Origin of the sequence: Kosakonia sp. S57, from assembly GCF_016516575.1 — a bacterium.
In the GTDB taxonomy this organism is placed as follows: Bacteria; Pseudomonadota; Gammaproteobacteria; order Enterobacterales; family Enterobacteriaceae; genus Kosakonia; species Kosakonia cowanii.
In genome coordinates this window covers 57,672-115,342 of the sequence record NZ_JACVUL010000010.1, presented here as the reverse complement: position 1 = coordinate 115,342, position 57,671 = coordinate 57,672, and the positions used below count along the sequence as shown (strand labels likewise).

46 protein-coding genes (2 of these 46 cut by a window edge) are annotated in these 57,671 nt (G+C 57.1%); 16 read left to right on the top strand and 30 right to left on the bottom strand.

From position 1 onward, the window contains the following. The 6 genes from glgP to asd form a co-directional block, all read right to left on the bottom strand. A protein-coding gene (gene glgP, locus IAE48_RS11940; RefSeq protein WP_200134516.1) for a glycogen phosphorylase crosses the window boundary here: on the bottom strand, positions 1 to 2,200 show its 5' portion. The gene continues 248 nt to the left of window position 1, outside the view; only the first 2,200 of its 2,448 coding nucleotides appear in the window; its start codon is at positions 2,198 to 2,200; its stop codon lies beyond the left edge, outside the window. A gap of 19 nt (positions 2,201 to 2,219) precedes the next feature. Beyond that, a complete protein-coding gene (glgA, locus tag IAE48_RS11935) occupies positions 2,220 to 3,653 on the bottom strand; it encodes a glycogen synthase GlgA (protein ID WP_200134515.1) in 1,434 nt (477 codons plus the stop codon). Positions 3,654 to 3,744: 91 nt separating this feature from the next. Then, the gene (gene glgC / locus IAE48_RS11930; RefSeq protein ID WP_094419145.1) at positions 3,745 to 5,028 is read right to left on the bottom strand and encodes a glucose-1-phosphate adenylyltransferase; all 1,284 of its coding nucleotides are present in this window, start codon (positions 5,026 to 5,028) and stop codon (positions 3,745 to 3,747) included. Further along, positions 5,022 to 7,019 carry a glycogen debranching protein GlgX gene (gene glgX / locus IAE48_RS11925; RefSeq protein WP_200134514.1) on the bottom strand — a complete coding sequence of 666 codons (1,998 nt, stop codon included), beginning with the start codon at positions 7,017 to 7,019 and terminating at the stop codon, positions 5,022 to 5,024. The genes glgC and glgX overlap by 7 nt, the downstream gene beginning before the upstream one ends. Continuing rightward, on the bottom strand, positions 7,016 to 9,202 hold the full coding sequence (gene glgB, locus IAE48_RS11920; protein WP_200134513.1) for a 1,4-alpha-glucan branching enzyme: 2,187 nt from the start codon (positions 9,200 to 9,202) through the stop codon (positions 7,016 to 7,018). Before glgB ends, glgX begins: the two co-directional genes overlap by 4 nt. Positions 9,203 to 9,459: 257 nt before the next feature. Beyond that, the gene (asd, locus tag IAE48_RS11915) at positions 9,460 to 10,566 is read right to left on the bottom strand and encodes an aspartate-semialdehyde dehydrogenase (RefSeq protein ID WP_200134512.1); all 1,107 of its coding nucleotides are present in this window, start codon (positions 10,564 to 10,566) and stop codon (positions 9,460 to 9,462) included. 172 nt (positions 10,567 to 10,738) lie between these two features. Between asd and IAE48_RS11910 the strand changes: the two genes are divergently transcribed. After that, positions 10,739 to 11,332, top strand: a complete 594-nt coding sequence (locus IAE48_RS11910; RefSeq protein ID WP_023478474.1) for a YhgN family NAAT transporter — start codon at positions 10,739 to 10,741, stop codon at positions 11,330 to 11,332. Between the two features lie 266 nt (positions 11,333 to 11,598). On the opposite strand, the gene IAE48_RS11905 is transcribed toward IAE48_RS11910, so the two are convergent. Then, a complete protein-coding gene (locus IAE48_RS11905) occupies positions 11,599 to 12,330 on the bottom strand; it encodes a response regulator (protein WP_200134511.1) in 732 nt (243 codons plus the stop codon). A gap of 270 nt (positions 12,331 to 12,600) precedes the next feature. Between IAE48_RS11905 and fdhF the strand changes: the two genes are divergently transcribed. The 4 genes from fdhF (at position 12,601) to IAE48_RS11885 (ending at position 20,006) form a co-directional block, all read left to right on the top strand. Further along, positions 12,601 to 14,748: a formate dehydrogenase subunit alpha gene (gene fdhF / locus IAE48_RS11900; RefSeq protein WP_094192995.1), complete on the top strand. Its 2,148-nt coding sequence runs from the start codon at positions 12,601 to 12,603 to the stop codon at positions 14,746 to 14,748. A gap of 250 nt (positions 14,749 to 14,998) precedes the next feature. Then, complete coding sequence (locus IAE48_RS11895; protein ID WP_042712702.1) at positions 14,999 to 16,081, top strand: glycoside hydrolase family 105 protein; 1,083 nt, start codon at positions 14,999 to 15,001, stop codon at positions 16,079 to 16,081. Positions 16,082 to 16,109: 28 nt separating this feature from the next. Then, complete coding sequence (locus tag IAE48_RS11890) at positions 16,110 to 18,605, top strand: hypothetical protein (protein WP_200134510.1); 2,496 nt, start codon at positions 16,110 to 16,112, stop codon at positions 18,603 to 18,605. Positions 18,606 to 18,659: 54 nt separating this feature from the next. After that, positions 18,660 to 20,006: an MFS transporter gene (locus IAE48_RS11885; RefSeq protein WP_200134509.1), complete on the top strand. Its 1,347-nt coding sequence runs from the start codon at positions 18,660 to 18,662 to the stop codon at positions 20,004 to 20,006. Between the two features lie 11 nt (positions 20,007 to 20,017). Here IAE48_RS11885 and IAE48_RS11880 read toward each other — a convergent pair whose 3' ends face one another. Next, positions 20,018 to 21,079 carry a LacI family DNA-binding transcriptional regulator gene (locus IAE48_RS11880; RefSeq protein ID WP_200134508.1) on the bottom strand — a complete coding sequence of 354 codons (1,062 nt, stop codon included), beginning with the start codon at positions 21,077 to 21,079 and terminating at the stop codon, positions 20,018 to 20,020. A 166-nt stretch (positions 21,080 to 21,245) separates the two neighbouring features. Next, entirely contained in the window at positions 21,246 to 22,559 is a 1,314-nt protein-coding gene (gene gltP / locus IAE48_RS11875; RefSeq protein ID WP_181162182.1) for a glutamate/aspartate:proton symporter GltP, read from the bottom strand. Between the two features lie 685 nt (positions 22,560 to 23,244). Here gltP and acs point away from each other — a divergent pair. From acs to IAE48_RS11855, 4 genes are all read left to right on the top strand, one after another. Continuing rightward, complete coding sequence (acs, locus tag IAE48_RS11870) at positions 23,245 to 25,203, top strand: acetate--CoA ligase (RefSeq protein WP_200134507.1); 1,959 nt, start codon at positions 23,245 to 23,247, stop codon at positions 25,201 to 25,203. Between the two features lie 177 nt (positions 25,204 to 25,380). Beyond that, positions 25,381 to 25,692, top strand: a complete 312-nt coding sequence (locus IAE48_RS11865; RefSeq protein ID WP_200134506.1) for a DUF485 domain-containing protein — start codon at positions 25,381 to 25,383, stop codon at positions 25,690 to 25,692. Beyond that, positions 25,689 to 27,338 carry a cation/acetate symporter ActP gene (gene actP, locus IAE48_RS11860; RefSeq protein WP_023478518.1) on the top strand — a complete coding sequence of 550 codons (1,650 nt, stop codon included), beginning with the start codon at positions 25,689 to 25,691 and terminating at the stop codon, positions 27,336 to 27,338. Before IAE48_RS11865 ends, actP begins: the two co-directional genes overlap by 4 nt. 149 nt (positions 27,339 to 27,487) lie before the next feature. Further along, positions 27,488 to 28,795: a Gfo/Idh/MocA family protein gene (locus IAE48_RS11855; RefSeq protein ID WP_200134505.1), complete on the top strand. Its 1,308-nt coding sequence runs from the start codon at positions 27,488 to 27,490 to the stop codon at positions 28,793 to 28,795. Between the two features lie 226 nt (positions 28,796 to 29,021). On the opposite strand, the gene IAE48_RS11850 is transcribed toward IAE48_RS11855, so the two are convergent. From IAE48_RS11850 to soxR, 4 genes are all read right to left on the bottom strand, one after another. Further along, positions 29,022 to 30,668: a Na+/H+ antiporter gene (locus IAE48_RS11850; protein ID WP_200134504.1), complete on the bottom strand. Its 1,647-nt coding sequence runs from the start codon at positions 30,666 to 30,668 to the stop codon at positions 29,022 to 29,024. Positions 30,669 to 30,802: 134 nt separating this feature from the next. After that, complete coding sequence (gene ghxP, locus IAE48_RS11845; RefSeq protein WP_042712688.1) at positions 30,803 to 32,152, bottom strand: guanine/hypoxanthine transporter GhxP; 1,350 nt, start codon at positions 32,150 to 32,152, stop codon at positions 30,803 to 30,805. 299 nt (positions 32,153 to 32,451) lie between these two features. Continuing rightward, the gene (locus tag IAE48_RS11840) at positions 32,452 to 33,120 is read right to left on the bottom strand and encodes a glutathione S-transferase family protein (RefSeq protein ID WP_076769037.1); all 669 of its coding nucleotides are present in this window, start codon (positions 33,118 to 33,120) and stop codon (positions 32,452 to 32,454) included. 264 nt (positions 33,121 to 33,384) lie between these two features. Further along, positions 33,385 to 33,843 carry a redox-sensitive transcriptional activator SoxR gene (gene soxR, locus IAE48_RS11835; RefSeq protein ID WP_076769038.1) on the bottom strand — a complete coding sequence of 153 codons (459 nt, stop codon included), beginning with the start codon at positions 33,841 to 33,843 and terminating at the stop codon, positions 33,385 to 33,387. Between the two features lie 80 nt (positions 33,844 to 33,923). On the opposite strand from soxR, the gene soxS reads away from it, so the two are divergent. Next, the gene (soxS, locus tag IAE48_RS11830) at positions 33,924 to 34,247 is read left to right on the top strand and encodes a superoxide response transcriptional regulator SoxS (protein ID WP_042712678.1); all 324 of its coding nucleotides are present in this window, start codon (positions 33,924 to 33,926) and stop codon (positions 34,245 to 34,247) included. A gap of 1 nt (position 34,248) precedes the next feature. Here the strand turns inward: soxS and IAE48_RS11825 are convergent, their stop codons facing one another. Then, positions 34,249 to 35,820 (bottom strand): EAL domain-containing protein, encoded by a 1,572-nt coding sequence (locus IAE48_RS11825; RefSeq protein ID WP_200134503.1) that lies wholly within the window; start codon positions 35,818 to 35,820, stop codon positions 34,249 to 34,251. A gap of 777 nt (positions 35,821 to 36,597) precedes the next feature. Between IAE48_RS11825 and IAE48_RS11820 the strand changes: the two genes are divergently transcribed. Next, complete coding sequence (locus IAE48_RS11820) at positions 36,598 to 36,879, top strand: YjcB family protein (protein WP_023478396.1); 282 nt, start codon at positions 36,598 to 36,600, stop codon at positions 36,877 to 36,879. A 36-nt stretch (positions 36,880 to 36,915) separates the two neighbouring features. Here the strand turns inward: IAE48_RS11820 and IAE48_RS11815 are convergent, their stop codons facing one another. Genes IAE48_RS11815 through IAE48_RS11800 form a run of 4 tightly spaced genes read right to left on the bottom strand, consistent with a single transcriptional unit; the run spans position 36,916 to position 40,796 of the window. Further along, complete coding sequence (locus tag IAE48_RS11815) at positions 36,916 to 37,737, bottom strand: ABC transporter permease (RefSeq protein ID WP_042712675.1); 822 nt, start codon at positions 37,735 to 37,737, stop codon at positions 36,916 to 36,918. Continuing rightward, on the bottom strand, positions 37,734 to 38,567 hold the full coding sequence (locus tag IAE48_RS11810) for an ABC transporter permease (RefSeq protein WP_200134502.1): 834 nt from the start codon (positions 38,565 to 38,567) through the stop codon (positions 37,734 to 37,736). The genes IAE48_RS11815 and IAE48_RS11810 overlap by 4 nt, the downstream gene beginning before the upstream one ends. A 56-nt stretch (positions 38,568 to 38,623) precedes the next feature. After that, positions 38,624 to 39,772 (bottom strand): extracellular solute-binding protein, encoded by a 1,149-nt coding sequence (locus tag IAE48_RS11805; RefSeq protein WP_200134501.1) that lies wholly within the window; start codon positions 39,770 to 39,772, stop codon positions 38,624 to 38,626. Positions 39,773 to 39,806: 34 nt separating this feature from the next. Beyond that, positions 39,807 to 40,796, bottom strand: coding sequence for an ABC transporter ATP-binding protein (locus tag IAE48_RS11800; RefSeq protein WP_200134500.1), 990 nt, complete (start codon positions 40,794 to 40,796; stop codon positions 39,807 to 39,809). 152 nt (positions 40,797 to 40,948) lie between these two features. On the opposite strand from IAE48_RS11800, the gene IAE48_RS11795 reads away from it, so the two are divergent. From IAE48_RS11795 to IAE48_RS11785, 3 genes are read left to right on the top strand one after another with little or no spacing between them, the layout of a single operon-like run. After that, positions 40,949 to 41,710, top strand: a complete 762-nt coding sequence (locus IAE48_RS11795) for an MBL fold metallo-hydrolase (protein WP_200134499.1) — start codon at positions 40,949 to 40,951, stop codon at positions 41,708 to 41,710. Further along, the gene (locus tag IAE48_RS11790) at positions 41,703 to 42,713 is read left to right on the top strand and encodes a LacI family DNA-binding transcriptional regulator (RefSeq protein ID WP_200134498.1); all 1,011 of its coding nucleotides are present in this window, start codon (positions 41,703 to 41,705) and stop codon (positions 42,711 to 42,713) included. The genes IAE48_RS11795 and IAE48_RS11790 overlap by 8 nt, the downstream gene beginning before the upstream one ends. A 9-nt stretch (positions 42,714 to 42,722) precedes the next feature. Beyond that, positions 42,723 to 43,493 carry an inositol monophosphatase gene (locus tag IAE48_RS11785; protein ID WP_200134497.1) on the top strand — a complete coding sequence of 257 codons (771 nt, stop codon included), beginning with the start codon at positions 42,723 to 42,725 and terminating at the stop codon, positions 43,491 to 43,493. Between the two features lie 5 nt (positions 43,494 to 43,498). Here IAE48_RS11785 and IAE48_RS11780 read toward each other — a convergent pair whose 3' ends face one another. From IAE48_RS11780 to IAE48_RS24230, 4 genes are all read right to left on the bottom strand, one after another. Further along, entirely contained in the window at positions 43,499 to 44,962 is a 1,464-nt protein-coding gene (locus IAE48_RS11780) for a SulP family inorganic anion transporter (protein WP_200134551.1), read from the bottom strand. Between the two features lie 362 nt (positions 44,963 to 45,324). Next, positions 45,325 to 45,810, bottom strand: coding sequence for a hypothetical protein (locus IAE48_RS11775; protein WP_200134496.1), 486 nt, complete (start codon positions 45,808 to 45,810; stop codon positions 45,325 to 45,327). A 110-nt stretch (positions 45,811 to 45,920) separates the two neighbouring features. Beyond that, positions 45,921 to 47,516 carry a glycosyl hydrolase family 18 protein gene (locus IAE48_RS11770; RefSeq protein WP_200134495.1) on the bottom strand — a complete coding sequence of 532 codons (1,596 nt, stop codon included), beginning with the start codon at positions 47,514 to 47,516 and terminating at the stop codon, positions 45,921 to 45,923. A gap of 228 nt (positions 47,517 to 47,744) precedes the next feature. Next, a complete protein-coding gene (locus IAE48_RS24230; protein WP_255411413.1) occupies positions 47,745 to 47,873 on the bottom strand; it encodes a hypothetical protein in 129 nt (42 codons plus the stop codon). A 250-nt stretch (positions 47,874 to 48,123) separates the two neighbouring features. Here IAE48_RS24230 and IAE48_RS11765 point away from each other — a divergent pair, with 250 nt between their 5' ends. Further along, complete coding sequence (locus IAE48_RS11765; protein ID WP_200134494.1) at positions 48,124 to 48,666, top strand: chorismate mutase; 543 nt, start codon at positions 48,124 to 48,126, stop codon at positions 48,664 to 48,666. A gap of 66 nt (positions 48,667 to 48,732) precedes the next feature. Here IAE48_RS11765 and ssb1 read toward each other — a convergent pair whose 3' ends face one another. Further along, positions 48,733 to 49,266 (bottom strand): single-stranded DNA-binding protein SSB1, encoded by a 534-nt coding sequence (ssb1, locus tag IAE48_RS11760; RefSeq protein ID WP_054804260.1) that lies wholly within the window; start codon positions 49,264 to 49,266, stop codon positions 48,733 to 48,735. A gap of 256 nt (positions 49,267 to 49,522) precedes the next feature. Between ssb1 and uvrA the strand changes: the two genes are divergently transcribed. Continuing rightward, complete coding sequence (uvrA, locus tag IAE48_RS11755) at positions 49,523 to 52,348, top strand: excinuclease ABC subunit UvrA (RefSeq protein ID WP_042712659.1); 2,826 nt, start codon at positions 49,523 to 49,525, stop codon at positions 52,346 to 52,348. Here the strand turns inward: uvrA and IAE48_RS11750 are convergent, their stop codons facing one another. The 7 genes from IAE48_RS11750 to alr all read right to left on the bottom strand — a co-directional run. Continuing rightward, positions 52,349 to 52,702, bottom strand: coding sequence for an MmcQ/YjbR family DNA-binding protein (locus IAE48_RS11750; RefSeq protein WP_042712657.1), 354 nt, complete (start codon positions 52,700 to 52,702; stop codon positions 52,349 to 52,351). A 3-nt stretch (positions 52,703 to 52,705) separates the two neighbouring features. Then, complete coding sequence (locus IAE48_RS11745; RefSeq protein ID WP_023478512.1) at positions 52,706 to 53,122, bottom strand: secondary thiamine-phosphate synthase enzyme YjbQ; 417 nt, start codon at positions 53,120 to 53,122, stop codon at positions 52,706 to 52,708. 98 nt (positions 53,123 to 53,220) lie between these two features. Next, positions 53,221 to 53,931: an acid phosphatase AphA gene (gene aphA / locus IAE48_RS11740; protein ID WP_042712656.1), complete on the bottom strand. Its 711-nt coding sequence runs from the start codon at positions 53,929 to 53,931 to the stop codon at positions 53,221 to 53,223. A 174-nt stretch (positions 53,932 to 54,105) separates the two neighbouring features. Further along, positions 54,106 to 55,299: an aromatic amino acid transaminase gene (tyrB, locus tag IAE48_RS11735; protein ID WP_200134493.1), complete on the bottom strand. Its 1,194-nt coding sequence runs from the start codon at positions 55,297 to 55,299 to the stop codon at positions 54,106 to 54,108. Between the two features lie 95 nt (positions 55,300 to 55,394). Then, positions 55,395 to 56,399 (bottom strand): AAA family ATPase, encoded by a 1,005-nt coding sequence (locus tag IAE48_RS11730; protein WP_200134492.1) that lies wholly within the window; start codon positions 56,397 to 56,399, stop codon positions 55,395 to 55,397. After that, a complete protein-coding gene (gene pnuC, locus IAE48_RS11725) occupies positions 56,396 to 56,953 on the bottom strand; it encodes a nicotinamide riboside transporter PnuC (RefSeq protein ID WP_192869609.1) in 558 nt (185 codons plus the stop codon). Before pnuC ends, IAE48_RS11730 begins: the two co-directional genes overlap by 4 nt. Before the next feature lie 12 nt (positions 56,954 to 56,965). Next, positions 56,966 to 57,671, bottom strand: the 3' portion of a protein-coding gene (alr, locus tag IAE48_RS11720) for an alanine racemase (RefSeq protein ID WP_200134491.1). The gene runs 374 nt beyond the window's last position; the window shows 706 of its 1,080 coding nt (coding positions 375-1,080); its start codon lies off the right edge, out of view; its stop codon occupies positions 56,966 to 56,968.

Here is a 57,671-nt window from a genome sequence, read left to right as displayed (position 1 = left end):
GGTTAAACAGACCGGTGGCGATCTGCGTTAACACCTGGTGCAGCTCTTCATCTTTTTCGTAGTACTCGCGCGGTTTGTAGCCCTGACGACGCAGCTCTTCCACCTCATCCGCGGTGTTACCAAAGATAAAGATATTCTCCTCGCCGACGTGATCCAGCATCTCCACATTCGCGCCATCCAGCGTGCCGATAGTCAACGCGCCGTTAAGGGCGAACTTCATGTTACTGGTGCCCGACGCTTCGGTACCCGCCAGCGAGATCTGCTCGGAAAGATCCGCCGCCGGAATGATCACCTGCGCAAGGCTGACGCTGTAGTTAGGGATAAAGACCACTTTCAGCTTATCGCCGATATCGGGATCGTTGTTGATCACCTGCGCGACATCGTTGATGAGGTGAATAATGTGCTTCGCCATGTAGTAAGCCGAGGCGGCTTTACCGGCAAAGATATTGACGCGCGGCACCCACTCCGCCGTCGGATCGGCCTTGATCCGGTTATAGCGGGTGATGACGTGCAGCACATTCATCAGCTGACGTTTGTACTCATGAATACGTTTGATCTGCACATCGAACAGCGCTTTCGGGTTAACCACCACATTAAGCTGCTGGGCGATAATCGTCGCCAGCCGCTTTTTGTTCTCCAGCTTGGCATGGCGCACCGCCTGGTTCACCGCCGGGAAGTCGATATGCTGCTCAAGCTCGCTCAACTGGCTGAGATCGGTACGCCAGGTGCGGCCGATATGCTCATCCAGCACTTCCGAGAGCGACGGGTTAGCCAGCGCCAGCCAGCGGCGCGGCGTCACGCCGTTGGTGACGTTAAGGAAGCGCATCGGGAAGATGGCGGCGAAATCGGCAAACAGCGACTGCACCATCAGGTTAGAGTGCAGCTCCGACACGCCATTCACTTTATGGCTCACCACTACTGCCAGCCACGCCATACGCACGCGGCGACCGCTTGACTCATCAATGATCGACGTGCGGCTCAGCAACTCGATATCGTTCGGGTGCTGCTCCTGCAACGTCTTCAGGAAGTAGTCGTTAATTTCGAAAATGATTTGCAGATGGCGCGGCAGGATCTTGCCGAGCATCTCAACCGGCCAGGTTTCCAGCGCTTCGCTCATCAACGTATGGTTGGTGTAAGAGAAGACCTGGCAGGTCACTTCAAACGCCTCGTCCCAGTCGAACTTATGCTCGTCAATCAGCAGACGCATCAGCTCCGGGATCGACAACACCGGGTGGGTGTCGTTGAGGTGAATGGCGATTTTGTCCGCCAGATTGCTGTAGGTCTGATGCAGCTGGAAGTGGCGATGGAGAATATCCTGCACCGTCGCCGAGACCAGGAAGTACTCCTGGCGCAGACGCAGCTCGCGCCCGGAGTAAGTGGAGTCATCCGGGTAGAGCACGCGGGAGACGTTCTCGGAGTGGTTTTTATCCTCCACCGCCGCGAAGTAGTCGCCCTGGTTGAATTTACCGAGGTTAATCGCGCTACTGGCCTGCGCATTCCACAAACGCAGCGTATTGGTCGCGTCGGTGTCATAGCCGGGGATAATCTGGTCGTAGGCCACCGCAAGGATCTCTTCGGTTTCAACCCAGCGGCTCTTTCTCCCCTCCTGCTGAATACGCCCGCCAAACCGCACTTTGTAGCGCGTGTTGTGGCGTTTGAACTCCCACGGGTTGCCATACTCCAGCCAGTAATCGGGGGACTCTTTCTGACGCCCCTCGACGATGTTCTGTTTGAACATGCCGTAATCATAGCGAATGCCGTAGCCGCGCCCCGGCAGCCCGAGGGTCGCCAGCGAATCGAGGAAGCAGGCTGCCAGCCGCCCGAGGCCGCCGTTACCTAAGCCCGGATCGTTCTCTTCGTCGATCAGCTCTTCAAGGTCGAGGCCCATCTCATCCAGCGCGTTTTTCACATCCTCATAAATTCCGAGCGAGAGCAGCGCGTTGGAGAGCGTACGGCCAATCAGAAACTCCATGGACAGGTAGTAGACCTGGCGCACCTCCTGCGAGAGCTGCGCGCGGGTGGAACGCAGCCAGCGCTCCACCAGCCGATCGCGAACGGCAAACAGCGTGGCGTTCAGCCACTCATGTTTGTTAGCGATAACCGGATCTTTACCGATCGTGAACATCAGTTTATAGGCAATCGAGTGTTTCAATGCCTCGACACTTAGTGTCGGTGAAGCATAGGTAAACGGAGCATTCATATGCGTGATTCCTGGAAAACTATTTCAACCGAGTGTAAAGATCGCGGTATGACTGCGCTGCGACCTGCCAGCTAAAATCCATTGCCATTGCCTGGCGCTGAACAAAACGCCACAGCGAAGGACGGGACCACAATACGAAAGCACGACGAATCGCGCGAAGCAACGCTAATGCGTTGCTGTCCTCAAAAACAAACCCGCTGGCCACGCCGTCGGCGAGGTTCTCCAGCGAGCTGTCAGAGACAGTATCGGCTAACCCGCCGGTGCGTCGTACCAGCGGCAGGGTGCCATATTTCAGACCGTAGAGCTGCGTTAACCCGCACGGCTCAAAGCGGCTCGGCACCAGAATCACATCCGCGCCGCCCATAATGCGGTGCGAGAAGGCTTCGTGGTAACCAATCTGCACGCCCACCTGGCCGGGGTGTTCTGCCGCTGCGGCGAGGAAACCCTCTTGCAACACCGGATCGCCCGCGCCGAGCAGCGCTAACTGACCGCCCTGCTCCAGCAAACCGGGCAGCGCTTCCAGCACCAGATCGAGCCCTTTCTGGCTGGTTAAACGGCTCACCACCGCAAACAGCGGCACTTTGTCGTTCACCTTCAGCCCCATGGCAATCTGCAACTGGCGTTTGTTCTCCGCCTTCTCCTCCAGCGTGTCACGCGTGTAGCGCGCGCCGAGCAGCAGGTCGGTGGCCGGGTCCCAAATCTTCTCGTCAACGCCGTTGAGAATACCGCTCAGGCGGCCCTCTTTCTGGCGCTGGCGCAGTAACCCTTCCATACCATACGCATATTGCGGTTCGGTGATCTCCCGCGCGTAGGTCGGGCTGACGGCGGTGATGTGATCCGCGTAGTAGAGCCCCGCTTTCAGGAAGGAGATCTGGCCGTTGAACTCCAGCCCGTGCATGTTAAAGAAGGACCATGGCAGATCGATGTCATCCATATGCTGCGCATAAAACATGCCCTGATAGGCAAGGTTATGCACGGTAAACACCGATTTTGCCGAGTGATCTTTCAGCGACATATAGGCTGGCGTCAGACCGGCGTGCCAGTCGTGCGCATGCACGATGTCCGGTCGCCAGAAGGGATCGAGGCCACAGGCCATTTCACTGCCGACCCAGCCGAGCAGCGCAAAACGCAGCACGTTATCGGTGTAGGCGAACAGGTTGGTGTCATGGTAAGGGCTGCCGGGGCGCTCATAGAGGTGCGGCGCATCGATCATGTAGATCCCCACCCCGTTGAAGTGGCCGAAGAGCAGAGAGATCTTGCCGGCGAAGGTATCGCGGCGGGAGATCACTTTTGCGTCGGTTACACCACGGCGAATATCCGGGAACGCAGGCAGCAGAACGCGCGTATCTACCCCATCGGCAATTTGTGCCGCGGGCAGCGCGCCAATCACGTCCGCCAGACCACCGGTCTTCAGCAACGGAAACATCTCAGAACATACATGTAAAACCTGCATTATCGCTCCTGTCAAAACCGTTCGGCTCGCGTTGCCGTTCACGGAAAAACAGCACGCGGACCCCTTCCGCGCAAGGATGTAAGTGGTGCTTTCAACCTTGTAATTTGCGCAGCATTTCGCGCGTAACCAGCACAATGCCCTCTTCCGATCGGTAGAAGCGTCGTGCGTCTTCTTCTGCGTTTTCGCCAATCACCGTGCCTTCCGGTATCTCGCAGGCTCTGTCGATAATGCAGCGGCGCAGGCGGCAAGAGCGCCCGACCCAGACATCCGGCAGCAGAACCGCCGAGTCGATATTGCAAAATGAGTTGATGCGTACGCGGGAGAAAAGCACCGACTGCACAACAACCGATCCTGAAATAACGCAGCCGCCGGAAACCAGCGAGTTCAACGTCATGCCATGGCTGCCGGATCTGTCCTGCACGAATTTCGCCGGCGGCAATGATTGATTATAGGTACGGATAGGCCAGTTTTGATCGTACATGTCCAGTTCGGGCATGACCGAGGCCAGATCCAGGTTGGTTTTCCAGTAGGCTTCCAGCGTGCCGACGTCGCGCCAGTAGGGCTCGGAATTCGGGTCGGATTGCACGCAGGACAAGGGGAAAGGGTGGGCGAACGCCATACCGGATTTGACGATTTGCGGAATAATATCTTTACCGAAATCGTGGCTGGAATTTTCGTTTTTATCGTCCGCTTCCAGCAGATCGTAGAGGTACTCGGCGTCAAAAATATAGATGCCCATACTGGCAAGCGCGCGGGTTTCATCACCCGGCATGCTCGGCGGATTGGAGGGTTTCTCGACGAAGTCGATCACTTTGTCGTTCTCATCGACCGCCATCACGCCGAACGCGGTGGCTTCATGCACCGGCACCGGTAAACAGGCCACCGTACACTGCGCGCCCTTCTCAACGTGGTCGAGCAGCATGCGCGAGTAGTCCTGCTTATAGATATGGTCACCGGCGAGGATGACGATGTACTCCGCGCCGTAGCGGCGAATAATATCGAGGTTCTGCGTGACCGCATCGGCGGTGCCGCGATACCAGTTTTCGCCATGAACGCGCTGCTGGGCAGGCAGCAGATCGACAAACTCGTTCATCTCGTTGTTGAAGAAAGACCAGCCGCGCTGGATATGCTGGATCAGCGTGTGGGACTGATACTGGGTGATAACGCCGATGCGGCGGATGCCTGAGTTGATGCAGTTAGAGAGCGCAAAGTCGATGATGCGGAATTTGCCGCCGAAGTGGACGGCGGGCTTGGCGCGTTTTTTGGTTAAATCTTTCAGGCGTGTGCCACGTCCACCCGCCAGAATCAGGGCGACGGATTTTAACGGCAGCTGGCGCGCCAACATTGTAGGGTCGTTCTTATCTAATCTCACCATGACTGACTCCGTTTATCTGACCGCTGAAAGAGGCACACGCCGTGCTGTGGTGCCTGCCAGACAGTTATCACCACCGGATTCTCTTCTCCGGCAAAGGGCGACAGGGCATGCCAGTCGCCGGTCGGTAACGCTATTTCCGCCAATTCAGAGGTGGCGTTCATCACAAGTAAGTAGTTATTCGATAACAGGATTTGCAGGCGAGGCGCCCCCTCCTGCCACTCCTGCGGCGTTAATGGCCGCCCATGCTGATTAAGCCAGGCGACGTTGCCGTCACCCTCTTCCCACCACGCATCGTCCGTCAGCGCGGCGATGTGCGACCGCGCTTTGATAAGCGCAGCAGTAAAGTCGATTAACCCGTGATCCGCCTGGCGCCAGTCGAGCCAGGTCAGCGCGTTATCCTGGCAGTAGGCGTTATTGTTCCCATGCTGGCTGTGGCCCATCTCGTCGCCCGCCAGCAGCATCGGCGTCCCCTGCGACAGCAGCAGCGTCGCCAGCAGCGCATGCTGGCTTGCGCGTCGACGCGCCATCACATCGGCGCTGGCATCCAGCCCTTCAACACCGTGGTTGAAACTGTGGTTATCGTTAGTGCCGTCGCGGTTATCTTCCCCGTTGGCCTGGTTGTGCTTGTGGTTAAAGCTGACGCAGTCGCGCAGCGTAAAACCGTCATGAGCCGTCACCAGATTGACCGTCGCCGACGGCAGGCGTCCGTCGCGTTTAAAGAGATCGCTGGAGGCGGCAAAGCGCCCGGCAAACGCGCCCATCGGCAGTGACTCCGTCAGCCAGAAGCGGCGCGCGGCGTCGCGGAAATGGTCATTCCACTCGGCAAAAGGCGCAGGGAAATTGCCCACCTGATAGCCGCCTTCACCGATGTCCCACGGCTCGGCAATCAGCTTCAGATCGCGCAGCAGCGGATCGTTTTGGATCGCCGTAAACAGCGGTGCCTGCGGGTTAAATTCCGGCGTGCGCCCCATTACCGGGGCAAGATCAAAGCGGAAGCCGTCAATGTGAAACGTCTCCACCCAATAACGCAGGCAGGCGTGGGCATACTCCACCACGCCTGCCTGGCTCAAATTGAGGGTGTTACCGCAGCCGGTCCAGTTGTGGTAATCGCCATCTTCTCTGATCCAATAGTAGCTACGGTTGTCGATTCCGCGCTGGCTGAAGGTCGGGCCGGCAAGGTCCGTCTCAGCGCTGTGGTTAAGCACGATATCGAGGATCACTTCGATGCCCGCCGCGTGCAGCGCTTTCACCGCCGCGCGGAACTCGTTAATCGCCTGCTCAGGATCGTGGGCGTAAGCCGGATGCAGCGCAAAAAGCGCCAGCGGGTTGTAGCCCCAGTAGTTGCTCAGCCCGAGGCGTTGCAAGCGCTGCTCATGAGCAAAATGGGCAATAGGCAGCAGTTCGAGGGCGGTGATGCCCAGCTGTTTAAACCAGGCGATCATCACCGGATGCGCGAGCGCTTTATAGGTGCCGCGGATCTCGTGCGGAATGTCCGGGTGCAGCCAGGTGAGGCCTTTGACATGGGCTTCATAAATGACGCTGTTGCCCCACGGCGTGCGCGGCGCTTTATCCGCTTCCCAGTCAAACGCGTCGTTGACCACCACGCTGCGTAAGCCGAGCGGCGCGCTGTCGTGGGGATCGGGTTGGTCGAAACCGGCGTGGAACAGCGGGCTATCTACCGCCTCGCCCTCCACGCGCCGCGCGCAGGGATCGAGCAGCAGTTTCGCCGGGTTAAAGCGGTGCCCCTGCGCCGGTTGCCACGGGCCATGCACGCGATAACCGTAGCGCTGGCCTGCTTTTGCGCCGGGAAGAAAACCGTGCCAGATATCGCCCGTGCGCACCGGCAGATCGACGCGCTGCTCATTGCCTTCGGCGTCGAACAGGCACAGCTCCACGCGCTCAGCATGGGCTGAGAAGAGGCTAAAGTTGACGCCCCCGCTCTGCACTTCTGCACCGAGCGGGCTCGCGGAGCCAGCCGTCAGGGAGATCATTCCCCCTCCCGCACCAGCCAGATTGTGCCGAGCGGCGGCAGGTTGAGCAGCAGCGAGTTGTCACGCCCGCGGTTGGCAATCTCGTCGCTCTGCACCAGGCCACCGTTGCCGGTGTTGCTGCCGTGGTAGTGCATCGAGTCGCTGTTCAACACTTCGCGCCAGCGTCCCGGCTGGTTGATACCGAGGCGGTAACCCTGGCGCGAGACCGGCGTAAAGTTGCTCACGACGATAATTTCATTGCCTGCTTTGTCGCGGCGGACAAAAGCAAACACCGATGCTTCTTCATCGTCGACCACCAGCCACTCGAAGCCGTAGGAGTCAAAGTCCATTTCATGCAGCGGCTTATGGTGACGATAGAGGGTGTTCATATCGCGCACCAGGCGCTGTACGCCGTGATGCCAGTTGTCGTCACCTTCCAGCAGGTGCCAGTCGAGGCTGCTGTCGTGGTTCCACTCGCGGCCCTGGGCAAACTCGCAGCCCATAAACATCAGTTTCTTGCCGGGGAAGGCCCACATCCAGGCGTAATAGGCGCGCAGGTTGGCGAACTTCTGCCACGCGTCGCCCGGCATACGATCGAGAATCGATTTCTTACCGTGCACCACTTCGTCATGGGAGAGCGGCAGAATAAAGTTCTCGGTGTGGTTGTAGACCATGCCGAAGGTGAGCTTGTGGTGGTGATACTTGCGGTAGATCGGGTCGAGCTTCATATAGTCGAGCGTGTCGTGCATCCAGCCGAGGTTCCACTTGTACCAGAAGCCAAGACCGCCGCCTGATGGCGGGCGCGAGACGCCGGGGAAATCCGTCGACTCTTCTGCCATCGTCACTGCGCCCGGTGCCAGCTCGCCGATAATGCGGTTGGTGTCGCGCAGGAACTTAATCGCTTCGAGGTTTTCGCGGCCGCCATATTCGTTCGGCACCCACTCGCCCTCTTTGCGGCTGTAGTCGCGGTAGATCATCGACGCCACCGCATCGACGCGCAGCGCATCAATGCCGAAGCGTTCAATCCAGTAGAGGGCGTTACCGACCAGGTAGTTGCTCACTTCCCGGCGGCCATAGTTGTAAATCAGCGTGTTCCAGTCCTGGTGATACCCTTCGCGCGGATCGCTGTGCTCGTAGAGGTGCGTGCCGTCAAACTCCGCCAGACCAAAATCATCGGACGGGAAGTGGCCCGGCACCCAGTCGAGGATCACGCCAAGACCGGCAGCGTGCGCGGTATGGATAAAGTGCAGGAAGTCGTCGCGCGTGCCGAAACGGCGCGTCGGCGCATACATCCCGGTAGGCTGATAGCCCCAGCTGCCATCAAACGGATGCTCGTTGATCGGCAGCAGTTCAAGGTGGGTAAAGCCCATCCACTTGGCGTAAGGCACCAGTTGGTCGGCTAATTCACGGTAGCTGAGCCAGAAGTTGTTATCCGTATGGCGTCGCCAGGAGCCAAGATGCACCTCATAAATACTGATAGGCGCATCGAAATTATTCGCCTGCTTGCGCTCTTCGCTCTGCGTTTTTTTACCCGGCAGACCGCAAATCAGCGAGGCGCTGTCGGGGCGCATCTGCGCTTCGAAGGCGTAAGGGTCAGATTTGATACGCAAATGACCGTTTGCATCGAGTAATTCGAATTTATAGAGCTGGCCGTTGAGCGCACCGGGAATAAATAACTCCCAGATACCGCTTTCGCGGCGCAGGCGCATCGGGTGGCGGCGGCCATCCCAGAAGTTGAACTGACCGACCACCGACACGCGCCGCGCGTTCGGTGCCCAGACGGAGAACCGCGTGCCGACGACGCCATCCATCGTATCGGCGTGGGCACCCAGGGTCTCATAGGGACGCAGATGGGTGCCTTCACTCAGCAGCCAGGCATCCAGCTCCTGAATTAATGGGCCGAAACGGTAAGGATCATCAATCAGATTCTGTTGGCCGTGCCAGAAGACGGCAAACTGATAATTAAAGGGATTTTTGCGGCGCGGCACGATGCCGCTGAAAAAGCCGCGGGAGTCGATACACTCCAGTTTTGCCACTTTACGCCCGGTTTTGGTTTCAATCACCCAGACTTCCGTGGCGTCGGGTAAAAGCGCGCGAACTTCCAGACCCGCATCGGTACGGTGCATTCCGAGAACAGAAAATGGATCGGCAAAATGGCCGACAATAAGCGCATTAATCACGTCTTTATCAACATGAACAGACATGGTTCTCATCCTGTTGTTGTGTTATCGCCTCTTCCACCGCCGTTGCGTGCGGTTGCGATACTCTTTTGAACCTGAACGGTGCCGCACGTCATGTGCAATCTGATTGCTCCGTTCCACTTTCAGGCAAAATGTAAGACACCCAGCCTAAAGCATAGCCAACGCTTTCAGACTTCTGGGAAAATAAACGCCCATCTTTTAATTTCATTTAAAAAGATCAAAAAAAAGGGTGCCGAAGCACCCTTATAAGGAGGATTGTTCTACGCCAGCTGGCGCAGCATACGCCGTAGCGGCTCTGCGGCACCCCAGAGTAACTGGTCGCCGACGGTAAAGGCGGAGAGGTACTCCGGCCCCATGTTCAGCTTGCGCAGACGGCCAACCGGAGTGGTCAGCGTGCCGGTGACGGCGGCAGGCGTCAGCTCGCGCATCGAGATCTCACGATCGTTCGGCACCACTTTCGCCCACGGGTTGTGTGCCGCCAGCAGCTCTTCGATGGTCGGGATCGAGACATCTTTTTTCAGTTTGAGGGTGAAGGCCTGGCTGTGGCAGCGCAGCGCGCCGATACGCACGCAGAGGCCATCAACCGGAATGGCTGACGCGGTGTTAAGAATTTTGTTGGTTTCCGCCTGCCCTTTCCACTCTTCACGGCTCTGGCCGTTATCGAGCTGTTTGTCGATCCACGGGATCAGGCTGCCGGCCAGCGGTACGCCGAAGTTCTCGGTGCTGAGATCGCCGCTGCGGGTCAGCGCCGTCACTTTGCGTTCGATATCGAGAATGGCAGAGGCCGGGTTTTCCAGTTCGGTAGCCACGTGGTGATGCAGTTGGCCCATCTGCGTCAGCAGTTCACGCATATGGCGCGCACCGCCGCCGGACGCGGCCTGGTAAGTGGCGACCGATACCCACTCGATGAGATTGTTGGCGAACAGGCCGCCGAGGGACATCAGCATCAGGCTGACGGTACAGTTACCGCCAACAAAAGTTTTGATGCCTTTATTCAGCCCGTCGGTGATGACGCCCTGGTTTACCGGGTCGAGAATAATGATCGCGTCATCTTTCATGCGCAGCGACGAAGCAGCATCAATCCAGTAACCCTGCCAACCGCTTTCACGAAGCTTTGGATAGATTTCGTTGGTATAATCGCCGCCCTGGCAGGTGACAATGATGTCGAGCGCCTTCAGCGCCTCCAGATCGAACGCATCCTGAAGGGTGCCGGTCGCCTGGCCTGCAAACGCGGGCGCGGGCTGGCCGAGCTGGGAAGTAGAGAAGAAAACAGGGCGAATGGCGTCAAAATCATGCTCTTCAACCATGCGTTGCATGAGGACGGAGCCGACCATACCGCGCCAGCCGATAAAACCAACATTTTTCATAACGAGTTCCTGCGAAGATGTGTGCTGTGTATGCGAGCCAGCGATAACTGGACATCGCTCCACATTACAAAATGCAGCCAAAGTCGCAAGTGAAATTAATCAATGATCGCCACTGCGTTAGAAATGCCGCTAATTACGCCATTTTCGCCGCAAATGTCCGGAATAATAATCAATGAATGAAATCATCTCTGCCGCCGTATTGTTGATATTAATAATGGATCCGCTGGGCAACCTGCCGATATTTATGTCGGTGTTAAAACACACCGAGCCAAAACGCCGCCGCGCGATTATGATCCGCGAGCTGCTTATTGCGCTGCTGGTGATGTTTATTTTCCTCTTCGCCGGCGAGAAAATTCTTTCTGTCCTCAGCCTGCGCGCCGAAACGGTGTCGATCTCCGGCGGCATTATTCTCTTTTTGATTGCTATCAAGATGATTTTCCCCAGCCCCACCGGCAGTAGCTCTGGCCTGCCCGCCGGCGAGGAGCCATTTATCGTGCCGCTGGCGATCCCGCTGGTTGCTGGCCCGACGCTGCTGGCGACGCTGATGCTGCTGTCGCATCAATACCCGAATCAGATGGGGCATTTAGTGATTGCGCTGCTGATCGCCTGGGGCGGCACGGTGGCGATTCTGCTGCAGTCGTCGCTCTTTTTGCGGTTATTGGGCGAAAAAGGAGTGAATGCGCTCGAGCGGTTGATGGGGCTGATCCTGGTGATGCTCGCCACGCAGATGTTCCTCGACGGCATCCGCATGTGGATGAAGGGGTAACGGGTGACGATTGCCGGATGGGTTCGGTGTTGCTGAAACAGCATGTGCCGGATGGCGCTGCGCTTATCCGGCCTACAAAACCGATATGGTGCGAGATTGTATGATTGCCGCATTTCGTTCGGTGTTGCTGGAACGGCATGCGCCGGATGGCGCTGCGCTTATCCGGCCTACAAAACCGATATGGTGCAGGATTGTCGGATGGGGTTCGGTGTTACTGGAACGGCGTAGGCCGGATAAGGCGCAGCCGCCATCCGGCAAAAAAGAGCCTAGGCGGCTTTCTCGCCCTGCACGACATCGGCGGCAAACACATACCCCAGGCCGCGCAGCGTTTTGATAAGCGCTGGCTGATGCGGGTTGACCTCAATCTTGCGCCGCAGGCGCATAATCAACACATCAATGGTGCGGTCAAACACCTCAACACTTTCACTGTGCGTCAGGGTTAAAAGCTGCTCGCGGTTCAACACGCGCCGCGCATTTTGCACCAGCGCCAGCAGCAGGCTGTACTCCCCCTGCGTTAAATCGACCACCTGCTGCTGCGGATTGAGCAACTCACAGCGTATCGGGTCAAGATGCCAGCCGTTAAACGCAAAACCGGCGCTTTTCGCTGGAGTTGTTTCAGCCGCCAGCACGCCGGTGCGGCGCAGCACGGCGTTGACGCGCGCCACCAGCACGCGGGCGTTAAAAGGTTTGCCGATATAGTCATCCGCGCCCATCTCCAGGCCGACCACCACATCCGCTTCGCTGCCCATCCCCGTCAGCATGACTACCGGCAACGCAGGGCGAATTTTTTGCAACTGCTGCAATACGCGCAGGCCATTGATATCGGGCAGCACCATATCCAGCAGCACCAACGCAATCTCCGGGTGCTGCGCGCAAAGCGTGATCGCATCCAGTCCGTTATGGCAAAGATGAACCGTAAAGACGTGCTCGCTCAGCACATCCTCCAGCAGCGCACATACCGCCGTATCGTCATCTACCACCAGGATCGCAGGTTTCATTATTCGCTTCCACAGGCTCGCGTTACTCACTCTTATCTATTCTGTTGGCTGCCTTTAATAAATGCAGTGAATAAATGCTGATTTTTTAAGCGCGGTCACATCCCCCTCGCCTTTCGACACGTCACATTTGACGATGGACTGCGCTTCGTCACTATTTTGCTCGCTTTTGCGCCGTAATATCCCCTCACGCCCCTCTGCATTGCGATGGCATAAAAGATGCATAACCGGGAGCGACAGCGGAAACGCAATTTTTTAACTGGAGCGAAAGTGATGGAAAAAGTCGTCACGGTTTGCCCGTATTGCGCCTCGGGATGCAAGATTCACCTCGTGGTCGATAACGGCAAAATCGTTCGGGCGGAAGCAGCGCAGGGGAAAACCAACCAGGGAACCCTCTGCCTGAAAGGCTATTACGGCTGGGATTTCATTAACGATACCCAGATCCTGACGCCGCGCCTGAAAACCCCGATGATTCGCCGCCAGCGCGGCGGCAAACTGGAGTCGGTCTCCTGGGAGGAGGCGCTCGATTATGTCGCCAGCCGTCTGAGCGAGATCAAAGCAAAATATGGCCCCGATGCGATCCAGACCACCGGCTCATCGCGCGGCACCGGCAACGAAACCAACTACATCATGCAAAAATTCGCGCGCGCCGTTATTGGTACCAATAACGTTGACTGCTGCGCGCGTGTCTGACACGGCCCCTCGGTTGCAGGTCTGCACCAGTCGGTCGGTAATGGCGCAATGAGTAATGCCATCAATGAAATCGATAACACCGATTTAGTCTTTATCTTTGGGTACAACCCGGCGGATTCCCACCCGATCGTCGCCAATCATGTGATTCGCGCGAAGCAAAACGGGGCGAAAATTATCGTCTGCGATCCGCGTAAAATTGAAACCGCGCGCATCGCCGATCTGCATGTCGCGTTGAAAAACGGTTCTAACATTGCCCTGTTGAACGCCATGGGCCATGTGATTATTGAGGAAAAACTCTACGACGAGGCGTTTGTCGCCAGCCGTACGGAAGGGTTCGGGGAGTATCGCAAGATCGTTGAAGGTTATACGCCGGAGTCGGTTGAAGAGGTGACCGGCGTCAGCGCCCAGCAGATTCGCCAGGCCGCGCGCATGTATGCCGGGGCGAAAACCGCCGCCATCCTCTGGGGCATGGGCGTCACCCAGTTCTATCAGGGCGTGGAGACCGTGCGCTCGCTGACCAGCCTGGCGATGCTCACCGGTAACCTCGGCAAAGCGCACGTTGGTGTTAACCCGGTGCGCGGGCAGAACAACGTGCAGGGTGCCTGCGATATGGGTGCGCTGCCGGACACCTTCCCTGGCTACCAGTACGTGAAAGAGGAGGCCCACCGCGAGAAGTTCGCCAAAGCCTGGGGGGTGGAGAGTTTACCGGCACATACCGGCTACCGCATCAGCGAACTGCCGCACCGCGTGGAGCACGGCGAAGTGCGCGCCGCCTACATCATGGGCGAAGATCCGCTGCAAACGGACGCCGAGCTGTCGGCGGTGCGTAAAGCGTTTGAGGGGCTTGAGCTGGTGATTGTGCAGGATATCTTTATGACCAAAACCGCCTCTGCGGCGGATGTCATCCTGCCTTCGACCTCATGGGGCGAACATGAAGGGGTCTACACCGCAGCGGATCGCGGCTTCCAGCGCTTCTTTAAAGCCGTCGAGCCGAAGTGGGATCTGAAAACGGACTGGCAAATCATCAGCGAGATCGCCACCCGCATGGGCTACCCGATGCACTACCGCAACACGCAGGAGATTTGGGACGAGCTGCGTCATTTGTGCCCGGACTTCTATGGTGCCACCTATGAAAAAATGGGTGAGCTGGGCTACATCCAGTGGCCGTGCCGCGATGAGTCAGAGGCCGATCAGGGCACCTCGTATCTGTTTAAGGAGCAGTTCGATACGCCGAATGGTAAGGCGCAGTTCTTCACCTGCGACTGGGTCGCGCCGATGGATAAACTCACCGAAGAGTATCCGATGGTGCTCTCCACCGTGCGCGAAGTGGGCCACTACTCCTGCCGCTCGATGACCGGCAACTGCGCCGCGCTCGCCGCACTGGCGGATGAACCGGGCTATGCGCAGATCAACACGGCCGACGCCGCAAGGCTGGGCATTGAAGATGAGGCGCTGGTGTGGGTTAACTCGCGCAAAGGCAAAATCATCACCCGCGCGCAGGTCAGCGATCGCCCGAACAAAGGGGCAGTCTATATGACCTACCAGTGGTGGATCGGTGCCTGTAACGAGCTGGTGACGGAGAACTTAAGCCCGATAACCAAAACGCCGGAGTATAAATACTGCGCCGTGCGCATTGAGCCGATCGCCGATCAGCGCGCCGCCGAGCAGTATGTCATTGATGAGTACAGCAAGCTGAAGACCCGGCTGCGCGAAAGCGCGATGGGTTGAGAAAAGCGGGGGCGAACGCCCCCGTTTTTTTTCTTTTCACCCCCTGCGCGCAAAATTTTTGCGCCCTCCATGAAAATTTAAAACATTATTTCATTAACCTGTTGTTTTATCTTCCATTCCTGTAAAGCCCCTCGATTAAGAATTACCGCATGGCTCACAATTCAAAAACGCAAAATTTTTTCGTATTGCGCATTAAAAAATCAAAGTGATTTAATCAACGCATAAAATAATTTTCAGCGTGGGATTAAATATGCAAATGCGCACATTAAGTGATCAATTAAATTTATTATTGCAGGGCTTTACCTCATTAAAAGATGAGGGAAAATTTAATGAGCCAAATCTCGACGGCACGCCGGGGGATTATATTTCCTTTACCAGCTGGGAGTGGCCGCAGGGCGTCGGGTTATTTGGCATGGTCAGGCTGTGGGAATTTACGCGGCGGGATGACATTTATAACCAAATCGACCGCTGGTTTGAGGAGAATATCGCCAAAGGGCTGCCGCCGCTTAATATCAACACCACCGCACCGATGCTGCCGCTGTCGCTCTTCTGGTCTCATCACCGTAACCCGCGCTATCAGCAGGTGCTGGATGCCTGGGCCGATCGCGTGATGAGCGAATTGCCGCGCACGCCGGAGCGCGGCTTTCAACATGTGGTCTCCGACGGCATCAACGAGCAGGAGATCTGGGACGACACGCTATTTATGGTGGTGCTGTTTCTCGGCCATTACGGCACCGTTTCCGGCCGCCAGGAGCTGGTAGATGAAGCGGTGCGCCAGTTCCTGCTCCACGCCCGCTATCTTAACGATCCGCACACCGGGTTGTGGTTTCACGGCTGGAGCTTCGCCGAAAAGAGCAACTTCGCCAATGCCCGCTGGGCGCGCGGCAATGCCTGGATCACCGTCGGCATTCTGGAGTTTATTGAACTTACCGATCTCGGCGGCGGCGTGCGTGACTACCTGCTTGAGTGCCTGAAAGCGCAGGTTAACACCCTGCTGGATCTGCAAGCGGAAAGCGGCGCATGGCACACCCTGCTCGATCACCCCGACTCCTATGAAGAGATCTCCGCCACCGCCGGGTTTGGTTACGGGCTGTTAAAAGGCGCGCGGCTCGGCATTGGCGATGCACGCTGGAAAGCGGCGGGATTAAAAGCGCTGGCCGCCGTGCAAAATAATATTGATAGCCGCGGCACCGTACACAATGTCTCTTACGGCACGCGCATGGGCAGAACCCTGCAATTTTATAAGGATATTCCCCTACAACCGACGGGCTACGGCCAGGCGCTGGCAATTTTATGCCTCAGCGAAGGTCTGCGTCTGACAGAAAATAAATAAAACAACAGCTCTGTACCTGGAGAAAATAATGACAACGCCGCAAGAGAATTATTGTTATTTTCCGCTCGCGATAAATAACGCCGTGCGCTACTGGCAATTATCGCCCATTTCTTCCCTGCCCTATGATGTGGCTGACCAGCCAATGCAGGGCGAAATGGATCCCTTTTTCTTTTTAAGTAAACATAAAAACTTTATTCCCCACACCTACCCGTGCCGCACGGAATTTCAGCGCGATTTCGCTGGCAAAAAGCCGACGCCGTTTGGCGAGACCGCAATGACAAGCTGGTGGTTTCCGTTTGGCTCGGATCGCGTCGATCTCTCCGGCTTCTGGTTTCGCCCGACGCGCGTCGGCGCGCTGGCAACAAGTCACTTTGTGGCAGAAGAGCCAGGCGAGCACACCTTTCGCCTGACCACCTGCGGGGCAGCGGTGGTGTCGGTGAACGGTAAAGAGGTGGCGTGGAAGGCGGATTACCAGCGTAACTTCGAGAGCGTATTTGAGTTTACGGTCACGCTGAACGCCGGGTTAAACGAGATTGCCGTCTGGTTTGACGATCTGGCCGAGCGCGATATTCGCTTCTTCTTCCAGCTCGACTACTTACAGGGCGCGCCGCTGCACATTGCGCTGCCGACGCCGATCGGTGGCGAGATGACCCGCCATATGGAGAAACTGCTCGACGGCATCTGCTTTGATCAGGCGACCTACACCTCCGGCCCGGTGCGTCTGCGCTTTCCACAACCCGCAGCGGAGACCCTGCATCTCGCCATTCGCGTGGTGGGGGATTTTATCTCCTTAGACAGGCCAGTTGAGCTTGCGGCAACGCTGGAGAAAGGCGAAACGGAGGTGGAGATTGCGCAGAGCGAAGCGCTGCCCGCCGATTTCCGCAATTTTGTTATCAGCTTAGAGAAAGCAGGCTTTCGCATCACCCGCACGCTGGGGGTGGAGATCTGCCACGCCGAAGAGCAGGCGCAGGTGCCCGTTACTCCGCAGGCGCGCATCGACGAAGCGCTGCACTATGTCGCGACCCGGGGCGAATACAGCAGCGTTAAAGCGCTGGCGCGGCTGGCCTGCCATATGAACGACGCGCAGACTCACGCCATGCTTGAAGGGGTGCTGCCCTCGGTCGAAGCGTGTCATGACTGCGCGGATTTCACCCTCGTACCGCTGCTGTGGTGCCGTATCGCCTGGGGCGAGCAGATCGCCGCCGACACGCGGGCGAAAATCGATCATGCGATCCTCAACTTCCGCTACTGGATGGATGAGCCGGGCAATGATGTGCAGTGGTACTTCTCCGAAAACCACGCCCTGCTGTTTCACACCGCCGCCTATCTGGCGGGCAGCTTCTTTGCCGACAGCACCTTTACGCGCAGCGGTCGAAGCGGGCGGGAGCAGGCCGATGCTGGGCGCACGCGCGTGCTGGCGTGGCTTGATCATTTCGAGCAGTGCGAAATGGCGGAGTGGAACTCGGCCCCCTATTTTCCGATTGATTTAAAAGGGTTAACCGCGCTCGCCGCGCTGGCGGACGATGCTGAAATCGTTGCCCGCAGCCAGCGCGCGATTGCACGTTTATTAGAACAGATTGCGCGTTCCGCCCACCAGGGAACGCTTACCGCCTCGCAGGGGCGCTCCTACGAATACACCTTACGCGCCGGGCGCTCGCTGGAGCTCTCTGCCCTCTCCCGCCTGCTGTGGGGCAAAGGCAACTATGGCTGCCGCTTCCACGCCCTGCCGCAAATTGCGCTGCTGCTGCGCCAGCAAAAACTGTCGCTGGCGCCAGAGCTTGCCGGGGTTGCCGTCTGGCAGGGTGACAGCGCGCTGGAGTGGTGTTTCGCCCAGGGCGCAAACCGCATCGCTCGCCTCTATCACTACAAAACACGCCAGGCGGCGATGGGTTCGATTGCCGGCTATCGCTGGGGCGAATGGGGATATCAGGAGACGCCAATCCACCTGCGCATCGGCGACCAGCCGGAAGCGCAGATGTGGATCAATCACCCCGGCGAAACCCTGCACGGCGGTTTTGGTCGCCCTTCCTACTGGGGCGGGTGCGGCACGCTGCCGCGCGTGCAGCAATACCGTGGTCTGGCGGTGGTCCTCTTTAACACCCATGACGGACAACCGGACTTTACCCACGCCTGGCTGCCGCAGAGCGCCTTTGATGAAAAGCAGATCGATGCAGCGCGTATTCTGCTGCGCGGTGGTGAAGGCATGGTGCAACTGACCGGCAACCAGCCTTTTGAGGTGGTCGATGGCGGCCCGACCCGCGAGTGCGAAGTGCGCCTTGCAGGGCGTGAAACCTGCTGGCTGATCCGCCTCAATGACGACCCCGCGCTCACCACGCTGGCGCAATTTGCCAGCCACTTCGCGGGCTTGCAGGTTGAAACGCTGAGCGACGGCACGCTGCAGGTATGCGATGCGAATTACGGTGAGGTGCTGTTTTATGCCGACGGACGCGTGCAGGCGCAGGGGCGCACACTCGACCCGGCGACGTGGACCGTCGATGGCGAAAGCCGCGAACTCACTCTCTAATCCCTCTGGCGCGTAACGACCCGGCGGGTGACCGTGCGGGTCGGGAGACAGTTTATGGAAACGCAAATTGATAAGGCGCGTAGCCCAAAGGCGGCGGCGCAAAACGACGTTAACCCGAATGCGATCCACAACCCCGCCCGGGCGGTGGCGAAGCCAAAAAGCAACTACCGGTGGGTGATCTGCTCCATGCTGGTGTTCGCCACCACGGTCAACTATATGGACCGGCAGATCCTCGGCCTGCTGGCACCGATGCTGCAAAAGGATATCGGCTGGACGCAGATCGAATATAGCTGGCTGGTAAATGCCTTCACCATTGCTTACGGCATCGGCACGCTGGTGTGCGGGCGCATTATCGACAAGCTGGGCACCCGAATCAGCTATGCCATCGCCATGGTGGTGTGGAGCGCCGCCGCCATGCTGCACGCGGTGGTCGGCACCGTGGTCGGTTTTATGATTGTGCGCGTGATTTTGGGGCTGGGCGAAGCGGCTAACTTCCCGGCGGCGATGAAAGTGATCTCCGACTGGTTCCCGAAAAAAGAGCGCACGCTGGCCACCGGTATTCTTGGCGTAGCGGTCAACATTGGCGTGGTGATCTCACCGGCATTGATCCCCTTTATTGCCATTCATTACGGCTGGCACGGCGCGTTTCTGATCCTCGGCGGCGTCGGCTTTATCTGGCTGATCCCATGGTTTTTAGCCTTCGGTAAAGCGAGCGATAAAGCCACTCAGGAAGAGCTGACGTGGATCCGCCAGGACAAAGAAGAGGCGGTGAATGTCTCCGCCATCAAATGGACGCAGTTGCTGAAGTATCGCCAGCTGTGGGCGTTTGCGCTGGGCAAGATGCTGACCGACCCGATCTGGTGGTTCTTCCTCTTCTGGCTGCCGAAGTGGCTTAACGAGTCGCGCGGGCTGAATATGGAGGGTTTAGGTTTACCGCTGATCGTGATCTATCTGTTTGCGATTGTCGGCAGTCTCGGCGCGGGCTGGCTGCCGGGCAAACTGATGAGTAAGGGCTTTAGCGCGGCGAAAGCGCGTAAAACCACGATGCTGATTTGCGCCTGCCTGGTGACGCCGATTTTTGCCGCCACCCAGGTCGATAATCTGTGGGCTGCGGTGGCGCTGGTCGGTCTGGCGGCGGCTGCGCATCAGGGCTGGTCGGCGAATATTTTGACCTCGGTCTCCGATCTCTTCCCTAACGCGGCGGTCGGCTCCGTGGTCGGGATTGGCAGCACCTTCGGCATGATCGGCAGCGTGATTTTCTCAACGGTTATTGGTGCCGTGCTGGAGTCATCAGGTAATTACTGGGCGCTGTTTGCCATCAGCTCTGTCGCCTATCTGGTTGCCTGGGGCGTGATGTACCTGCTGTTGGTGCCAAAAATGGAGCGGGCGAAATTCGATTAACCCGCTCGTGCTTAAAACGGGGACGCTTCGGCGCCCCGTTTTGCTACCGACTGACGCTCGACCATCGTGCAGGCCAGCTCAATCCGCCGCGGGGTTTCAACGCTACCGGCAATCATATCCTGCAATAGCTCGAGCGCGAGGGTGCCCATCTCCTGCACCGGCAGATGCACCGTGGTCAGCGCCGGGGAAGCAAACTCCGCCTGCGGCAGATCGTTCATGCCGACCACCGACACCGCCTCCGGCACGCCGATGCCCAATTTTGTCAGCCCCTGCATCGCCCCCAGCGCCAGCGAATCATTGGCGCACAGAATTGCGGTATGCGGGTGTTTCCCCTTCGCAAACCACGCCATCACCGCCTGCTCGGCCAGCTCCGGCAGCCAGTCAGTCACGGTGAGAATATCGCCCTCGTCGCAGGAGAGGTGCGCATCGCGCATCGCTTCCCGCCACCCCTCTTCCCGCTGCGTAATGGTGCGTCGACCAGGATGGGTGAGAAACAGAATATGCTGGTGCCCGTGGGCAATCAGATAGTCGCAGGCCATGCGCGTGGCAGAGCGGTTGCAGGGCAGCACGCTGGAGAGGCGCATCAGCGGATCTTCGCTGTTGACCAGCATCGCCGGTTTGCGCAGCCCGGCCACGGCGGTGAGAAAACCGGGGTCATCCACCGTTAACGCCAGCACGCCGCCGATATCGGGTTCGCTCAGCAGCGCGTGCAAGGCGGGGTCATCCTGGCCGCTCAGAGCATGCGTCGTTAACTCGACGCCGAGCACTTTTGCCCGCTCTTTTAACCCCTGCAACACATACCAGCTGAACTGATAGCGGTTGTAATCAAGCATCGCCGCCTGCGACACCGCCAGCACAATACGCGTGCCGCCAATCTCCTGGGCCGGTGTGTAACGCATGGCGCGAGCGACCTCCTGAATGCGGGCGCGCAGCGTCTCGCTTACCCCCTTCTCGCCCGAGAGCGCACGGGAAACGGTACTGAGCGAGGTGCCGCAACGGGTGGCGATATCGTCCAGCCGCACGCGGCGATAAGCAGCGTCGCTCTGATCATCATCCGGTTTACGCGAAACCATAATAGCGTCCATCCTTCTGCCGGTTCGAAGGCCTCAGCATGGCATTCACATAAAGGGTGTCAATAAGTTACAGCGAGGGAGGTGGAGAAATGAGAGGCGCGTCGTTGTCGCGGTCGCGAAAAGGAGAAATGCCCCCCGGCACACGTGCGTGGGGGGCATTCGCCGGTTACTGCCCGGCGGTTTTATCAAATTTGCCCAGCATTTCGCGCTCGTAGGCCTGCGCTTTTTTGCGGTCAAACTGATGTTCCCACTTGGCGATCACCAGCACCGCCAGCGCGTTGCCGACCACGTTCAGCGCGGTACGCGCCATATCGAGGATACGGTCAACACCGGCGATAAACGCCAGCCCTTCCAGCGGGATACCGACGCTGCCAAGGGTTGCCAGCAGCACCACAAACGATACGCCCGGCACACCGGCGATGCCTTTAGAGGTCACCATCAGCGTCAGCACGAGGACGATCTCCTGCCACAGCGAGAGGTCAATGCCGTAAAGCTGGGCGATAAAGATTGCCGCGATGCTCTGGTAAAGGGTCGAGCCGTCGAGGTTAAAGGAGTAACCGGTCGGCACCACGAAACTGGTGATCGACGGCGGTGCGCCGTAGGCTTCCATCTTTTCGATAATGCGCGGCAGCACGCTCTCTGAGCTGGCGGTGGAGTAAGCCAGAATCAGCTCATCTTTCAGGATGCGGATTAGGGTCCAGACGCTCAGACCGCAGACGCGCGCCACCAGACCTAACACCACCAGCGCAAAGAAGATGATTGCGACATAAACGAGGATCACCAGCTTCGCCAGCGGCCAGAGCGAGGCGAAACCAAAGTTGGCGACCGTCACCGAAATCAGCGCGAAGACGCCGACCGGCGCGTAACGCATCACCATATGGGTGACTTTAAACATGGTTTCGGAAATGGAGCGGAAGACGGTTACCAGCGGTTCGCGGTGCGTTGCCGGCAGCGACGAGAGACCCAGGCCAAACAGCACGGAGAAGAAGATGATCGGCAGCATGTCGCCTTTCGCCATCGACGCAATGATGTTGGTCGGCACCAGAGACAGGATGGTTCCCATCAGACCGTGAGCGTGGCTCTGCACGTCCGCAGTGGTGCTTTGGTATTTCGAAATATCCACCGTGGCCAGCTGCGACATATCAATGCCCGCGCCCGGCTGGAAGACGTTGGCCAGCGTAATGCCGAGCACAATCGCAACCGTAGTGATCACTTCGAAATAGATAATGGTTTTCGCGCCAATTCGACCAAGCTGCTTCGCGTCGCCAACGCCTGCAATACCCACCACCAGCGTGGAGATCACAATCGGCACCACGATCATTTTGATCAGATGAATAAAGATATCGCCCGCCGGAGACAGGAAATTCGCAATCAGCCATTCACGGCTGTCGCTCTGGTAATGCAAGTAACTACCCAGAAGAATACCCAGCACCAGAGCCAGCAATATCTGCCAGGCCAGGCTGATTTTCATATTTTTCATCACTACAGACATCCTCAATGAAGCGCCATTCCATGCACAGGAACGACACATACTGAAAGGGTATGATTTGCGTTGCACGGTATTGCGGGGGTTTTTAACGCGCATTATCAGTACCATTTGCAAGGTGTAACGCGCAACCCTATAGCGGGAGGGGGTTTGACTGATTTTTTAAGGAAAAACCGTCTTTTATTCCAGTTATGAAAAATAACTACTTGTTATAAAAAACTTTTCACTCTGCGTAATTCCAATATTTAACTTTGGAAATTAATACACTGAAATTGTTCGGTTGCGCACTTTTTAATCATCAGAAATGTCGTACAACCGATCCCACACCGAAATTTCCACTGCGATTTTCTATTTAAAGAGTGAATAATCAATGGCAAAAATTATTAAGAGGCTATTTGTTCAGTGGTTTATTTTCAGGTGCTTACGCTTGTTCACCTTTTATCCAGCGAATAGCGGAGTAATCAAATCGCCTTATTCCATAACGTACTGTTATGAAGGAAATTTCTCTCTCCGCATGCTTTTTAGCGCCTTTCAGGTGCGGCACAAACGGTTTTGCCAATTTGCAGTTGCGTTGCCTAATGCGTGATCTATCGCGCAAATAATAAACAAAGCAGGCAAAGGCCCTACAATTAACGTTCTTGTGACATATTATTAACATCTTACAAGGAGAGCAACCGCCATGAGCCAAATACATAAACACGATATTCCCGCGAACATTGCGGAGCGTTGCCTGATCGATGCACAGCAGTATGAAGCCAAATATCAGCAGTCCGTTAGCGACCCGGAGACCTTCTGGGGCGAAGAGGGCAAAATCCTCGACTGGATTAAACCCTACACCACCGTTAAGAACACCTCTTTCGCGCCCGGCAATATCTCCATCAACTGGTATCAGGATGGCACCCTGAACCTGGCCGCGAACTGTCTCGATCGCCATCTCGCCGAGCGCGGCGACCAGCCGGCGATTATCTGGGAAGGCGATGATGCCAGCCAGAGCAAAACCATTACCTACCGCGAACTGCACCGCGATGTCTGCCGCTTTGCCAACGTGCTGGTGGATCTGGGCATTAAAAAAGGCGATGTGGTAGCGATCTATATGCCGATGGTGCCGGAAGCGGCGGTAGCGATGCTCGCCTGCGCGCGTATTGGCGCGGTTCACTCGGTGATTTTTGGCGGCTTCTCGCCGGAGGCGGTTGCCGGGCGCATTATCGACTCCAGCTCACGCTTAGTGATCACCGCCGATGAGGGCGTCCGCGCCGGGCGCGCCATCCCGCTGAAGAAGAACGTCGATGACGCGCTGAAAAACCCCAACGTGAAGAGCGTTGAGCATGTGGTGGTGTTTAAGCGCACCGGCGGCAATATCGAGTGGCACGAAGGGCGCGATCTCTGGTGGAGCGATTTAACGGCGAATGCCCGCGATGAGCATCAGCCTGTGGAAGTGGGCGCGGAAGATCCGCTCTTTATCCTCTACACCTCCGGCTCGACCGGCAAACCAAAAGGGGTGCTGCACACCACCGGCGGCTATCTGGTGTATGCCGCAACCACCTTTAAATATGTTTTTGATTACCATCCGGGCGACGTCTACTGGTGTACGGCGGATGTCGGCTGGGTAACGGGCCACAGCTACCTGCTCTACGGCCCGCTGGCCTGCGGTGCCATCACGCTGATGTTTGAAGGGGTGCCGAACTGGCCGACCCCGGCGCGCATGAGCCAGGTGGTGGATAAGCATAAGGTCAATATTCTCTACACCGCGCCGACGGCGATCCGCGCCCTGATGGCGGAAGGGGATAAAGCAATAACCGGCACCGACCGCTCTTCGCTGCGTATTTTGGGTTCCGTCGGTGAGCCAATAAACCCGGAAGCCTGGGAGTGGTACTGGTCGAAAATCGGTAACGGCAAATGCCCGGTGATGGATACCTGGTGGCAGACAGAAACCGGCGGTTTTATGATCACCCCGCTGCCTGGCGCAACCCGGTTGAAGGCCGGTTCCGCCACGCGCCCCTTCTTTGGCGTACAGCCTGCGCTGGTTGATAACGAAGGTAACGCGCTTGAGGGCGCGACCGAAGGCAACCTGGTGATCACCGACTCGTGGCCGGGCCAGGCGCGGACGCTGTTTGGCGATCACGATCGCTTCGAGCAGACCTACTTCTCCACCTTTAAAAATATGTACTTCAGCGGCGACGGCGCGCGCCGGGATGAGGATGGCTACTACTGGATCACCGGGCGCGTGGACGATGTGCTCAACGTCTCCGGCCACCGTCTTGGCACGGCGGAGATTGAGTCGGCGCTGGTGTCGCACCCGAAAATCGCCGAAGCGGCGGTGGTCGGTATTCCGCACAATATCAAAGGCCAGGCGATCTACGCTTACGTGACGCTCAACCACGGCGAAGAGCCATCGCCGGAGCTCTATACCGATGTGCGTAACTGGGTGCGTAAAGAGATTGGCCCGCTGGCGACGCCGGATGTGCTGCACTGGACCGACTCGCTGCCGAAAACCCGCTCCGGCAAAATCATGCGCCGCATTTTGCGCAAGATTGCCGCTGGCGATACCAGCAACCTCGGCGATACCTCAACCCTCGCCGATCCGGGCGTAGTGGAGAAACTGCTCGAAGAGAAGCAGTCCATTACGATGCCGTCGTAACCCTGGGCCGGATGCGCTGGACGTCGTTATCCGGCTGGCTTTGAAGATAATAATTACGCCGGATGGCGGCTGACGCCTTATCCGGCCTACATAAGCCCCTGCGGGTGGTAGGCCGGATAAGAGGCGTTGCGTCGCCATCCGGCAAAGAAAGCCCCTATAAACCTCTGGAGACCTGCGATGAACGACCTTTATCAGCAGATAGAAAACAGTGCGCATTTCAGGGAGTTAGTTGAAAAACGGCAACGGTTTGCCTTTCTCTTATCCATCATCATGCTGATTATCTACGTCGGCTTTATCATGCTTATCGCTTTTGCCCCGTACTGGCTCGGCACGCCGCTGCATGCGGGCACCACCGTCACGCGCGGCATCCCGATTGGTATCGGCGTGATTTTGATTTCGTTCGTACTGACAGCGGTCTATGTCTGGCGCGCCAACAGTGAGTTTGAACGGTTGACCCGGGCGGTACTGAGCGAGGTAAAAGCGCCATGAAGAGAGTCCTGACGGCGCTTGCCGCCACACTTCCGCTGGCGGCAAATGCCGCTGATGCCATTACCGGCGCGGTGCAGCGCCAGCCGACCAACTGGCAGGCGATTATCATGTTCCTGATTTTCGTCGTGCTGACCCTCTATATCACCTACTGGGCGTCCAAACGCGTTCGCTCGCGCAACGATTACTATACGGCGGGCGGCAATATCACCGGTTTCCAGAACGGGCTGGCGATTGCCGGTGACTTTATGTCTGCCGCCTCGTTTCTTGGCATTTCGGCGCTGGTCTACACCTCCGGCTACGACGGGCTGATCTACTCCCTCGGCTTCCTCGTCGGCTGGCCGATTATCCTGTTCCTGATTGCCGAACGGCTGCGCAACCTCGGGCGGTACACCTTTGCCGATGTCGCCTCCTATCGCCTGAAGCAGGGACCAATTCGTATTCTCTCTGCCTGCGGTTCGCTGGTGGTGGTGGCGCTCTATCTCATCGCGCAGATGGTCGGTGCGGGCAAGCTTATCCAGCTGCTGTTCGGCCTGAATTACCACATCGCGGTAGTGCTGGTCGGCGTGCTGATGGTGATGTATGTGCTGTTCGGCGGCATGCTCGCCACTACCTGGGTGCAGATCATCAAAGCCGTGCTGCTGCTGTTCGGTGCCAGCTTTATGGCCTTTATGGTGATGAAACATGTCGGCTTCAGCTTCAATAACCTGTTTAGCGAAGCGATGGCAGTGCACCCGAAAGGCGAGGCAATCATGAGCCCAGGCGGGCTGGTGAAAGATCCAATATCGGCGCTGTCGTTAGGCCTTGGGCTGATGTTCGGTACTGCCGGTTTACCGCATATTTTGATGCGCTTCTTTACCGTCAGCGATGCGCGGGAAGCGCGTAAAAGCGTGCTCTACGCCACCGGCTTTATGGGCTACTTCTACATCCTGACCTTTATCATCGGTTTTGGTGCCATCATGCTGGTCGGCGCGAACCCGGCATTTAAAGATGCGGCGGGCGCGCTGATTGGCGGCAACAACATGGCGGCGGTGCACCTCGCCGATGCCGTGGGTGGCAACCTGTTCCTCGGCTTTATCTCCGCCGTCGCCTTCGCCACCATTCTGGCGGTGGTCGCAGGCCTGACGCTGGCGGGCGCTTCGGCGGTGTCGCACGATCTCTACGCCAACGTCTTCCGCAAAGGCGCGACGGAGCGCCAGGAGCTGCGGGTGTCGAAAATCACCGTACTGATCCTCGGCGTGGTGGCTATCCTACTGGGCATTCTGTTCGAGAATCAGAACATCGCCTTTATGGTGGGGCTGGCCTTCTCTATCGCCGCAAGCTGTAACTTCCCGATTATCCTGCTGTCGATGTACTGGTCGAAACTGACCACCCGCGGGGCGATGATCGGCGGCTGGCTTGGCCTGCTGACGGCGGTGATTTTGATGGTGCTCGGCCCGACTATTTGGGTGCAGATCCTCGGCCATGCCGCACCGGTCTTCCCGTATGAATACCCGGCGCTCTTCTCCATTGCCGTGGCCTTTATCGGCATCTGGGTCTTCTCGGCGACCGACAATACCGAAGCGGGCAAACGCGAGCGCGAGCTGTTCCGCGCCCAGTTTATCCGCTCGCAAACCGGCGTTGGTATCGAGCAGGGCCGCGCGCACTAACCTCCCCCTCTCTCCCCGGCCACTTTTGGCCGGGGATCACACTTTCCCCTCTCTGCCATAGGCATATTTCGCCATCGCGCTACAGTAACCTCAGCGAATTGAAACAACGTTCCATTAATTCAGCAGGTCAATTCATAAGAGAGGATGCGATGAAGAGCTATGCGTTAGTGGGCACGGGCGGGCGTGCCGGTTTGTATATTTCCGCCATTGGCGGCCAGTGGAGAGAGAATGCCCGCATGGTGGCGTTCTGCGATACCAACCAGACGCGGATGGATTACGCCAATCAGCTGTTAATGCAGGAGGGCGCGGCCTCCGTTCCCACCTGGCAGGCGGCGCAGTTTGAGGCGATGATCCGCGAAACGCAGCCCGATACGATTATCGTCACTACCATGGACAGAACCCACGATGACTATATCGTGCGCGCCCTGCGCGCGGGCTGTGATGTGATCACCGAAAAACCGATGACCATCGATGAGACGCGCGCGCTGCGTATTCTTGATGCCATTGAAGAGACCGGCAAAACCGTGCGCGTCGCCTTCAACTATCGCTATGCGCCGCACCACAGCAAAGTGCGTGAACTGCTGATGAACAACACCATCGGCGAGGTCTACTCGGTGCATTTTGAGTGGCTGCTCAATACCGAACATGGCGCGGACTACTTTCGCCGCTGGCACCGGGAGAAGCGCAACAGCGGCGGCCTGCTGGTGCATAAATCGACCCACCATTTCGATCTGATGAACTTCTGGCTCGATAGCTTCCCGCAGCGGGTGTATGCCGAAGGCGGCCTGCGCTTCTACGGCAAAGAGAATGCCGAAAAGCGCGGCGTGACGCACTTCTACCCGCGCGCGCACGGCTATGCCGCGGCCCAGGACGATCCGTTTGCCCTGCATATGGCGGATAACCCGCAGTTAAAAGCGCTCTATCTTGATGCGGAACATGAGGATAACTACTGGCGCGATCAGAGCGTGTTTAGCGACGGCATTACCATTGAGGATACGATGTCGGTGCTGGTGAAGTACCAGAATCAGTGCCAGCTGACCTACTCGCTGAATACCTATCTGCCGTGGGAGGGTCTGAACGTGGTGTTCAACGGCAGCCTCGGGCGGCTGGAGATGAAAATCGTCGAGAAGTCCTATGTGAATGCGGGCGGCGAGCGCGCCAATGAGGGGAGCCTGACGTCGTGTGATATTACCGTTTTCCCGATGTTTGCCGCGCCGTGGAAAGCGGAGTTTACCCTCGGCGAAGGCGGGCACGGCGGCGGAGATAACGCGATGCTGGCAGATCTGTTTGGCACACCGGAGCATGATCCGCTGCAACGGGCAGCCGATCACCGCGCGGGGGCGATGTCGATATTGACCGGCATTGCGGGCAATATCTCCCTCCAGCAGCAGCGGCCGGTCAATTTCAACGAGTTTGAGTTGGTCGCGCGGTTGAAGAAGGCGGCGCACCACGCATAAAGAGAGGCATCGAAGCCGTTGAATGCCTGATGGCGCTACGCTTATCAGGCCTACGGGTTGGCATCATGCCTGCGGTTTTGATGGCGCTGCGCTTATCAGGCCTACGGGTTGGCATCATGCCTACGGTTTTGATGGCGCTACGCTTACCAGGCCTACGGGTTGGCATCATGCCCACGGTTTTGTAGGCCGGATAAGGCGCAGCCGCCATCCGGCATTGCTGTCGTGCTTACTTGTTCTCGATCAGCAGCGCTTCCAGCAGATCGAGGTCGTGCAGCATCTTTTGCAGCGTCTCGTTACTGATCTGGCGGGTGGCGCGCAGATGGTAAAGCTCGGCGCGCTCCGAGCGCAGCGCCGCCAGGCGGAAGCGGCGTTCGAGGTTCTCTTCCTGCAACGTGTTTTCCACATCATTGCGCCCATCGGCGCGGCGGCGCAGGTTACCAATCACCCGCGAACTCACCTCCGTCAGCAGCTGGGTATCGATATTCTCTTCGGTATCCGCTGCCAGGCGCTCCTCCATCTTCTGGATCGCCACAATCGCCACATCGGCGGTCGCCGCGCGCGCCATGCGCTCCTCTTTCTGCTGCTGGGCGTGGTCACGCACTTCGATACGCTGCAACAGCATCGGCAGAGCAATCACGCCGACAAAGAGCGAAAAGAGGATCACCCCGGCGGCGAGGAACACCAGCTCATAACGCGCCGGGAAGACATCGCCGGTCGGCAGCAGGAGCGGAATCGACAGCACACCGGCGAGGGTAATCGCCCCGCGCACACCGGCAAAGGTGGCAATCAGCAGCTCGCGGGTGCTCCATGCGCCAAACTCCATCGGCTTTTTGGTCAGGAAGCGACGGCTGAAGTTCTTCATCACCCACAGCCAGCCAAAACGCACCAGCATCAGCGCGGCGTAAATCAGCAGGATATCGGTAAACAGCATCCATGTTTCAACGTTCGGATCGGCTTCTGCCGCCACCAGCGAGGACTCCAGAATGCCTGGCAATTGCAGGCCCAACAGCAGGAACACCATGCCGTTAAAGACAAACTCCAGCATCGACCAGGTGCTGTTTGCACGCAGGCGCATCGCCAGCGGCGCGCTGCGCATCACGCCGGAGCGGGTGATGGTCATCCCGGCAGCGACGGCGGCAAGAATGCCGGAGAAGCCGATATGCTCGGCAATCAGGTAAGAGGCGAACGGCAGCAGGAACAGCAGCACGATTTGCGTGGCCGGTTCGTCCCCGCCCCAACGGCTAAGGAAACGCAGCGAACGGCCATAGAGCCAGCTGACGGCGAAACCGGCCAGCAAGCCGCCAATCGCCACTTTGAAGAACTCGACCGTGGCGCCGCCGACGGTAAAGACCATCGTGCCCATCGCCACGGCGACCGCGAACTTCAGCGACACCAGGCCGGAGGCGTCATTCATCAACGCCTCACCCTGCAGGATGCCCATGATCTTTTTCGGGATGCGCCCTTCCCCGACGATGCCAGAGAGCGCCACCGCATCGGTTGGCGACAGCACCGCGGCCAGCGCAAAGGCGGGCACCAGCGGAATACCTGGCACCATCCAGTAAATTAAGAAGCCGATACCCACCACGGTGACCAGCACCAGCGCCAGCGCGAGACCAAATATCTCGCGCCCGTGCTCAAGGAATTCCCGCGTCGGCGTTTTCCAGCCGTCGGCAAAGAGCAGCGGCGGAATGAACAGCACGAGGAAGAGTTCCGGGTCGAACTCAACGTGCAAACCGAAGGTCGGTAAGGCGAGTAACGCGCCGATGGCGATCTGCATCAGCGGTAAGGGGATTTGAAACGGCAGAACTCGAGTGATAACACCGGAGAGCGATACCACAAGGGTCATGATGAGAATGGTAAAGAAGATTTCCATGCGTTCCCTGTTTGCAGTGTGTTGTTATACCCGCATCAGACCTGAGACGGGGTCTTTCAGCTTAACGCAAAGCAACCGGGCTGTGGGCAAAAAAATGGGCAACCGAAGTTGCCCATTGTCCGAATGTTTAATGATTAGATAGCCCAGCCGCCGGCATAAAACGCTACCAGCGCGATAGCGATCACCACGGTGCCGATGTTCAGCTTGCGCCACTCACCGGATACTACGCGGCCAATCACCAGCGAAGCGAAGCCGATCATAATGCCGGTGACGATATTACAGGTGAGCACGATAAACACCGCGGTGATGAGGCCCGACATGGCGTCAACGAAGTCGGCGAAGTCGATTTTCGCCACGTTGCTCAGCATCAGCAGGCCAACATACATCAGCGCTGGCGCGGTGGCGTAAGCCGGCACCAGGTAAGAGAGCGGAGAGAGGAACAGGATCAGCATAAACAGCACGCCGACGGTGATCGCCGTCAGGCCGGTTTTGCCGCCCGCTGCGGTGCCCGCCGCCGATTCGATATAGACCGCAGCCGGTGCCGCGCCAACCAGGCCAGAGAAGACGCTGCTCAGGGAGTCGGTGGTCAGCGCTTTGCCGCCATCGATAATCTGCCCATCTTTATCCAGCAGGTTCGCCTGGCCTGCGACCGCGCGGATGGTGCCGGTGGCGTCAAACACCGCCGTCATCACCAGCGCCAGCACGCTTGGCAGCACCACCGGGTTGAGCGCGCCCATAATATCGAGGCTGCCGATCAGCGAGTTGCCTTTGTCATCGCTCAGGGATGGCATGGCGAAAATACCGGAGAAGTGCACGGTCGGGTCGAAAATCAGACCAACAACGGAGATGCCGATGATAGTCAGCAGAATGCCGCCCGGCACTTTCAGCTTCTCCAGACCGATAATCACCGCCAGGCCGATCAGCGACATGATCACCGGGAAGCTGGCGAAGTGGCCAAGGGCAACCGGCAGACCGTCAATCGGGTTTTTAACCACAAGGCCGACGCCGTTGGCGGCGATCAGCAGCAGAAACAGGCCGATACCAATACCGGTGCCGTGCGCAACGCCCTGCGGCAGGTTACGCAAAATCCAGCTGCGAATGCCGGTGGCGGAGATAACGGTAAACAGCACACCCATCAGGAACACCGCGCCGAGTGCGACCGGGACGCTGATCTGCTGCCCCAGCACCAGGCTGAAGGCGGTAAAGGCGGTAAGTGAAATCGCACAGCCGATGGCCAGCGGCAGGTTAGCCCACAGCCCCATCACGATGGAGCCGACACCAGCAACCAGACAGGTGGCGACGAAGACGGCAGCCGGCGGGAAACCGGCTTTGCCCAGCATACCGGGCACCACGATGACGGAGTAAACCATCGCCAGGAAGGTGGTTAAACCGGCCACAATCTCCTGACGAACGGTGCTGCCACGGGCAGAAATTTTGAACAGTGCGTCAAGCGAACTGCCGGTACGCGCAGATGGCGTAGACATAGATACATCCCCTGAGAATTTTATTGTGCGTTGGCATGCGTGGTGGACAGTCCACTGCCGGTCAAACGTCTTCTCCCTGTGCTGCGTTGTGACAAGGGGTCACAAAAAAGCAAACGTTTAACTCCGCGCATCCAACGGGTGGTCAAAAAAAGGCAAACGATTATCCAGCGTTTAGACGCCGCTTTTCAACCAAACTTTGCCGCTTTCTGCCAAATATCGCCGAAAGCGGCTAAGAACTACCCGCCGGATGCGCAAACGTTATCGTCGATGCGCAACTTTGCAACATTCTACGAACATTCTCACTCGCCGGGCAGCGAGAAGGGGCCGCCCTGTTCAATGGCGCGTTTCCAGGTGGGGCGCATTTCGACGCGTTTTTTCCACGCCTGCAGATTGGGCAGATTCTCAATGCCGCCGCGCGACAGCAACGCGAACACCGGGAAGCTCATCTGCACATCCGCCATGCTCAGTTCATCCCCGGCAAACCACGGGCGGTGCGCCAGCTCCCCTTCTATAAAGCGCGCGTGGGTCTCCAGCTGCTTATTCAAAAAAGCATTCTCGATCCCTTTCCCGATAAGCTTGCCGACGCTGCGCACACCGAACGGCACCGGTGGTTTGCCGAGTTGCCCCACCACCAGCTTCATTAATAGCAGCGGCATCAGCGAGCCTTCCGCATAGTGCAGCCAGAAGCGGTAATCGATCTTCTGCTGTGCATCGTGCGGCTTGAAGCGCTGCTCCGTGTCGTAGGTCTCTTGCAGGTATTCGAGGATCGCCCCTGATTCGGCGAGGATAAAGCCGTTATCTTCCACTACCGGCGATTTTCCCAACGGGTGAATTTTTTTCAGCGCGTCCGGTGCCAGCATATTTTTCTGCCGCTCATAACGCACGATATTGTAGGGAACGCCCAGTTCTTCCAGCGCCCAGAGGATGCGCTGTGAGCGCGATTTATTCAGATGGTGCACTGTAAGCATGACTCTCTCCCGCGTTTATATTCGTTTTAACTATAGAGAAGCGCGGGCAAAGCGCCGAAAAAATCATAATGAAAGCGCTTAAAAAACGAGCAGAGAAGCGATGAGCATCTATACTTATTTTGTCAGCACAAACCGGAACCTTACTCGCTACACAAGGGGTGTTGATGTCGGGGGAAACCCTCCCGTTTCGATGCGGGATAGAGCGAAAGACAATGACCGGAAAACGACTAAAGCGCCCCAGCGGGCGCTTTAGTTTTTTTAGCGTCACTCATCTTCCAGCAACCGGGCGCCAGGCCCCTGCTTGCCCAGCGTATCGCCAGGGTTGCGTAGCGGACAGTCGCTGCGCGACAGGCAACCGCAGCCGATACAACCATCCAGTTCGTCGCGCAGTGCCACCAGCGTGTGGATACGTCTGTCCAGCTCTTCGCGCCACTGGGAAGAGAGCGCTTTCCACTCTTTTTTACTCAGCGTGTGCCCTTCCGGCAGCACGCCAAAGGCCTCGCCAATGGTCGCCAGCGGAATGCCGATACGCTGCGCGATTTTGATAATCGCCACATGGCGCAATACATCGCGCTGATAACGCCGCTGATTACCGGCATTGCGCGAACTTTTTATCAGCCCTTTGCTTTCATAAAAGTGCAGCGTCGAGACGGCAACCCCGCTGCGCTTCGCTACTTCACCGGGGCTGAGAAGGGCTTTGATTCGCGGCGTTTTCTTTTCCATAAAACCTCTTTACCTCAAGTTAACTTGAGGAATTATACTCGCCCGCAGACAAAACGACGAATCGGGAAAGAGGAAGCTTTATGTCCCATCAGCAGATTATTCAGACCTTGATTGAATGGATTGATGAACATATCGACCAACCAATGAACATTGATGTTGTCGCCAGAAAGTCAGGCTATTCAAAGTGGTACTTACAGCGGATGTTCCGCACGGTGATGCATCAGACGCTTGGGGAGTACATTCGTCAGCGCCGTCTGCTGCTGGCCGCCGAAGCGCTGCGCACCACTAAACGGCCGATTTTTGATATTGCGATGGATTTGGGTTACGTCTCGCAGCAGACTTTTTCGCGCGTCTTCCGCCGCGAGTTTGATCGTACGCCGAGCGACTATCGCCACCAGGCGTAACTCACTTTAGCGAAGGCTGCTGCTGCACCCAGCGTTTAAACTCCTGCGGCGGCAGCGCTTTCGCAAAGTGCCACCCCTGGCAAAACTGCACGCCGCGCTTAAGCAGCCAGGCGACCTGCTCTGCCGTCTCCACCCCTTCCGCAATGATCTTCAGCCGCAGACTCTGCGCCATATCAATAATATGTTCCGCAATTAAGTGGCTGGTGCTGTTCGTGGAGAGCGTGTCGATAAAGGATTTGTCGATCTTCAGGATGTCGACGTTGAGCGAGTAGAGATTGTGCAGGTTGGAGTAGCCGGTGCCGAAATCATCGATCGCCACTTCATACCCCGCCTGGCGAAACGCCTGGATCACCGGCGTGGTTTTTGGCACATCGATAAAGCCGCGCTCGGTCACTTCAATTTTGATCTGCTCGGCGCGCACCGCATAGTCGCGCGCTTTGTTGGCAATCAGCGAAATTAAGCGCGACGAGTGGAAGTCAGAGGCCGACAGATTGATGGAAATATAGAGATTCGGCACCACCGCCAGAAAATCCCCTAAATCATTGAACACCTCATCGACGACATAATCCGTCACGCGCTCAATCATGCCCTCTTTTTCCGCCAGCGGAATAAACTCCGTCGGGCTCATCACCTGGCCGTTAAAACCTGGCCAGCGCAATAGCGCCTCGGCGCCAACGCAGGTGCCGTTTTTAATATCAATAATAGGTTGGTAATGAAGGCGAAGCTGACGACGGGTTAGAGCGCGGTGGAGCCTGCGGCGTGGTGAGGTAATTTCCCGCCGTGTTCGCGTCCAGATAAAAAAGATTAGCGCGCTACAGACCATCCCTAACGGCAGCGTAAAGACCGCCTGTCGATAAAGGGAGTGGAAATAGTTTTCGCGCGACGTCGAAACAATAATGGCGATCGGCCGTGAGGGTGCATACGCAATGGTATAAAAGCGATCGCCCAGTAAGAAGGAGCTATCCTGGCGGTGGATTAACGATGCAAAGGTCTTCAGGCGGGCGTTCTTACTGAGCGAGAAAAAGCCGCCGGAGCGCGTATCGTAAACGCCATATGCTAAACGCGGATCGTCCGATGTCACATCGCTATAGGTCAGCGGGTTAATCACCGCGACATAATTTCCCCGCTGCACGTAGACCATTTTATAACCGGCATAAAAAGGGGTATCGCGATAGTAATAGAGCGCCGTGCCATGCTTCCCTTCATAATCCGCTGGTGAAATAGCATACGATTGCGCGGGTGTAACGGCGCTGGAACATAAAAAGTGGTTGCCCTGGGCATAAATAAGATCGGCGACATACTGGCTGCCATGCACAATATTAAGCATCACGTCGCGATGCTGCGGCGTACACGGTGTGCCGCGATAGTTTTCCGCCGCGCGGCGTACGCTATCTGCCTGCTGGATAACAAGATCGGTTTTATTCAACGCCTGGCGGGCAAATGCGTGCAGGTGCGTGCGCGTCTCTTTTACGGCATGGATATGCGCAAACCATAGCGAGATCATTACCGGGATAAGAACCACCAGTATCATTCCGCTAATTCTGAGCATTTTATGAGGCACACTGAGCTTCATGTCCGCCGAAATCCATGCATTTTATGTGCCTTTTATATTGTTGGGCAGGAGGCTTTTAGAAACAGGTGATTACGTTGCATCAAACCCTGATCATTAGCAACTGACTTTTCTCTTCCGGATCCTGATATTTAACGATGCTGAGAATATTCCACCGTAAGGCAAACTAAAAGTGTGCCCCTGGTTTTATATTTAAGGAAATATTTCGCCGTGCCGTTCCCTAAGGCGAAACGACCGGGAATAAGAGGAAGTGGTCATATAGGTAATAGAGCACCGGTTTTGGCTATTTTTCATCCAATTATCTGGCTAAAAGTCGCCATAGCATAAACCAGTGCTTAATAGTTAAGTCATAATGTACTCACGCTTAATAATATAAGCAGGCTTAATTATCTGGCGAAAAACAGGGCAATTTATAGATGGCGCGTTTCCACAATCAGAACATCCTCATGACCACGGTTATCGCGTTTTTGTCGTTTTATTGCTGCGCTTATGTAAAATTTATTTTTTATTTCCCGGCAAGAGTAAGTTAAATAAAAATATTCAATGCGCGCGATCTCACCCGGCGACGATAATGTAGCGACCCGCTTTTTGCCGACTTAAAAAACTAAAAAAGCTCTCTTTTTGTACTGGTGAATAAAACAGCAAATGTGATAGAGTTCACAAATTCCGTGTATGCGGAACCCTACTTTTACATTGTTGTGTTAACCCGACGGACAATTGCTTTCGCGCGCTGCGCAGGCCGTTGCTCGCCAGGTGTTTGATTCTCCTGAGGATAGTAAGATGGCAACCCTTACCACCAGCGTGGTGCTGTTCCGCTGGCAGTTATTGAGCGCACTTTTAATGTTTATGGCCAGTACGCTGAACATTCGTTTTCGCCGTTCCGATTACTTCGGGCTTGCGGTGATCAGCAGCGGCATGGGGCTGGCAGCCGCCTGCTGGTTTGCCACCGGCCTGCTTGGCCTGTCGGTGATGGATTTCGCTAAAATCTGGCAACACTTTGCGTCGGTGTGGGAAGAGATGACCCGCAACGCACCGCCGGAATGGCCAATGGTGATGACCTGATAATTAGCCGGCCCGGAGATATCCCATCACAAAGCGCTATTTCCCCAGCTTTGACAGCATCTCCGGGCGCATAAATTTCTGAATAACCAGCATAAAGAGCACCGACGGCAGTAACAGAATCAGCGCGGTAATCGACGAGATCTGATAATTCCCGGACATGCTGGCGGTATAGAGCAGGATCGGCAAGGTGGTGATATCCGGCGCGCCGACAAAAAATGTGGCGGTGAACTCATCCAGCGACTCCAGAAAGACGAAGATACTCGCCGCAATCAAGCCTGGCGCCGCCTGCGGCAGCGTAATGTGGAAAAAGGTATAGAGCGGCCCGGCACCCAGATTGCGCGATGCCCTCGCCAGCAGCGGATCGAGTGACGAGAACGCCGCAACGCTGATCCAGATTGAGTAGATCAACCCATGCACGCTGTGCACCAGCACCACCCCGGCAATCGTGCCGTTTAATCCCCACTGATAAAAAAGCCGCGCCACATTCATATAGACCGTCAGATTCGGAAAGGCCTGCGGAATCAAAAAGAGCAGCATAAAGAAAGCACGAAACGGCATTCCTCGCTGCGCAAGCGCGTAACCCGCCGGCACCGAAATCAGCAGACAGACCAGCACCGACAGCAGCGCAATCAGCACGCTTACCCCCAGTGAACCGGAGATGTCGCTATAGGGGCTAAATACCTGGTTCCAGTACTTCAGCCCCCACTGGCTCGGCAGCGTATGGGGGAAAAACCAGCTCTCCGCCACCGTCCAGATCAGTAAATTAAGCAGCGGGCCGAACAGCGCCAGCACCAGAAAGGTGAGCAGCAGCGTTTGTAAAAGAAAGCTGCCGCGAATTTTTTGCCGTAACCGGTTCATGCCTGCTCCCCTTTTGCCCGCAGCGTATGGCGTAAATAGAACCATGACAGCGCGGCGCAAATCAGATAAGAGATCACGCCCATCGCGTTAGCGACCGGGTAATCACCGTACGAGTTAACGCGAAAAGCCATATCCACCGTCATCATGGTCGGCGTGCCGGTGCCAATCATCAACGGTACCGAAAGCACCGACATCATCGTCACGGTCGAGAGCACCATCGCCACGCCAATGGTCGGCAAAACCTGCGGCAGAATAATGTCGAACAGAATACGTACGCGCGACGCGCCAAGGTTTTGCGCTGCCAGAATATGGCTGCGATCTACCGCTGCCATTGCGCCGCAAATTAGCAGGGTTGAGAAGGCCATCTGTTTCCAGACGAAGGTAATAATGATCCCGCTCCAGCCGAGCAGCGAGGTGGTCTCTGTTGGCGTCAGCAGACCGGCGGCCACCAGCGCGTTATTCATCAGCCCGTTTTTCGCAAGAAAGGTACGCATCATCTGCGCCGTAACGATAAAGGGAATAAAGAGCGGCAGGCGGTAGAGAAAAGCGAGTGCCCGGACAATGCCCTGCCACGGCGAGAGCACAATGATGGCAGAGATGGTTATCGACAGCAGGGCGAGGATCGCCAGCGACACCAGCACGATGATCACCGTAAACAGGATGTCGCTGGAGTAGAGCGAGAACATCTTCGCAAAATGCACTAGCGTGAAGGCGTGCGCCTCGTCGGTAAAAGCCGAGATCAGCGAATAGCCGAGTGGCCAGAGAAACAGAACCGCGATGGTCAGCGTTGCCGGGCCAACCAGCAAAAGGGATTTCATCGTATGTCGCATGGTAAACCTGAATAGTCACAAAAACGCCCGGATCGGCGATCCGGGCCAGGGGTTAATCAGTTCGATACCTGACGCTCGTAGCCCTCTTTGATATCGGTAAAGTACTGATTAATGGGGAAGCTTTTACCGTAGCGGCTCAGCGTTTCCGGGGAGATCTCGGCGAACAGTTTCTGCCAGGTCGCCGCATCCAGCTTCTCTTTGACATATTTCGCGTCGATGCCCGGATACCAGTTGAACTGCTTCACAATCCCCTGCGCCTGCACCTCCGGGCTGGTCGCCAGCGCGATAAACTCCTGCGCCAGTTTGGCCTGTGCCGCGTGAGCCGGCACCACGTAGTACATCGGCTGGCCCGGCATGCCCGGCGCGATTAACGTCAGTTTGATGGAGGGCGGCAGCTTGCCCTGATCCCGCCAGCTGTAGAACATATCAACCCATACTGGCCCCATGGCGATCTCGCCCCGGCTCAGCATATCGAGTGTGCCGGCGTTGCCCGGTGTGAAAGTGACGTTCTGGTTGAACGCTTTCAGTTTGGCGAAGGCCTGATCCCAACTCTTTTCAACGCTTTTATCGTAGGGTTGCGCCGATAAGCGCGCAGCATCGGTGCCGTAGGCGTAGATCCAGCCGACCACGAAACTGACGCCGGACATGCCGTTTTTAATGCCGTTGTAGCCGAAGGCCTTTGGGTTTTTCGCCGACCACTGCACCAGCTCGTCATAGGATTTCGGCGGTGTGCTCACCAGGTCGCCGTTATAGGCAATCGCCGTCTGGCTAAGGAACATCGGCATCACATAGCCATCAACATTAACGCCCAGCGCATTTTTCGCGTTATCGGCGCTGACCAGCGAACCGGTATTGATGGCTGCGCGATACTTCTCCAGCAGCCCCTTCTCCACCAGCTGACCGCCGACCGCCTGATGCACAACGGCAACGTCGATATCCCAGCTTTTCGCCCCGCTCGCCTGCTGTGCGCTCAGCTTTTCGAGGATTTTGTTCGACCCGGCATCGCCCGGGCCGGTGCCGACAACCTGCACTTTTACCCCAGGATGCGCGGCTTCAAACTTCGGCCCAAGCCACGTTTTTACGTAATCCACCATATTCTGATCGCCTGCCGTTGCCACATTGAGCACCGTTTCAGCTTGTGCGCCCTGCGCGACAGCGCCCAGACCGAGCGCGGCGATAACCGCCAGTTTCGTTGTTACGGACATGTTTTTCCCCTAAAAGAAGCCCTGTTGGTTGGCATTAAAAAGTTGTCTCAAAGCGATGCAGCGCTGGTGCCGGGATATGCAGTTTTACCGGCGTTTGCAAAGGCCAGCTCCGCTCTGCGTCGGCAAGCAGGATCTGCCCGTTGCAGCGCACGCTGTGGCGATAGTGATGACCCAGAAACGCGCTCTCCTCCACGACACCCTCCAGCACCAGGCCCTGCGGCAAGTCGTATTGCGCGTTAGCGGGCAGCAACTGGACATCTGCACTGCGGAAATAGAGGCGTTTATCGCTGCTCTGTTGTTCAATCAGGCAGTTATCGGCCCCCATAAAATCCGCGACGAAGGGCGTGGCCGGGTGGTGGTAGATCGCCTCCGGGGTGCCAATCTGCTCAATGCGCCCCTGATTGAGCACCGCAATGCGATCGGCCATCACCAGCGCCTCTTGCTGGTCATGCGTCACAATCAGCGAGGTAAAACCGAGGCGCTTTTGCAGCGCTTTAATCTCATGGCGCACATTGAGGCGCACTTTGGCATCAAGGTTTGATAACGGCTCGTCGAGCACCAGCACATCCGGTTCAATCGCCAGCGCACGCGCAAGGGCAACACGCTGGCGTTGGCCGCCGGAAAGCGCCGTCACTTTACTTTCGGCATAGGGTTCAAGATTGACGATGCGTAATAATTCCCGCACCCGCTGCTGGATACTCTCTTTTTTCCAGCGCCGCACTTTGAGGCCATAACCAATATTTTGTGCCACGGTGAAGTGGGGCCAAAGCGCATAACTCTGGAACACCATGGTGATATTTCGCTGCTCGGGCGTGAGGTGCGTAATATCCCGATTGTTAATTGCCACCGTGCCCGATTGCGCCGGGATAAAACCACATAATGCATTGAGCAGCGTCGTTTTTCCGCAGCCGGAGGGGCCAAGCAGCGCAATCATTTCACCCTTTTCGACGGCTAAATGAATATCGTGCAGCACCACTTTCTCGCCATAGGAAATTTTTAGTTTATCGATATGCAAATAACTCACGGGCGATCCTTTCTTGCGCATCTTAATTAGCAATGAACACGTGTTCATTTATTTGTAAAAAAAATGCAACTTTGTAGCGACATGATGTGAGCCTACTTTGTCCGCTATTTGTGACAATTTGATTAAGTAATAACGCTTTTTAGCGAGGCGACATGAAAATAGATGTGCTGGGCTGCGGGAGCGCCTTTTCGCGGCAGCAAAACACTTCCGCTATTCGGGTTATTGACCGGGAAAAACGCCAATGGTTGATTGACTGCGGCCCCACTATTCCACGCGCGCTCTGGCAGCGAAATCTGGATATTAACGAGATTGATGCCCTCTACTTTACCCATGTGCACCCGGATCACTGCACCGGCCTGACGGCGCTGCTGAATCACTGGAAAAGCTTTCAGCGGCGTAACCCGCTGATTATCTGGTCGCAGCGTGAACAGCGCCCGGTACTGATGCAGCTGGCGAGCCTGGCAAACTGGCCGCAGACAGAACTGAGTTTTCCGATTGAGTGGCGCGACAGCGAAGCCGCGTTTCACTGGCAGGGTTGGCAGATCCGCACCGCTTTTACCCACCATGAAATTCCTAATCTTGCGCTGCGTATTGAGGCTGATGGGTGCACGCTTTTTTACAGCGGCGACGGTCGTCCGACGGCAGAGAGTATCGCCCTGATGCACAATGCTGACCTCGCCTTCCAGGAGTGCGCCTCGCTGACGGCGTTAGGCAGCGACGCCTCCCACGGCGACTTTCCCGATTGCCTGGCGCTCTATCAGCAATTACATCTGCCCGCGCTCGGCTTATACCACTGCAACGATGCTGCTCTTGCGGCTTTAGCAGAGGCATGCGCGCCCTATCCGGGGCTGTTTCTTAGCGAGGATGGCAGGCAGTTTGACCTTCTCACGCAGCAGGCGGCCCATTATGGCTAAACAGACGGTCACCGCCGAGGATGTGGCGAAACGGGCAGGCGTTTCCCGCGCGGTGGTCTCGCGGGCGCTCAGCAGCAACGGCAGTATCTCCCCCGCCACGAAAGAGCGGGTATTGCGTGCCGCACAGGAGCTGGGCTATCAGGTCAATTTCCTTGCCCAGGGCTTAAACCGCCAGCGCAGCCACCTGATTGGCGTGATTGTGGCGCGTATTGCCGATCCTTTTCGCAGCCGCCTGCTGGAGGAGCTGCTGCATGAAATTCAACGGCGCGGCTACCAGGCGCTGGTCACCGAGATTTCAGGGGAGCAGGATCTGGTTGCCACGCTGCGCCGTTTTACCCAGTTTCGCGTCTCGGGGGTGATTGTCACCTCCGGCCAGCCTCCACAAGCGATTGTGAATGAGTGCGTTAACCTGCACATCCCGGTGGTGGGCATCAACCGCGATCCCGATATTCCGCTGGTCGATTTTGTCTGCTCCGATAACCGCGCCGGGGCGCAGCTGGCAGCAGAACAGCTGCTCAGCGCGGGCTGTCGTCGCTTCGGCTGGTTGAATACTCACGGCTCGACCTGGGCGGGACGCCGCCGGGGTGAGGCCTTCTCGCAGGCTTTAGAGGATGGCGGCGTCGATACGGCGCAGCATCTGCAGATCATCATGGCGCATGAAGAGGGTTATGCGGGCGGTTGGCAGGCGGCATTAGCGCACTCCGCTGAACTGCCCGACGGCATCTTTTGCGCCAATGCTCAGCTGGCCTGCGGCTTTCTCGACGGCATGCGCCAGCGCGGCAAACAGGCACCGCACGATTTTCATCTGATCGGTTTTGATAACACGCCGCAAAGTGGGCAGTTCAGCTACCAGTTAACCACACTGCATCAGAACACAGCGGAGATCGCGCACCGGGCGCTGACGCGCCTGCTGGAGCGGGCGAAAAATCCGTTGCAGCCTTCCCACGTCGAGTGGGTTAAGGTGGAACTTATTCATCGACACACATCGCCACGCATTGGCTAAGAGCTATCTATGACAGAAGAGTTTATCCACGCGCTCTGCGCGCTGATTCGCCGCCTCGGCCTTGAGGCTAAACAGCTTCGAGATAAGGGGCTGACCGTTGAGCAGAAAGGTCGCCAGGATTTTGTCTCGCAGGCGGATGTTTATGTCGAGACGCAGCTGCGCGAGTGGCTGAAGGCGCAGCGCCCGCAGGATGGGCTGCTTGGCGAAGAGCGCGGGCTGGAGCCGGGCAGCGAGGGAACATGGGTTATCGACCCGATTGATGGCACCACCAACTTTATTCTTGGTATGGATTACTGGTGCATCTCCGTCGCCTGGGTACACAATGACCGCATCGAACTTGGCATTATCTACGCGCCGGATCGCGAAGAGTTTTTCTTTGCCCGCGCGGGCCACGGCGCGTTCCTCAACGATCGCCGCCTAACCCTGACGGAACCCTCGCCGGATGCCGTGGTGCTCGGCGTCGGGCGCTCAAGCCGCCGCGAGCCGCGTGAATATACCGATGCGCTGGAAAAACTGCTCGATCAGGGCGTGGAACACCGCCGGTTTGGCGCAGGTGCGCTGATGCTGGCGCACGTCGCCGCAGGGCTGGTGCACGGCTATTACGAAGCGCATCTGCACAGCTGGGACGCGCTGGCCGGGCTGGTGCTGATCAGCGAAGCGGGCGGTCGGCACAACGACTTTCTCGCCAACGAGGGGTTAACCAACGGCAATACGGCGTGGGCCGCCACGCCAGCGGTGTGGCAGCAGCTGCAACCGCTGCTGCTGCCGTCAGGGAAGTAACTTACTTAGCGGGCAGGCCACTGGTTGAGATCGATTCCGCGCTGCGGCGCGGTTTTGGCAAACTCCCGCAGCACCGCTTTTACATCCGGATCGAAATAGTCGACGTTCTCATGCTCAACCACCACCACGCTGCGCTCCGGGATCTTCGCCAGTAATGCCTGTAGACGGGGGTTATGCAAAAAGGTCAGGTTCTGCTGAATGCGCAGCACATAGTGATCGCCACGGCGCGCAAGCTGCAACGCGTTGCGATGGCAGTGGTAGAGGCTCAGCGCCATCTGCACGACCAGCCCCATCGCAATCCCCATCAGCATGCCGAAAACAATAATCCCCGCGACGGTGGTAAGAAACGGTACATACTGCTGATACCCGGCGCGAAACTGCTCGATAAAGAGGCGCGGCGTCGCCAGCTTATAGCCGGTGTAGAGCAGCACGGCGGCGAGGCTTGCCAGCGGGATCACCGATAACAGTTCTCCGAACCACAGACCACACACCAGCAGCAGTACGCCGTGCAGCAGCACCGAGAATTTGCTTTGCGCGCCGTTGCTGACGTTAACCGAGCTGCGCACAATCACTGCGGTGATCGGCATGGCGCCCACCAGGCCTGAGAGCAGGTTACCCGCGCCCTGCGCCACCAGCTCTTTATCCGGCGACGGCGACGGGTTCTGCGGGCGCAGCTTCTTCAGCGCCTCCTGGCTGAGCAGGGTTTCGAGGCTGGCTACCAGCGCCAGCGTGATCGCGACCGTGTAGACCGCCGGGTTTTGCCAGGCGCTCCAGTTCGGGCCTTCCAGTTCGGCCATCAAATCGTTAAGGGAGCCAAACTCCGGCAGGGTGATGCGCGGTAACGCGGGAAGCAGATGCGGCGCAAAGTAGCTCAAGGCGATGACCATTACGCTGCCGAGCAGCACCGCCACCAGCGGTCCGGGGATCCAGCTCAGGCTTTTGATCCGCTTCATTGCCGCCGAGTCCCATCCCCATAACAGGAGCAGGCCGCCTGCCGCGACGAGTAACGAGGTCAGCGAAACGGTAAAGTCGCCGCTGAAGAGCTGGCCTAAACCGCTCTCTTCCACCTCGCCAAGCGCGACCGGGATCTGCTGCATAATCAGCAACAAGCCGATCGCCGCCAGCATCCCCTTAATCACGCTACCGGGGACCAGGCCGATAAACCGCCCGGCGCGCAGCAGGCCCATCGCCAGTTGCAGCACGCCTGCCAGCACCAGCGCAAAGAGAAATGCAGAGAAGGAGCCGAGCGACTCCACCGAGGCGACGACAATGGTTACCAGCCCGGCAGCCGGGCCGCTGACGGCAAAACGCGACGGACTTAGCGCGGTGACCAGTAGCCCACCGATGATCCCGGTCAGCAGGCCAACAAAGGGCGGTAGCCCGCTGGCGTGGGCAATGCCCAGACAGAGCGGCAGCGCCACCAGAAAAACGACGACGCCTGCCAGGGTATCCTGGCGCAAGGTGGCGATGGGAAGAGAACGGGCCAGCAACGGTTTTAACCTTTTCACAGTGCGACTCCCTTATAGACGGTGAACAAAATCTGGCTGGTTTGATGCGGGAGCTTTTACTACTAGCACTGTCGGCGGAAATATAATCCTAAGGAAAATCTTATTGTGGATTTAAATTAGTAAAAAAAGTCTGAATGTAAAATTATGAAAAATAAATTCGCGCGAAATATACAGATATCAAGAAAATATTGAGCTTATTGATAACGTGATAAACAGTAGGGTTTAATTCAGGCATTTAACCAGATGATAATAAGGTTATATCACTGCGTTGTTTGAATATAAGCAATAATTACTTTATTAGAGACACTGCCATTAGCAGGGAGTTACGTTAGCTCCCGCTTTGCATGGTGGCCAAAATCATTATCCTCGAGCAGGGTTTTTAATGCTTTATCAGCCGCAGGTTGCTGTTTATTCTGGCAAATCAGTGAAAACGCAGCATGTTTAAACAGGGTGTATGTATCCCCCTGAATAATGCTCAGCGCAAAGGCGATCTCTTTCTCATTCACCGTTAATAACGCAAGGGTATTAATGCAGCTGACAATCAGGCCGTCATCTTCAATAGCATCTTGATTAATTATCTGAACCAGCGCCTCTTTAATAAACGCATCGTCATACTCGCCATGATATAAGCCGAGGATCTTTACCGCTTCGATGCGGATATCATCATCACCGCTGGTATCCGTGGCAATATCAAGCAGCGCTTTTGCTGAACTGCGATCCAGTGTCTGATTAAAACCGCGCAGGAGATCGCGTTTTTCACTCGCATCCAGCGCAGCAAAAGCTAAGAGATTGCTCTGCTCGTTATCCATTTCCACTCCTGAATCCGCCTGCGAAGCATTGAGCTTATCAATATCTACCGATATTGCTAATCGTGCGCAGGGGTGTGCCTCCGTCCATGGAAGCACGGTTCCAGGCAACTCTATTTCACCACCTTATCCCAGGCCATCTGCCAGGCGCTGCCGGCACCCGGCGCGTAGGCGCTGGCCAGCCCTGCGCACCAGCCGGTGTAGGGATAGGGTTTGCACTGATACAAATGATTGTCGCTGCCGAGCACAATATCTCCGGCTTTATAAGCATGGCCGCCGACATATTTCGGGTAGATCTGCTGATCCGGCGTATCGTCACCGTGGTCGGTTGTCATGACGTTTAATACCGCTGACAGCAGGGATTTATTTCCCGCCTTATCAATGGCATTTACGCTGTAGGCGTAGTTACTGTTCGCCGTCAGATCGTCATCGGTATAGGTGTTACCGCTGGCATCAGCCACTTTCTGCTGATTGCGGAACACTTCATAGTGATCCACGCCCGAGCCGCTATCGGTGGAGGCTTTCCAGGTCAGATGCACGCTGGTGGCGGTCGCCTGCGCGTTCAGCCCTGTGGGTACGCCCGGCGCAGTGGTGTCTTTCTCCGGCGTCTCAATCACGCTGCCGTCGTGGATCAGCTGTGTGTAGGCTTTGCGGAACTGCCCGTTGTAAGGCACATGGTTAACGTTTTCGCCCTCATCCCAGTTGATGGACCAGGTCATTAACCCTCTGAGCGGCAGCCCCTCTTTTTCCATATCAGCGAAGAGGCGGTAAACATCCTGCGGGGTTTTAACAAACCCGGTCGCGGCAGCAGCACCATTACTCGGCAGGCCGATGACTAATTTGCTGGAAGGGATTTTTACCGCAGAGAGGCCGTGCTTGTCGGTAATGATCTCTTTGCTGAAGTGGTAGAGAAACTCATATTTTTTGCTGTCGTCATTCTGCGCGTAATTCACCCACCAGCCATCTTTCGTGGTGTCGTCTGGCTGAAAACCAATCCCAAACGCGCCCTGGTTATAGAACTGCGGTGCGATAAAGTCGTAATACCCTTCGAGGCTGTTAATGTATTTCTGATACTGCGGATTCGCTTTGGTCAGATAGGGAATTTCTGGCGCCATACTGATAATAAAGTGTTTACCCTGCTGTTGATAATGGTCACGCACTTTTTTCAGCGCCGCCGGAATAACGGTTTCGTTATCCGCTTTTTTAATCGCGCTCTGTTCGAGATCAATATCCAGACCGTCGAAGCCATATAAATCAACCAGTCGGATAATTTCGTCGGCAAAATGCTGCGTATCGCCGTTGGCTTCGTGCAATTCAATATGCGCATCCGCGCCGCCAAGGGATAACAACACCGCCTGGCCGCGTTCGTTCAGCGCCGCCACTTCCGCGCGGAAGCTCTGATCGGTGCCGTAGTAGGGGATAAAAGTCGGCATGCTTTTGCCATCTGACGACTTCATAAAGGAGGCCATCACCACGTTATAGGCTTTCGGCGTATCTTTTAATGCCAGCTTCAACGGGTAGCCCTGCTCATAATCGCCGGAAAAACCCTGATCCCAGTTGTGCCAGTAGCCGACTAATAATTTTTTGCCTTCAATGGAGGGCATGGTATCGGCGTAATCGGTGTTGGCGAATACCTGGCTACTAAAACCGACCATCCCCGCCAGCGCCAGCGAGGCGAAGACATTATTTATCTTAAATATACTTTTCATGATAATCCCTTAAATATGAGCCCTGCAGCCCGAATGCTGAATATCGGATGCAAAGTACAAACAATGAAAATCATATTAAAGGCTACCAGGATAATTTCATTATTTAAGTGACAGGAAGATTCTGCTCTTTATTTAGCGGATTTTATTGTGATAAAGAACCTTCTGAATAAGTTAGTCAGCCAGGGTGCGAGATAAACAGATTTCCTGTTTCGTGCAGCTGTTTATTTATCAGAATATCGCGCGCAGCAGTGCGCGCAGAAAAGTGCGGGTTTCCATTGCCAGATCGCTGTGTGAAAGGCTGAGGAAAAGCATCAGCAACAGAGTGATGATAACGATAAGCGTGACCCGGGTTTTCATCGCGATTTGCCTCCTGCTTGCCGGAAAAGGGTGGCCGCTTCAGCGTGCGCTATTTCAGGCACTTGCACCAGCGGACATTGTTAACGGTGTAATAAAACGAAACGGTAATTTCATTTCGTGATTACAAGTTTTTAATATAATCACGCCGCCACACGATGCGAGGGGATCCTCTGCCTGACACGGTGGTTTAACAGGAAGCGCGCACTGCTACTTGAGATACACGCCCATCTATCGACTTCGGAGAGTGATTATGGACTACAAGTTTTACTCCGCCGTGGTGATGCTCGCCACGCTCAGCTTTTCCGCCGCCGCGGCTGTCACGGCCGATGCCTCACTCGGCAAACTAATTAATGAGCGGCTGTCATGGATGAAAGACGTTGCAGGCGCTAAAGCACAGCAGCACCAGGCAATAGAAGATTTGGCTCAGGAGCAGAAAGTGCTGGCGCGCGCCGTTATCGACGCCGAGGCGCTGGGGCTGAACGGTGAGAGCGTGAAGCCCTTTATTCAGGCGCAAATGGATGCCGCTAAAGCGATTCAGTACCGCTACCGTGCCGACTGGCTGGCGACACCGGAGACAAACTGGCAGCCCCGTCCACTGGATGAGGTGCGAAAACAGATCAGCGAGCTGAGCGATAGTATTCTGCGCAAAGTGGCGGAGCGCCTGAAAGCCAGCGGCAAGCTGACCGAAGCCGATAAAGAGGAGTTTATGCGCACGGTGCAGCAGCACAACTTAACCGGACAGGATAAAGCGCATATGTGGCGGGCGATTAAATTGATTTCGCTGAAAGGGTAAAAACAGAAGACCCCGCCGGGGCGGGGTCTTCTCGTTCATATTACGACGCCAGAGAAAGGCGCTAAATCAGAACGGGATATCGTCGTCGAAATCCATCGGCGGTTCGTTGTTAGACGGTGCCGGGGCAGACTGCTGCTGCGGACGAGACTGCGCGCCGCCGCTGAACTGGTTGTTGTTGCCCTGCGGCTGCTGAGGCTGACCCCAACCGCCCTGCTGCTGACCGCCACCTGCCGGTGCACCGCCGCCGCCCTGGCGACCGCCCAGCATCTGCATGGTGCCACCAACGTTCACCACCACTTCGGTCGTGTACTTTTCCTGGCCGGACTGATCGGTCCATTTGCGGGTGCGCAGCTGGCCTTCGATATAGACCTGAGAACCTTTACGCAGATACTCACCAGCAACTTCCGCCAGCTTGCCGAACAGCACAACGCGGTGCCACTCGGTCTGCTCTTTCATCTCGCCAGTCGCCTTGTCACGCCACGATTCGGACGTAGCCAGCGTAATGTTGGCAACTGCGCCACCACTCGGCATATAGCGTACTTCCGGGTCCTGGCCCAGATTACCGACGAGAATAACCTTGTTTACGCCTCTGCTGGCCATGATCGTGTCTCCTGAAATCGTTTCGTAGTAGTGTAAACGCGCGAGTGTACCATTTCCACGTAGCATTTTGATAGCTGCGAAGCAGGTTCCAGACATCGTCCGCGAAGTGCGTATTTTACACACTTACGCGGAAGTTGCATTCCTATACTGTATATTCATTCAGGTTAATTTGTGTCATAATTAGCCGTTTGTGATCGCCGGTTGTCCTTCAAACACACCGGGCATTACGTGTTCCACCGGGTAAAAGGTGAATGGATTGGATAAGATAGAAGTTCGGGGCGCGCGCACCCATAATCTCAAAAACATCAACCTCGTCATCCCTCGCGACAAACTGATTGTTGTCACCGGGCTGTCGGGTTCGGGCAAATCCTCGCTGGCTTTCGATACGCTCTATGCAGAAGGGCAGCGTCGCTACGTCGAATCGCTCTCTGCGTATGCCCGCCAGTTCCTGTCGTTGATGGAAAAACCGGACGTTGACCACATTGAAGGTCTCTCGCCTGCCATCTCTATTGAACAGAAGTCGACATCGCATAACCCGCGTTCCACCGTCGGCACCATAACCGAAATTCACGACTACCTGCGCCTGCTCTATGCACGCGTTGGCGAGCCGCGCTGCCCGGATCACGGCGTGCCGCTGGCGGCGCAAACCGTCAGCCAGATGGTGGATAACGTGCTGTCGCAGCCGGAAGGCAAACGCCTGATGCTGCTGGCACCGGTGATCAAAGAGCGTAAAGGCGAGCACACCAAAACCCTCGAAAACCTGGCAGGCCAGGGCTATATCCGCGCCCGTATCGACGGCGAAGTGTGCGATCTCTCCGATCCGCCGAGCCTCGAACTGCAAAAGAAACACACCATTGAAGTGGTGATTGACCGCTTCAAAGTGCGCGACGATCTGACGCAGCGCCTGGCGGAATCCTTTGAAACCGCGCTGGAGCTTTCGGGCGGTACGGCCATCGTTGCCGATATGGACGATCCTAAAGCCGAAGAGCTGCTCTTCTCGGCGAACTTCGCCTGCCCGATTTGCGGCTACAGCATGCGCGAACTGGAGCCGCGTCTCTTCTCGTTCAATAACCCGGCGGGCGCCTGCCCGACCTGCGACGGTCTTGGCGTTCAGCAATATTTTGACCCTGACCGCGTGATCCAGAACCCGGAGCTGTCGCTGGCTGGCGGCGCTATCCGCGGCTGGGATCGCCGTAACTTCTACTATTTCCAGATGCTGAAGTCGCTCTCAGAGCACTACAAATTCGACGTCGAAGCGCCGTGGGAAAGCCTCAGCGCCAATGTGCAGAAAGTGATTCTGGCAGGTTCCGGCAAAGAGTCGATTGAGTTCAAATATATGAACGATCGCGGCGACACCTCCGTGCGCCGCCATCCGTTTGAAGGCGTGCTGCACAATATGGAGCGCCGCTACAAAGAGACCGAATCGAGCGCGGTGCGCGAAGAGCTGGCGAAATTTATCAGCAACCGCCCTTGCGCCACCTGCGAAGGGACGCGTCTGCGTCGCGAAGCGCGCCATGTTTATGTTGAAGATACGCCGCTGCCGACCATCTCCGATATGAGCATCGGTCATGCGATGGACTTCTTCACCAATCTCAAACTTTCCGGTCAGCGTGCAAAAATCGCTGAAAAAGTGCTCAAAGAGATTGGCGATCGTCTGAAATTCCTCGTTAACGTCGGCCTGAACTACCTGACGCTTTCCCGCTCGGCAGAGACTCTCTCCGGCGGTGAAGCGCAGCGTATTCGTCTGGCCAGCCAGATTGGCGCAGGCCTGGTCGGCGTCATGTACGTGCTGGATGAGCCTTCTATCGGCCTGCACCAGCGCGATAACGAACGTCTGCTTGGCACTCTTGTGCATCTGCGTAACCTCGGTAACACGGTGATTGTGGTTGAGCATGACGAAGATGCTATCCGCGCAGCGGATCACGTGATCGATATCGGCCCGGGTGCCGGCGTGCACGGCGGCCAGGTGGTCGCGGAAGGCCCGCTGGAAGCGATAATGGCGGTGCCGGAATCGCTGACCGGCCAGTTCATGAGCGGCAAACGCAAAATTGAAGTGCCGAAAGAGCGTGTGAAAGCCGATCCGCAGCGCGTGCTGAAGCTGAGCGGCGCACGCGGCAACAACCTGAAGGATGTGACGCTGACGCTGCCGGTCGGCCTGTTCACCTGTATCACCGGCGTTTCCGGCTCCGGTAAGTCAACGCTGATTAACGATACGCTCTTCCCGCTCGCTCAGCGCCAGCTTAACGGCGCGACGATTGCCGAGCCTGCGCCTTACCGCGATATTCAGGGGCTGGAGCACTTCGACAAAGTGATCGATATCGACCAGAGCCCGATTGGCCGTACACCGCGCTCTAACCCGGCGACCTACACCGGCGTCTTTACGCCCGTGCGCGAACTTTTCGCCGGCGTGCCGGAGTCGCGTTCACGCGGCTATACGCCGGGGCGCTTCAGCTTTAACGTGCGCGGCGGGCGCTGTGAAGCGTGCCAGGGCGATGGCGTGATCAAAGTCGAAATGCACTTCCTGCCGGATATCTACGTGCCGTGCGACCAGTGCAAAGGCAAGCGCTATAACCGCGAAACGCTGGAAATTAAATACAAGGGCAAGACCATCCACGAAGTGCTGGATATGACCATTGAAGAAGCGCGTGAGTTCTTCGACGCGGTTCCGGCGCTGGCGCGTAAGCTACAAACGCTGATGGATGTCGGCCTGACCTATATTCGTCTCGGCCAGTCGGCCACCACCCTTTCCGGTGGTGAAGCCCAGCGCGTGAAACTGGCGCGCGAGCTGTCGAAACGCGGCACCGGGCAGACGCTCTATATCCTTGATGAGCCGACCACCGGTCTGCACTTCGCCGATATTCAGCAGTTACTTGAGGTGCTGCATCAGCTGCGCGATCAGGGCAACACCATCGTGGTGATTGAGCACAACCTCGACGTGGTGAAAACCGCAGACTGGATTGTCGACCTTGGGCCGGAAGGCGGCAGCGGCGGCGGCGAGATCCTCGTCTCCGGCACGCCGGAAACCGTCGCCGAATGCGAAGCATCGCACACGGCACGGTTCCTGAAACCGCTGCTCAGCTAGTCAGACGGAGAGCTGTTGCCGGATCCCCTCCGGCACCAGCTCCATCGCCTGCTGATACGAGGCGTCGACCAGGTAGTAGATTTGCGAATCTGGCAGGGTGCCGTCCAGATAGACCGTGCTCCAGTGCGCTTTATTCAGATGGCGGCTGGGGCGCACATCGCTGTGCTGCTCGCGCAGCAGCTCCGCCAGCGCCGGGCTGGTTTTCAGTGAGACCGCCGGGCGGTCCTCAATCTCTTTCACCATCGCAAACAGCACGTCGGCGACCTTAATCTGCGTCGCTTTCCAGTCGCTGTGCACGCTCTGCTCCGCGCCAGGCTTGGCCATGCAATATTGCAGTAACTCCGAAATTGTCATCGTTTATTCCCCTTGTAGTGTCGCGATAATCCGCCGCGAACCGCCGTGGATGCGATGCTCTCCCAGCCAGATCCCCTGCCATGTCCCCAGCAATACGCGTCCATTTTGCACGGGCAGCATCAGCGACACGCCAAGCGTCGATGATTTGATATGCGCAGGCATATCATCCGGCCCTTCATAATCATGCTCATAGGGCGCGTTGTCCGGCACAGCACGTAAAAAGTGGCGCTCCATATCCTGGCGCACCGTGGGATCGCAATTTTCATTTAGGGTGAGAGAAGCGGACGTGTGCTGAAGCAGCAGGTGCAGCAAACCGGTTTTCACGCTCTTAAGCGCAGTAATCTGCCCGAGCACCTCATCAGTGATCAGGTGAAAGCCGCGCGATTTCTGGCTAAGCGTAAGCGTCTGTTGATGCCACATAAACTGCTCCTTATCGAAAATGAACCTCTGTAAGTGTGCAGCATGTGGCCAAAAGGGGAAACCCGACGCCCTTTTTTTCTCTAAAAAAGGGCGATCGATTAATAGTCGGAGTCGACAATCACCTCTTCACCAAACGCACCGGCCTGCGGCAGCGGTTGGTAGGTTGAGTTCGCGGCGCGCAGCACGCGGATCGGGCGCGCTTCGCTTTCGCGCGCGGCTGTGATGTCACCGTCAGAGTCGCCGTAGTAGATGCGGATTTTTTTATCTTTCAGCCACTGCACCTTGTTGTTCTGGCCCGGCTGATCGCCGGCAAAAATTACCGGGTTCATATTGGCAGCGGGAATATGAAAATCATCCTGCAGGGTTTTGCTCACCGTCTCGGTTTTGGTCTGGCTACGGCCGGTGATAAAGAAAATGGTATCGCCACGTTTAACGTGCATGGCGATCAGCTGACGCGCGACCTCTTTGGGAATGCTGAACTCATCCCAGCCGTTATTCATCTTTTCCCAGAACTCCGGGTTGTGCAGATAGGCATCGCTATCCGGAGACCAGGTTTTCTTGCCGCGCCAGAAGCCGGGGCTGGAGAAGAGCACGGTATCGTCGATATCAAACCCCACCGCCATCGGCGGGCGTTCAACCAGAGAGCTTTCGATTTGCGCCACGGAAACCCAGTGTACCGCCGCCTGCTCAGAGAGTTTTGCAACGTTAGTGCCCGTTGAAACCGGCGTCGGCGCCGAGGCGTAAACCGCCGCGCTGCTAAAGGCCGCCCACAGGCAAAGCGCGCCGAGCGCGTGTCTGAACTTTTGCATAATTTTCCCTGCTTCTTAATGCTTTAGTTTTTATAAATGAGGTGAATAGTCTTAAACCTGAGTGACCATAACCGCAGGGCGAAGTGAAACAAAGTCTTTTCTGGAAAATCCGCCAGCATTGGTGGGTCACCCTCTGCCGGTTTGCAGAGGGTGAAGAGAGAAGTAAGTGAATACTTACATCACTGCCGCGAAGGCCTGCGCCACGCGGTGAACGTTGCGGTTGTTAAGCCCGGCGACGCAGATACGGCCGCTGGAAACGAGGTAGATACCAAACTCTTCGCGCAGACGATCCACCTGCGCAGCACTTAGGCCGGTATAACTAAACATGCCGCGCTGCTTGAGCAGATAAGTGAAATCCCCTGTCGGCATCGCCGCGTTCAGCGCATCAACCAGCGTCTGGCGCATCGCCTGAATGCGGGTGCGCATCGCTTCCACTTCTGCCAGCCACGACGCTTTTAGCCCGGCATCGTTCAGCACGGTTGCCACCAGCTGCGCGCCGAAGTTCGGCGGGCTGGAGTAGTTGCGACGCACCGTCGCTTTTAACTGCCCGAGCACGCGCCCGGCGGCATCGGCATCTTCACATACAACCGAGAGCCCGCCGACACGTTCACCGTAGAGGGAGAAGATTTTTGAGAAGGAGTTGCTGACCAGTGCAGGCAGCCCGGCGTGGGCGATCGCGCGGATCGCATAGGCATCCTCTTCCATCCCTGCGCCGAAGCCCTGATAGGCGATATCGAGGAACGGGATCAGCGTGCGGGCTTTCAGCACCTCAACCACCTCATCCCACTGCGCAGGCGTTAAGTCGGCACCGGTCGGGTTATGGCAGCACGGATGCAGCAGAACAATGCTCTGCTCAGGCAAACTGTTTAATTTTTCGAGGAATGCCGCGAAACGCACGCCGTTGGTTTCGTTGTCATACCACGGGTAGGTAGAGACCTCGAAGCCTGCGCCTTCAAAAATTGCAATGTGGTTTTCCCAGGTCGGATCGCTGACCCAGACGCCGGAGTTGGGGAAGTAACGTTTCAGAAAATCTGCGCCGACTTTCAGCGCGCCGGAGCCGCCGAGCGTCTGGATGGTGGCGACACGCTGCTGCTCAAGAACCACATGCCCGGCACCAAACAGTAGCGGCGCGATGGCGTGGCGGTAGCTGTTAAGCCCTTCCATCGGCAGATAGAGCGACGCGCCATGCGGCTGCGCGTTGAGGCGCGCTTCGGCTTCCGCCACCGCCTGCAAACGTGGAATTGTGCTCTCTTCGTCGTAATAGAGCCCGATGCTGAGGTTAACTTTGTCGCTGCGGGGATCCTCTTTGAACCGCTCCATCAATGAGAGGATCGGGTCGCCGGCATAGGCGTCAACTTTCTGAAACACGCGTGTATTCTCCAGGTTTACAGTGGGCGAAACACCACAATAAACCGGAAGCCGGACAAGGTCGAGGGGGCAGTAAAGCGGAAACGAAATAAGGATTAACAGCCCAGCACTGCGCGCACTTGTGCGATGCGCTCAGCCACCGACCCGCTGACGCGAATAAACGGCACGCCGCGCTCGGTCAACTGTTCGAGATACCAGGCCTGCTGGCGCTGGCGGAAGGTTTCATCCTGGCGGGTGCCATCCTGCACAAACGGGAAATCATCCTCGCACAACACCACCAGCTGATAGTGCCGCTCCGCCAATGCGTAGAGCGCCGCTGGCGCTTTGCCAAACATTGTCAGCGTATAAAAGAGCGTGGTCAGCGGCGAGGTATCGCATACCAGCCAGCGCACCGCAGGCGTGCTCTCTTCCCGTTGCACCTGGGTTTGTGCAATCGCCAGCATATCGTCATACACCAGCTCGCCGCCCTGCTGCTCCCAGCGCTCGCGACCATACTCCGCCACATACGCCGTTCCCAGCGCCTCTGCCAGCGCGGCGCTGAGGGTGCTTTTGCCCGTCGATTCGCCGCCGAGCAGGCAGATGCGCTGAACAAAATCGTGATAGACGGGCGCGGCCAGCATCTGCCGCCAGCGGTGGACATCGCTGCGGATCAGCGTCCCGGATGGCGCATCCTCACCCTGCCCGCGCGTTAGCCGCACATGCCTCACCGGGCGGGAAAAACGTTCGCTCAACACGCGGGCGAAGCCGTCGCCGTACGCTTCTGCCGTGAAGACCGCATCAGGCTGGCAGCCCAGCACCTGCAAACAGATATCCGCAACATAGTGACGATGCAGATCGCCATCAGCGTCGTTATGCGGTAACGGGCCTAAACCCAGCGCCGCCACGCGCGCCGGTGTCAAAACGAGGATCTCACACTGCGGAAACCGCGCCCGCAGCCAGCGCTCGCGCTTCTCCGGCTCGCAGCCGGGCAGTTCTGGCACGGAGTAGCTGATGAGCCACAGGCGTTCGCACTGCGCCAGCGCGGTGTTGATTAACCGTTCATGACCACAGTGCAGCGGCGCGAATTTGCCGACAATCAGCCCGCTGGCGAAGGGTTTCATGGCTTAACCAGCGCCTTGCGCCACTGGTAAAGCCCGTGCCAGGCATTACACCAGAAGATCAGGTAAAGCCCGGCGGTCAGCCACAGATCGCGCGCGGCATAGAGCGGCACGGCGATAGTGTTGACCAGCAGCCAGAAGTACCAGCTCTCCAGCCGCCTCCCCATCAGCATAAACTGCGCAAGGATGCTGAAGACCATGATCGCCGAATCCAGCCACGGCGACCAGGCGTTGGTAAAACGGTGCAGCAGCCAGGCATAGCCGCCCGCGACAATCAGCGCGCCCACCAGCAGGAAAGCAATATGTGGCAGCGGCGTTTTGCGCACCGCCAGTTGCTGACCGTGATTGCCCTTCAGCCAGTTGATCCACCCGGCAATACTGCTGACGATAAAGAAGAGTTGCAGGGTGACATCCGCGTAAAGCTGCACAGAGTAGAAGACCCAGCCGTAGAGCACGCAGCCGATAATGCCCGTCCACCACGTATGCACATTGTTGCGCGCGGCAAGCCACACAGAGAGGGCGTAAGCCAGGCAGGCGGCGATTTCCATCGGCGACACGGGGCGTTCCTTTTAGTCGACATAGATAAGGGTCGCCCTTGAGGTCAGGCGGGTAATAAGTTCGTAAGCACTCACATTTGTTGCCTGTGCAATGCGCTCGACGGGTAAACCTTCCCCCCACAGCACCACGCGATCGCCGGGTTTATCCTGCGCTTCTGGCCCCAGATCGACGCAAATCATATCCATTGCCACGCGCCCAACAATCGGCACTTCGCGCCCGTTGACCAGCACCGGTGTGCCGGAAGGAGCGGCGCGCGGGTAGCCATCGCCATAGCCCATCGCCACCACCCCTAAACGGGTATCGCGCGCGCTCTGCCAGGTGCCGCCATAGCCGACCGGTTCACCCGCCGCATGCTGGCGCACGGCAATCAGCTGCGAAGTCAGCGTCATTACCGGCTGAAAGCCAAAATCGCTGCCCCACGGTTTATGGTCGAGCGGCGAAACGCCGTAAAGAATAATGCCGGGGCGCACCCAGTCGAAGTGGGATTGCGGCCACAGCAGCGTGCCGCCCGAAGCGGCAATCGAGCGCATGCCCGGCTTGCCTTCGGTAAAGGTGGTAAAGAGATCAAGCTGGCGCTCGGTCGCGCCGCAGTCGGGCTCATCAGCGCGGGCAAAGTGGCTGACGATGTTCACCGGCTGACGCACATTTTTGCACTGGCTGAGGCGGGCGTAGAAGGCCTCCGCTTCGTGCGGGTGTACGCCAAGGCGATGCATACCG

Excerpts from the sequence above, each read along its gene's own strand:
- glgA (WP_200134515.1), bottom strand. The coding sequence starts at position 3,653 with ATGCAGGTTTTACATGTATGTTCTGAGATGTTTCCGTTGCTGAAGACC.
- glgC (WP_094419145.1), bottom strand. The coding sequence starts at position 5,028 with ATGGTGAGATTAGATAAGAACGACCCTACAATGTTGGCGCGCCAGCTG.
- glgX (WP_200134514.1), bottom strand. The coding sequence starts at position 7,019 with ATGATCTCCCTGACGGCTGGCTCCGCGAGCCCGCTCGGTGCAGAAGTG.
- glgB (WP_200134513.1), bottom strand. The coding sequence starts at position 9,202 with ATGTCTGTTCATGTTGATAAAGACGTGATTAATGCGCTTATTGTCGGC.
- asd (WP_200134512.1), bottom strand. The coding sequence starts at position 10,566 with ATGAAAAATGTTGGTTTTATCGGCTGGCGCGGTATGGTCGGCTCCGTC.
- IAE48_RS11910 (WP_023478474.1), top strand. The coding sequence starts at position 10,739 with ATGAATGAAATCATCTCTGCCGCCGTATTGTTGATATTAATAATGGAT.
- IAE48_RS11905 (WP_200134511.1), bottom strand. The coding sequence starts at position 12,330 with ATGAAACCTGCGATCCTGGTGGTAGATGACGATACGGCGGTATGTGCG.
- IAE48_RS11895 (WP_042712702.1), top strand. The coding sequence starts at position 14,999 with ATGCAAATGCGCACATTAAGTGATCAATTAAATTTATTATTGCAGGGC.
- IAE48_RS11890 (WP_200134510.1), top strand. The coding sequence starts at position 16,110 with ATGACAACGCCGCAAGAGAATTATTGTTATTTTCCGCTCGCGATAAAT.
- IAE48_RS11885 (WP_200134509.1), top strand. The coding sequence starts at position 18,660 with ATGGAAACGCAAATTGATAAGGCGCGTAGCCCAAAGGCGGCGGCGCAA.
- IAE48_RS11880 (WP_200134508.1), bottom strand. The coding sequence starts at position 21,079 with ATGGTTTCGCGTAAACCGGATGATGATCAGAGCGACGCTGCTTATCGC.
- gltP (WP_181162182.1), bottom strand. The coding sequence starts at position 22,559 with ATGAAAAATATGAAAATCAGCCTGGCCTGGCAGATATTGCTGGCTCTG.
- acs (WP_200134507.1), top strand. The coding sequence starts at position 23,245 with ATGAGCCAAATACATAAACACGATATTCCCGCGAACATTGCGGAGCGT.
- IAE48_RS11865 (WP_200134506.1), top strand. The coding sequence starts at position 25,381 with ATGAACGACCTTTATCAGCAGATAGAAAACAGTGCGCATTTCAGGGAG.
- actP (WP_023478518.1), top strand. The coding sequence starts at position 25,689 with ATGAAGAGAGTCCTGACGGCGCTTGCCGCCACACTTCCGCTGGCGGCA.
- IAE48_RS11855 (WP_200134505.1), top strand. The coding sequence starts at position 27,488 with ATGAAGAGCTATGCGTTAGTGGGCACGGGCGGGCGTGCCGGTTTGTAT.
- IAE48_RS11850 (WP_200134504.1), bottom strand. The coding sequence starts at position 30,668 with ATGGAAATCTTCTTTACCATTCTCATCATGACCCTTGTGGTATCGCTC.
- ghxP (WP_042712688.1), bottom strand. The coding sequence starts at position 32,152 with ATGTCTACGCCATCTGCGCGTACCGGCAGTTCGCTTGACGCACTGTTC.
- IAE48_RS11840 (WP_076769037.1), bottom strand. The coding sequence starts at position 33,120 with ATGCTTACAGTGCACCATCTGAATAAATCGCGCTCACAGCGCATCCTC.
- soxR (WP_076769038.1), bottom strand. The coding sequence starts at position 33,843 with ATGGAAAAGAAAACGCCGCGAATCAAAGCCCTTCTCAGCCCCGGTGAA.
- soxS (WP_042712678.1), top strand. The coding sequence starts at position 33,924 with ATGTCCCATCAGCAGATTATTCAGACCTTGATTGAATGGATTGATGAA.
- IAE48_RS11825 (WP_200134503.1), bottom strand. The coding sequence starts at position 35,820 with ATGAAGCTCAGTGTGCCTCATAAAATGCTCAGAATTAGCGGAATGATA.
- IAE48_RS11820 (WP_023478396.1), top strand. The coding sequence starts at position 36,598 with ATGGCAACCCTTACCACCAGCGTGGTGCTGTTCCGCTGGCAGTTATTG.
- IAE48_RS11815 (WP_042712675.1), bottom strand. The coding sequence starts at position 37,737 with ATGAACCGGTTACGGCAAAAAATTCGCGGCAGCTTTCTTTTACAAACG.
- IAE48_RS11810 (WP_200134502.1), bottom strand. The coding sequence starts at position 38,567 with ATGCGACATACGATGAAATCCCTTTTGCTGGTTGGCCCGGCAACGCTG.
- IAE48_RS11805 (WP_200134501.1), bottom strand. The coding sequence starts at position 39,772 with ATGTCCGTAACAACGAAACTGGCGGTTATCGCCGCGCTCGGTCTGGGC.
- IAE48_RS11795 (WP_200134499.1), top strand. The coding sequence starts at position 40,949 with ATGAAAATAGATGTGCTGGGCTGCGGGAGCGCCTTTTCGCGGCAGCAA.
- IAE48_RS11790 (WP_200134498.1), top strand. The coding sequence starts at position 41,703 with ATGGCTAAACAGACGGTCACCGCCGAGGATGTGGCGAAACGGGCAGGC.
- IAE48_RS11785 (WP_200134497.1), top strand. The coding sequence starts at position 42,723 with ATGACAGAAGAGTTTATCCACGCGCTCTGCGCGCTGATTCGCCGCCTC.
- IAE48_RS11775 (WP_200134496.1), bottom strand. The coding sequence starts at position 45,810 with ATGGATAACGAGCAGAGCAATCTCTTAGCTTTTGCTGCGCTGGATGCG.
- IAE48_RS11770 (WP_200134495.1), bottom strand. The coding sequence starts at position 47,516 with ATGAAAAGTATATTTAAGATAAATAATGTCTTCGCCTCGCTGGCGCTG.
- IAE48_RS24230 (WP_255411413.1), bottom strand. The coding sequence starts at position 47,873 with ATGAAAACCCGGGTCACGCTTATCGTTATCATCACTCTGTTGCTGATG.
- IAE48_RS11765 (WP_200134494.1), top strand. The coding sequence starts at position 48,124 with ATGGACTACAAGTTTTACTCCGCCGTGGTGATGCTCGCCACGCTCAGC.
- ssb1 (WP_054804260.1), bottom strand. The coding sequence starts at position 49,266 with ATGGCCAGCAGAGGCGTAAACAAGGTTATTCTCGTCGGTAATCTGGGC.
- IAE48_RS11750 (WP_042712657.1), bottom strand. The coding sequence starts at position 52,702 with ATGACAATTTCGGAGTTACTGCAATATTGCATGGCCAAGCCTGGCGCG.
- IAE48_RS11745 (WP_023478512.1), bottom strand. The coding sequence starts at position 53,122 with ATGTGGCATCAACAGACGCTTACGCTTAGCCAGAAATCGCGCGGCTTT.
- aphA (WP_042712656.1), bottom strand. The coding sequence starts at position 53,931 with ATGCAAAAGTTCAGACACGCGCTCGGCGCGCTTTGCCTGTGGGCGGCC.
- IAE48_RS11730 (WP_200134492.1), bottom strand. The coding sequence starts at position 56,399 with ATGAAACCCTTCGCCAGCGGGCTGATTGTCGGCAAATTCGCGCCGCTG.